We start from the raw sequence: 57,671 nt of genomic DNA on the forward strand, positions 1-57,671 counted from the left end.
TAAAAAATAATAATTTTAACTCTTTATGGTTATCGTTAGTATCCATTTTTTTATTACTGAAACATTTAGACCTAATCATATTAGATTACAATAACTATGGGATGTATGTTAATTACATGATTATTTTAATGGTTAATATCGTATAGATTCAAAATATTTTAATATTAAAATTTTTAAATAAAAATTATATTTTTAAGATATATAAACAGAAATATTATTTCCAGAGTAATAACATACTGAACTCGTTTGATCCACTATTAGGGCTCCATGTATATTTATCCCGAGAGCTGTGCCACATATTGTACGACTCCCAACTAATAATGTGACTGGTTTATTATATAAACAGTCAAAAACTTTCCAATATGTAATAAATGGAGTAAACCCAAAAAGCATAAAATCTTTTAATTTCTTACGCAATACATGAATAAGCGTTGCGACTAAAATATTGCGATCAATCATGATGCCGATATCCATTAAATCAATCCAATTTTTACCAATTTTAGTATTTAATGTGGCATGCGTGCGTATAGATAAATTAATACCAATACCTATTATTATATGAGTAATATTATCAGTTCTTGTTATAATTTCGATTAAAATTCCTGCCAATTTTCGTCCATAAATATACAAATCATTAGGCCATTTGATTTTAATCTGAGACGCGCCTAAATTCTTTAATATTTTTGCCACAACAATGCTTATCATTAAGCTAAATTCAATCATCGTTGGCGGAATCTTATTTAATTTCCAATAAATAGATAAGCAAATACCTTCTCCAACAGGCGTCACCCAAATTTTATCACGTCTTCCTCTTCCTTGTGTTTGGTGTTCTGTAACACAAGCGTCGCCCGATTTTACATGTGGAATGTTGTCTATTATATATTGGTTGGTTGAATTAACTCTATTTAACACAATTACCCTACCTTCGGGTAATTGTGTTAAAATTTCAGATTCGTTTAAAAAAGGGTGGAATGTGGGAAAACTATAATTTTCATTATACCTTAGCAAGGTTTTCAAATCTCCAAAAAAATAAATTGATATTTATATTTAATTTCATTAAATTCTACTACGCAAATATATTTTTAATTCTATTTTCAAATAAAAATTATTAGAAATATATCTAACTTCAAATTTTGGGATAACATACATATAGTAATTATCTACTACATGAATAATTTTTTTGGATTTATTTCTCCATAATTACCAATTAGTCTCACTTCAGGTTGTAAATAAATATTAAACTTCTCTGCAACCTTATTATATATGTACAGAGCTAGCGCTGCAATTTCAGTTCCAGTAGCTATTTTTTTGCTATTAATCAATACTAATGCCTGTTTAGGATATATTGCTGCTTCCCCAAAAACATAACCTTTTAGTTGACAATGTTCTATTAACCATCCTGCTGATAATTTTATCCTACCATCTTTTTGACAATAATAAGGCATATTTGGATACATTTGAGACAAACAACGTGCTGTTTTAATATCTATTATTGGATTTTTAAAAAAACTACCAGCATTTCCCACCAAAACAGGATCTGGTAATTTTTTATGTCTAATTATGTAAATAAAATTAAAAACTTGACGAGGTGTAATATGAAATTTGTCTAAATGAGCTAATTCATGATAATTTAATATAGGTTTCCACTTTTTACGCAATCTCAATCCTACAGCCACGATTGCATATTTCTCCAAACAATTTCTAAAAATACTATCTCTATATTTGAAATCACATTCAGAACAAGCGAAACGAATTTTTTTTCCACTATATAAGTCTATTGCATCTACATACTCACATATTTGAGATAACTCAACGCCGTAAGCCCCAATATTTTGAATTGGAGCAGCCCCCACATACCCTGGAATACATGCTAAATTTTCTAGCCCCGGTATGTTTTTTTTGATAGTATAAATTACCAATTCGTCCCATTTTTCTCCAGCTCCAACATGTAATTGCCATGCCGTTTCATTCTCTGTAATAAAAATACCCTTTATCCTATTTAATAATATTGTTCCAACATAGTTTTCTAAAAATAAAATATTACTACCGCCTCCTAAAATAAGAACAGGCTTGCCTTTACTATAAGCTTTTCTCCAAAACTTTAATAATGTATGCTCATGATGTGCCGTTACTATACTTTTAGCAAATGCATTAACTGAAAAAGTATTAAATGATTTTAATTGAAAGCGATGCTTCATACATTTACTTATTTTAAACAAAGGTATTAAGTATATTATTTTTATGATAATTATTAAATTTTATTCATACATCGATCCGTAATTTCAATTATACTAAAAATATAATTGCATTTATTTTATTTTCAGTTGCTGTATAATATCAGTTCTTATCTTTTTTTATCATTATAAAACAATTATTTAATTTATAATTTTCAACATAAAGTACGAATAAAAATTTATGCTATATTGTACGGGAACATGAAAAAATAGCCATTATATATCAATATACAATGTGATTGCTTTATTAAAATTATTCAAAATTTTTAAAATAATCTCATGTTAGAAATTTTCTAAATTTCATTGAATAAAGACGATTGTATTATTTACAACATCTAAAGTAATTTTTTTACCTAGCAGCAATTGCCCAGATATTATCTTTTGAGATAATGAATTTTCAATGTGTTGTTGTATAGCACGTTTTAACGGACGTGCACCGTATACCGGATCAAATCCAATTTTTGATAAAAATACCAGGACTGCATTAGTGATGTTAGTATTCGGATATCCTTTTTCTTCTAAACGATCACACAAGCGCTGTAGTTGAATACTAGCAATTTTCATAAGATGTTCAAGGCTAAGTGGATGAAACACTACTATTTCATCTATTCTGTTAATAAATTCTGGCCGAAAATGTTGATTAACTATGTTTAATACTGTAACTTTAACTTCTTGGTAATCTACAATTCCAAAACGTTTTTGAATGAAATCCGACCCTAAATTAGATGTCATAATGATGACGGTATTATTAAAATTTACCGTACGTCCATGCCCATCTGTTAAGCGCCCATCGTCTAAAACTTGTAATAATACATTAAAAATTTCTGAATGTGCTTTTTCTATTTCATCTAACAAAATAACAGAATATGGCCTACGACGTATCGATTCAGTCAAATATCCCCCTGATTCATATCCAATATAACCAGGAGGAGCTCCTAATAATTTTGATACAGAATGTTTTTCCATAAATTCAGACATATCAATACGTACCATTGCATTACTAGTATCGAAAAGAAAAGTAGACAATGCTTTGCACAATTCAGTTTTTCCTACCCCAGTAGGCCCTAAAAACATAAATGAACCAATTGGACGTTTAAGATCAGATAATCCAGAACGACTCCGACGAATAGCATGAGATATTGCCTTGACTGCTTCATTTTGCCCAACAACTAATTGATGCAAAGCATGTTCCATATCTAATAATTTATCTTTTTCACTTGCTAACATGCGAGATACGGGAATACCAGTCCAACGAGATAATACTGCAGCAATTTCTATATCAGTAACACAATTTCGTAAAAGACGTATTTTTTTATTATTAGATTGCAATATTGTAGATAGTTTTTTTTCTAATTCTGGAATCTTACCATATTGTAGTTCAGACATACGCGCTAAATCACCAATGCGGCGTGCTTGGTCGATAGCAATTTTTGCTTGTTCTAAATCAGATTTAATATTTTGAGCGTTAGATAAAGAAACTTTTTCATTTTTCCATTCTTTTTCAAGCTGAATACACTCTTGTTCTTTTTGAATTAACTCAGTAGTTAAGAGGTTTAATCGTTTTGTGCTAGCATCATCTGATTCTTTTTTTAATGCTTGTTGTTCTAATTTCAACTGTATGATGCGCCGTTCTAATCTATCTAATTCTTCTGGTTTAGAGTCTATTTGTATACGAATGCTAGAAGCAGCTTCATCAATCAAATCAATGGCTTTATCAGGTAACTGACGATCAGAAATATATCGGTGTGATAAAATTGCAGCAGCCACTATTGCTGGATCAGTAATGTGAACGTTGTGATGCAATTCGTAACGTTCTTTTAACCCACGAAGAATAGCTATGGTATCTTCAACGCTAGGCTCGGAAATGAATATTTTTTGAAAACGTCTTTCTAAAGCTGCATCTTTTTCAATATATTTACTATATTCATCAAGTGTAGTTGCTCCTACGCAATGTAACTCACCTCTAGCTAGTCTTGGTTTAAGCATATTACTTGCATCCATTGCTCCATCAGTTTTACCCGCTCCAACCATAGTATGTAATTCATCAATGAATAAAATGATATTACTATCTTCTTTAGATACATCATGTAATACGCTTTTTAAACGCTCTTCAAACTCTCCTCTATACTTTGTTCCCGCTAACAATCCTCCCATATCTAAAGCTAATATGCGACTATGTTTGAGTCCTTCCGGGACCTCACCATTAATAATACGTTGCGCTAATCCTTCCACAATAGCAGTCTTTCCTACTCCCGGTTGTCCGATAAGAACAGGATTATTTTTGGTACGCCTCTGTAACACCTGAATAGTACGACGAATTTCTTCATCTCGACCAATAACAGGATCAAGATTACCTTGTTCTGCAAATTTAGTTATATCTACAGTAAATTTTTGCAACGCTTGACGTTGAGATTCTGATTGTTGATTGTCAACCGCGCGATTATTACGTATATAGTTTGTTGATTTTTTTATATTTTCTGGAGCTACTCCAAATTTTTTTAATAAATCATTTAATGCTCCATGAGATTCAATGGCTGCTAAAACGAACATTTCTGAAGCAATAAAAGTATCATTATGTTTTTGTGCTAATTTATCACATAAATGCAATATTCTAATTAAATCATGAGAACATTGAATATCTCCACCAATACCTTCTACCTTCGGTATACGATCGCATGCTTCTTCAACTAATGTAGTGAACTGATACATATCAATCCCAGCGTGCTCCAGTACCTGATATACTGATCCATTTTTTTCTTTTAAGAAAGCGAGCATCACATGAATAGGTTCAACAAACTGATTATCTTTTCTAAGTGCTATAGATTGAGCATCAGAAATAGCTAATTGAAAATCATGAGTAAAATGATCTAACCGCATAACATTCATTTTCCCCTTATAATAATAACTAAATAATTACATACTGTTAACTGATATGCATATGTATTGATATGGCGATTAATTACTTAAAATTCAACCATCTAAACCACTGGAATAAAAGCATATTTTTATTCGTCTCAAGATCAATACAACCATAAATTTATCAATATATGGTATTTAACTACAGTGAATTTATGATGTAATTTTCCGAGAAAAATCATAAGTCAGTAATTATATTTAGTAATAATAGTACACGACAAAAATCTCTATTATAGAAATAGATAACGCTATTTAACATATCTTTCATTTTTTTCTTAATATATTTATCAATTTTATAATATCTTTCGGTAAAGGTATATCCCATTTCATTTTTATTTTAGTAATAGGATGACATAATTGCAACGTAGTTGCGTGTAATGCTTGACGATTTAAAACATGTAAACAGTCATTGACTGCATCCGATACACCCTTAATAAAATAAGTTGATTTGCCGTATTTATGATCTCCTAACAATGGATGATTAATATAAGCCATATGCACACGAATTTGATGAGTTCTTCCAGTTTCAAGGCGTACACGAATTCTAGTATACATTCCAAATGATTCTATGATAGAATAATGGGTTATAGCCGATTTTCCCATAGGGTTAACTGTCATGCGAGTACGATGAACAGCATGTCTTCGAATAGGTTGGTTGATTGTTCCTTCATTATGTAAAAAATTTCCAAGAACTACCGCGTCATATTCCCTAATAATTTTTCTTTTTTTAAATAATCGTAACAAACTATGATATGCAATCATAGTTTTAGCGACGACCATTAAACCAGTAGTGTCCTTATCTAACCGTTGAACAATACCTGATCGGAATACTTCCGTGATAGCTGGATATTTATATAACAAAGCATTTAGTATAGTACCTGAATGATTGCCGGCACCAGGATGAACTACCATATTTTTTGCTTTATTTATTACTACAATATCATTGTCTTCATATACAATGTCAAGAGGAATATCTTGAGGAACTATACTATCATTATCGACATCAATAATATCTTTTATTTCAATAAATTCACCGCCCATCATTTTTTTTTTAGGTATAATAACCGTCTGATTATTAACGTTTACTTTTTTAGAGAGGATCCAACATTTTATTTTAGAACGTGAATAATTTGGCAGTAATTCAGAAAGAACACAATCTAATCGTTTTCCAGATTGAGATACCTGTACAATCATAGGTTTTATAATATAAGATTCAGATGTTATCATATTGATATGCGGGTGAATGCTAAATTTAACCAAATTGTTGTATGGTGCATTTATTTAAACAAATATACATACATATTATTTGCTAATATTTATATATTACTAGGGAGTATTAATAAAAAGTTTTATGAGACGTATTCAACACTATACAACAACGATATTAATTATTAGTATCATTATGATTTCTTATACCTCTGCTTCTGTTAACATTTTACATGCTTCTGCTTATGATCTGTACAAATCTGCTGAAGATAAATTGTATAACGCTGATTATAAAGAAGCTACACAGGATTTGATAAATTTGCAAAATTTGTATTTATTAGACCCTTGTCCGCAACAAATTTATTTAGACTTAATTTATGCTCATTACAAATTAAACGATTTAAAATCCGCAAATAATTATGTAGAACATTTTTTCAAATTATACCCTAATCATAAACATTTTGATTATGTATTATACATGCATGGCGTAATCAACATGTGCTTAGACGAAGACAATAAAAAATTAATAAAATATTTAAATATAAACTGGTTTGATCGTAATCCCATGTATGCATGTATAGCATTCCATACCTTTGTAAGGCTTATACGTCAATATCCGGATAGTCGATATTCTGTAGACGCTTATAAACGTTTAATTTTTTTAAAAAACAGAATAGCTGAATATGAACTTTCTATTGTGAAATTTTATTCTAAAAAATATGCTTATATATCAGTAATAGCGCGCGTAGAAAAAATGTTATATCACTTTCCAGATACTCAAGCAACTCGTAAAGCACTGTATTATATGCAGCAAGCTTATCAAAATATACATTTGCCAGATCAAGCTAACAAAGTAGCAAGAATCATTGCGGCTAATCCAGCATATTAAAGCAATATACTTTTATAAGTATAACATCTATGTTAGTAGATATCATATGATTAAAACAATGTTTAAAACATGTATTAATTGAATTAACATATACATATAATATACATAAGGAATGTAATATTTATCCATACAAATAAATATCAATTTATAATGATACTAGTGACATTACGGCAACCACAATTGACTAAAATATTATATTTGAATATTAAAATATTACGGTAATGAGTTTTGTTATGATTTACAAATCTATCGTGCATATAGCATTTCTAGGTCCTAAAGGATCATATTCTCATATTGCCACTATGCAGTATGCTAGTAACCGCCATTTTAATCAAGTAATAGAGCATAGTTGTCGAAAATTTGATGATATTTTTGATTTAGTAGAATGCGATTATGCAGAATATGGTGTAGTTCCTATCGAAAATTCTAGTTCTGGATTAATTGATGAAATAGGTGATTTATTACTAAACACCCGATTGTTGTTAGTAGATGAAATTACTATTCCTATAAAGCATTGTATTTTAGTTAATAATCATACTGATATAAATCAAATTCAAATTATATACAGTCATCCTCAACCTGTTCAACAATGCAGTGAATTTTTAAAACATTTCTCGGAATGGAAAATTGTATTCTGTGAAAGTAGCGCAGTTGCCATGAAAATAGTATCTAAACTAAATCAATCTAATTCAGGAGCTTTAGGTAGTATGCAAGGAGGACAAATTTATGGATTGCATGCACTATTGACATATAATCTTTCTAATTCTCATAAAAATACAACTAGATTTATTGTTTTAAAAAGTAAAAATATTGCAGTTTTTAATCATTCTATGGCCGCAAAAACCATTCTTATTATCTCTATTGAGAAGCAATCAGAGAAATTATGTGAAATATTAAAAGTATTACAATTTTACAATACTAAAATAACTTATTTAAGACCACGTCTTTTATCATATGAAAAATCAAAAAATATAGTTATTATTGAAATGATGGCGCATATAAATGACATATACATACAAAATATTCTTACAGAATTACAAAAAATCGCTTATTCATTAAAAATATTAGGTTGTTATCAAGTGACGCCGCCTACTGATGAAATTTTCCATTATAATAGAAAATTATTATAATTATATGTTATTGACCATGTCATTTAAAAGCTAAATACAGCAAATAATAGATATGTAATAGTATGGTACTATTTCAACAATATTAAAAAATAAATACACAATTAGTATATAAAATAATATTCAAATTAAAAATTATCTTATATAGGAAACTTTTGGATCGAAACAAATATAATTTAATTAAAAATTATTAAATATAATTACATATAAATTATTAAGATTATTATTTACGTTATACATTATCTTTATAATTATTAATTTGACGCAATATTTTACGACTTTCTTCAAAAAAAAGATCGGTATATGAACCAAACCAATTTTGAATTTTTTTAAATTGATCAATAAATTCTTGTTTTTTATTCCGCTCTAATAATATCAAAAGCCTACCTAATCTTCTATAATAACGTTTAATTAATATGAGATTGTTTTTGGAATTCATGATGATATCTGCATATAACTGAGGATCTTGAGCAAATAATCTCCCTATTGTTATTAATTTTAATCGAAATGTGGGCGAAGAAAGAGACAGCATTTGTTTTAAATTAACGTTTTCTTTTGAAAAATAATATCCAGTTACAAAAGTAATAAAATGACATAATCCTTGCATAATACTCATATATTGATCATGTTCTGTTGTATTGCAGAAATGTAACCTTGCGCCCCACAATTGTATTTGCTCTAATAACCATTGATACGATTCTGGATAACGTCCTTCGCAGTAAATTACTACTTGTTTTACCATACTTCCATAATCTGGGTTGAACATAGGATGTAATCCTAATACTGGACCACTATGTATAGCTAATATAGCGTTTAAGGATATTTTTTTTACAGATGATAAATCTACTATAATGCAGTTTTGAGGTAAATATGATAATTTATCAACTACATCAGTAACTGAATGAATAGGAACACTGATGATCACCATACCGGCATCTGTCAGCATTGATTTTCCATGTACCCAGTCGCCTTTATCTAAAATTCGTACTTTATATCCAGATAAAGTCAACATTTTATAAAATAATTGGCCCATTCGCCCTTTTCCACCAATTATAACAACTGGACCTAAATTTGGATGCAACGTTTTAAATCCTTTTTCATTCTCATTAGAATAAGATTCACTTATAATACGGCGCAATATATCTTCTACTAAATCTGGAGAAATACCTAATTCTAATGCTTCTCGCCTCCGACTGGCAACCAACATTTCTTCTCTATCTGGTGAATAAATAAACAATCCATAACGACTTTTTATTTCTCCTACTTCAGAGACTAAAGAAAATCGTTTAGATAATAACTTTAATAAATTCTGATCTATTTTATCGATGCTGTTTCGCAAAGTATTTAATTTCTTTGTCATGCCATTCCATCTCCTGATATACGATTGATAAGAAATGGTTTTAATTCTTTATGCAAATCATACAGTAAGTGTTTGGTTGTTTTCCAATCTATGCACGCATCGGTAACTGATACCCCGTATTGAGTTGTAGAAGATGATAAATTTATAGATTGATTGCCAGGATAAATATAACTTTCAATCATCAATCCAATAATAGACCGGTTTCCATATTTAATTTGATGTAAAATAGACCTTGCTACATCAATTTGACGACGATAATCTTTGTTAGAATTACCATGACTGCAATCTACCATTAATGCTAAGGGCAATCCTGCTTCTTTTATTTTTTTTTCACAACCAATAATATCTTCGGGATAATAATTAGGATTTTCTCCTCCTCGTAAAATTATATGAGCATTAAGATTACCTTTAGTATGTAGTAAACATACTTGACCCGATTGATTAATGCTAATGTAACGATGAGGCATCATTGCAGCGTGTATCGCATTAACTGCATTAGAAAAATTTCCATTAGTACTATTTTTGAATCCTACAGGCGTACACAATCCAGAAGCTATTTCTCGATGTATTTGGGATTCTGTAGTACGCGCCCCAATAGATGACCAACTGAATAGCTCTCCAATATATTGTGGAATATACGGATTTAATACTTCAGTAGCAAGTGGTAATCCAATTTTTATTAATTTAACCAACATATGTCGAGCAGTCTTTAAACCCAATTCAATATCGTTGGAGCCATTCATATGCGGATCGTTAATTAATCCTTTCCAACCAATACTAGTACGAGGTTTTTCTAAATATACACGCATAACGATATATAATTGATCCTGCAATTCTGTTGATAAGGTTTTTAATTTGTCAGCGTAATCAAAAGTGGCATTAACATCATGAATAGAACAAGGACCGCATATCACCAGTAGGCGCGGATCGCGTCTGTGAATAATATTCATAATTATATTTTGAGAATCCGCGATGGTTTTCTGTTCCAAATGTGTTACAGGAAATTGAGTTTTTAATTGTTCAGGAGTAATTATTGAATATGTGTTATTGACATAGACACTGTGGCGCTCATTTTTCTGCATATTATTATCCTTGATATAATTAGGTATTATATAATAAGTTCATGAAACTAAAATGATCATAAAAATGATAATATATATCATATTATGATACACATATAAAACTAATGTAAATATAGTTTTATATTATTATTGTTAATAAATTATTATAAATTGATTAACTGAGTTACATTTAATTTTTGAACTTATATGAGATTCTGTTAATAATGTAAGCACACGTATCTATGTGAATGTATTATTACTCATATAACACATGGTATGGAATGTAGTTTTTAAAATTTTAACATATGTCACCGTTATTTTAATGACGTATGACTTTTTAAAAAATTTTAATATTAAAATATTTTGAATTAATTGATTATGTTATGCAAGATAAATATATCTGAATGACTATAAAACTGGTTTTACAATTAACACTAAGCGTTTACTTGATAATATATATAAGCTTATATTGAATACTTTTAATAAAAAATATCATGAATGCGTACGTACTTTAATTCGTGCTGATTTTCCGCTAAGATTACGTAAATAATATAACTTAGCACGACGAACGATACCAAATCGTTTAATTTTAATTTCTTCAATCACAGGAGAATATGATTGAAATACTCGTTCTACACCCTCTCCACTAGAAATTTTCCTTACAGTAAACGCAGAATGTAATCCACGGTTTTTAGTAGAAATAACCACACCTTCAAAAATTTGTAGGCGTTTTTTACTACCTTCAATGACCCATGTTTTCACTTCTATTGTATCACCTGGGTGTAAGTGCGGTATGCTTTTTTTCATTTGTTTTTTTTCAAAATTATTTATTGATTCGCTCATATATATTATTTCCTATTTTTTTTGCTTAATAATAAGCATTCATTTTTAAATTCGGAAAGTAAATTTTTTTCCTCATCAGTTAATTGCGTATCATTAAGTAAATCCGGTCTTTTAATCCAAGTACAACCCAAAGCTTGTTTTTGTTTCCAACGATGAATCCTATCATGATTTCCTGATAATAATACCGATGGTACCTTCATACCATCAAAAGTTTCTGGTCGAGTATAATGTGGACAATCTAATCTTCCTTTGGAAAAAGAATCTGATTCTTTTGAATCTTGATTTCCTAATACGCCAGGAAGAACTCTAGATATCGCATCTATTAATACCATTGCTGCTAATTCTCCTCCGCTAAGTATATAATCTCCTATGGACCACTCTTCGTCAATTTCCGTTTGAATTAATCTTTCATCAATACCTTGATATCTACCACAAACTAAAATCAATTTCTGATGATCATATGCTAATTTATATACATATTTTTGCTCCAGCTTTCTTCCTTGAGGAGAAAGATAAATCACTTTAATATTATTTCCTAATTCATCTTTTGCTTGATTGATTGCATTTCTCAGGGGTTCAATCATCATTAACATGCCCGGCCCTCCTCCATAGGGACGAGCATCTACGCTGTGGTGTCGATCATATGTAAACACGCGCGGATTCCACAATTTTATAGCAAGAATACCCCTTCGAATTGCTCGACCTACTATTCCGTAACGGACAATAGACTGAAACATATCCGGGAATAAAGTGATCACACCTAACAACATATTTTTTATACTTTATTTTAAAAAATTAAAAATTAGGATCCCAATCTACGGTAACAATACGCGTGACAAGATTAACATTTTTAATAACTCTCTTGATAAGAAAAGGAATAAGGCAGTTCTTGACTTTATAAGAATTATACTGATGTATTTTTACTACCAAAACATCATTTGCTGTAGTTTCTATTATACTGATAATATCTCCTAAAAGGACTCCCTGTACAGTAATTACTACACATCCTATTAAATCTTTCCAATAATATTCATCATCCTTTATACATGGAAATTGTGTTTCATCAATAATGATATCACAATGACTTAATGATTGAGCAGCATCTCTGTTTGAGATTCCTCTCATTTTAACGATATAACATTTCCCAATCAGTTTCCATTTATCTAAAAAAATTTCTTTCCATGTAGATTGGATGATAGTAAAATACGGACTATAATAAAACATATTATCATGTTTTTCAGTAAATGCAATTATCCGTACCCACCCTAATATACCATATGCGCCCATTATTCTTCCTATCACTACGGGATGAAGTGGCGGCGTTGTAACATTCTCTTTGTCTCTTGAATATTCATCGTGTTTCATAAATTCTTTATCAATTTTAAAACACGATTAGATGGACTCGCTCCTCTGTGTAACCAATATTTTATACGTTCTGTATTTACATGTAATCCAGCACGATCCCCAAATGTAATTGGACTAAAAAATCCAACACGTTCAATAAAGCGGCCATCACGTGCATTTCTACTGTCAGTAATAACTATGTGATAAAAAGGAGTTTTTTTATGACCCCCCCGCGCTAATCTAATTCTTACCATAAGTATATAACCTTAAATTAATAACCAAAAAATCAATAAACTTATAATCAAGGATATGAATATATCTACCTATTTCAACAACAAAATATTTTTTAATTAATTGTAAATTTAGATGATATTTTATTTTTTAATGTACTTATTATTCGAAATACTTCATTCTTATTTATTTTCTGTATTGTAATACGTATATGATTAAATGTGTTTAATAACTTTGTAACATCCTGTACATGTACTCCAGATCCATTAGCAATACGTTTTTTTCTAGATCCTGTAATTATTTTGGGATTCATACGCTCTTCCGAAGTCATAGAGTTAATTATAGCTTCCATACGTGTGAACGTATTGTCATGAGTATATGATTGAATACTATCTAAGTTCACCCCTAGATTAAGAGGTAGTTTACTTATTATTTTATTAATTCCTCCCATACTACGTATCTGTTTTATATAACCTAAAAAATCATATAAATTAAAATCTGTATTGTTTTTATTAATGTGTTTTTTTTCTTTAACCCATTCTGCTTGGTTATCAATATCTTCGATTAATGAAAGTATATCACCCATCCCAAGTATGCGTCCAGCTATTCTGTATGAATTGAAAGGCTCTAATGCATCGATTGTTTCTCCTGTTCCTATGAATTTTATGGGTTTTCCAGTAAGATATTTAATAGATAAAGCCACGCCTCCACGTGAATCCCCGTCTAACTTAGTTAGAATAATTCCGGTTAATGGCAAAGTTTTATTGAACACATTTATACTATTAATAGCTACTTGTCCAATCATAGAATCTACAATGAATAAAGTTTCTATTGGATTAACAAAACCATGCATTTCAGATAGTTCTGAAAGCAAATAATCATCTGTATCTAAGCAACCAGCAGTATCTATTAACAAAACATCATAAGACAGTGATCGTGATGCAATGACTGCTGCTTTCAATATATCAATTGGTTTATTCTGAACATTACAATCTTCAAAAAAAATTATATCTTCAGATTTTATCAATGATTTTAATTGTTGCATGCCTGCCGGTCTATACACGTCAGTTGACGCTACTAATATTCTTTTATTTTTTTTTATTTTTAAAAATTTCGCAAGTTTTCCGGTAGTAGTAGTTTTCCCAGAACCTTGTGCGCCTACTATTAATATTATTGATGGTATTTGAGTATTTAAATTTAAATCATTTGATCCTTTTCCCATAATTTTTACTAAAGAGGAATGCATAATTTTAATAAATTCTTGACCTGGAGTTAAATGTTTGTTTATATCGTTTCCTATTATGCCTTCTTTAACTTTATTAACAAAACTGTGTACTACGGGTAATGCTACATCTCCTTCCAGTAAAGCAATCTTAACTATATTTAAAGTTTCTTTAATATTGTTTTCTGTTAGACGCCCAGAACCAACAATATTACGTATTGATTGTGATATTTTATTGGATAAGTTTTTAAACATTTCTATGGCTCAAAATCAAAGCAAATATACGAACAAATTTAATTATATGATCATATTGAATAATCATAAACACAATCTTTAATATTCCTAGCCTTCATTATAATGAAGGAAAAGTGTTTATATAATTAATTAAATTTTTTACTATTCAATAATTTCAAATAACACACAATACACCCGAGAGGATTTGAACCTCCGATCGCTCGGTTCGTAGCCGAGTGCTCTATCCAATTGAGCTACGGGTGCATCGTCGCTACTAACAGTGAGGGAGGGATTTGAACCCTCGACACAGCGTTAAAACCATATACTCCCTTAGCAGGGGAGTGCCTTCAGCCACTCGGCCACCTCACTGAATATTTTATCCATTCCAGTTATTGGTCTATTTTGTTTTTTCTTATGATCAAAAAATTCTCTGTTACATTACGTTGTTTTTATGTAATTTACAACTAAATTTTTTGGTCATAAAACTACTAGTTTAGAAAATTATTTTTAAAAAAATAACAAATTTAGCACAAGTTCTGTTGTGATTTTTCAGCTTTGATACGTTGATAAATTTCTTCTCGGTGTATAGATATCTCCTTGGGAGCATTTACACCAATACGAACTTGGTTCCCTTTAATACCTAATACAGTTACTGTAACCTCATCTCCAATGACGAGAGTTTCACCAACTCGTCGAGTCAGAATAAGCATTCTTTACTCCTTGAAAAATTCAAATAACCGGACTTCTTGAATTTTACTATTTTTAAAATTTCTGAACAACATGAATAAACATCTGCATATGATATTTATACTTTTTGTAAAATTTTAGCACGCCATTTTAAGAACACATTAATGATTTTTTATTTTAAAACAACTTTTAATATAATTATGTAATTATTTACAATATATTATGTAATAAGGAATTTACTTCAATAGATACTTTGGATGTAGTTACCATATTGTTAATACCGGCTTGAGCAAAATCAGGTCTACCTCCACCTTTTCCGCCAAGGATATTTATGATACATTGAACTAAAGATAGAGCATTTATGCGATTACGTTCTATTAAATCTTTAGTTACAGCTGCTACTAAATTAATTTTGTTGTTTTTATTGATATTAATAAGAATAATCACTCCTGATTTTAACTGATATTTAATACAATCTGTCATATTAAGTAACGTTTTTGGCGTCATATTAACAACTTGCTTAATTAAGACTCGTACATCTTTAATATAACAAATATCCTTAATGAAGGATAAACTTTGTTGTATAGTCTGTTGACTTCTTAAAGAATCTATTTCTTTTTCTAATTTTTGATAACGACATTTAAATTCATGTATTTTACTTAAAATATTTTTATCATCACTTTGAGTCGATTGAAAAATATTTTTAAGTAACATTTTATATTGACGTATTATAGATAATGCTACGTTATTAGTTACCGCTTCAACACGTCTAATACCAGCAGCAATGCTACATTCTTTGGTGATTACAAATATACCAATTTCTCCAGTATGCTCAGCATGGGTTCCTCCGCATAATTCAGTAGAAAAATTTCCTATTTTTAGAACACGAACTTTTTTGTCATATTGTTTATTTATCAACATTACAACTCCACTATCTCTAGCTACTTCTATTGGCATAACGTCAACTGTAATAGGAGAATTCTTCCAAATTTGCTCATTTACAATATTTTCTACTGTATTCATTTGTTTTGTCGTCATCATTTCATGATGATAAAAATCAAACCGTAAGTATCGATCGCTTACCAAAGATCCCTTTTGCGTTACGTGAGATCCGAGAACTTGAGACAACGCAGCATGCAGTAAATGCGTAGCGGAATGATTTAAAGAAATACATTTCCTTTTATGTTGATCTACTTGAGCAACTATTTCCTCTCCAACGCTAATAGTCCCGCTATTGACTATTCCTAAATGACCTATTGTTGGTCCATATTTTTTCGTATTGGTAACCTGAAAACGTCCAGATACAGTATTTAATTGACCACAATCCCCAATTTGACCCCCAGATTCTCCATAAAAAGGAGTATTATTCAGAATCACTATTCCTTCTTCTTCTGTATAAATTGTATTTATTGATTTATTGTTTTGGAACAATGCTATTACCCGGGATTTACAAGTAAGTTTATCATACCCAACAAATATGCTTGATGCATTACAAAGTGATAACTGGGCATAAGTTATATTAAATTTATTTGATTCTTTCGCACATTTTTTTTGTGTCAACATAGCTTGATCAAATCCTGATTGATCTACATATATGCCACGTTTTAAACAGACATCTCGAGTCAATTCAAATGGAAATCCATAAGTATCATATAAATTAAATGCCACTTCACCATTTAGACAATCTCCTTTTAATCGTATTAATTGTTTTTCTAATAATTCTAAACCTCTTTTTAAAGTATCTTGAAATAATTTTTCTTCACTAAGTAAAATTTCTGCTATAAAATCTTTCTTTTCATGTAAAGTATCAACTATATGATGCATATATTTAACAAGAGGAAAAACTAATTTGTAAAAAAAAATATCATTTACACCTAACCTTTTTCCATGCAGAATAGCTCTACGAATAATACGGCGTAATACATAACCGCGTCCTTCATTAGAAGGAAGGACTCCATCTTGGATTAAAAATGAACATGTACGAATATGATCAGCGATCACATACACAGATCTATTTGTATCGATATCATTAATTTTCATAATTCGAGATATAGAAGATATTAATTTTTTAAATACATCAATAGAAAAACTACTATTTACTCCTTGTAAAATTGAAGTAATACGTTCTAAACCCATTCCAGTATCTACTGATAGCATAGGAAGTGATAAAATATGACCGTTTTCTTGACGATCAAATTGTATAAATACTAAATTCCAAATTTCAACATATCTTTCCCCAAATTCTTCTAAACTGCCAGGAGGTCCTCCTTGAAATCGATCGCCGCGATCATAAAATATTTCTGAACAAGGTCCACAAGGCCCAATATTTCCCATTTGCCAAAAATTATCAGAATCACAAAAATCATTTGTATTGCTACCAATTCTAACAATATGTTCATTAGGGATATCTATTTGTTTTGACCAAATATCATAAGACTCATCATCGCAAATATGCACTGTTGCCCATAATCTATTTTTAGATAAATTGAACCAATTAACGTCAGTTAATAACTCCCAAGCAAACTGAATGGCTTCACGTTTAAAATAATCTCCAAAACTAAAATTACCTAACATTTCAAAAAATGTTAAATGTCGTTCAGTATATCCAACATTATTTAAATCATTATGTTTACCTCCAGCACGTACACAACGTTGCACGGTAGCAACACGCTTAAATAATGGCTGATCAATTCCTAAAAATATGTTTTTAAACTGATTCATACCGGAATTAGTAAATAATAACGTTTGATCACTATTCGGAACCAAAGTACTGCTTGAAATAATTTCATGTCCTTTTTTTTTAAAAAAATTAAGAAATTCTTGACGAATATCATCAATATTTTTATACATATAGATTCCATCATGTAATAAAATTCCACGCACATATACATAGCTTGTATAGCTATGTATTATAAACAATTTTTGCAAAGATAGAAATCAAAATTACAGAATATTATTTATATTTAAATTATACGGAAATTCATTTTTTTGAATAAACGTTACTAATTATTACTAATAATATAATAACTTACTATTTTACAAATAAATTTCAAAAATTATAAATTTTAAAATTTTTATAAATAATTTTTTATATTCATCTATAATAGATAAGTATTTAAGTAACGTATAGAAACTATTTCTATAGATAATTTTAAAAACATGAATGTAATTTTTGGTCGATAATATATCGTTTGTGTTTATTAAATATTGTTTCTAACAACATTTCATGAATATATGTATAGATATATATTTCAATGTTATTTTGAGATAAATCAGAACACATCAAGGTATATTGTCACTTTTAATATAATATTCCTCAAATGCCATTATCATTTTAAACATATTTTTTTTTGCAACAACATTAATGCAATATAATATAATGTTTCACGTTTACCGTAATTTGATTGCGCACTCAAATTGTAATAAATTTTATTGTTTTGATTAATATCATAGTCGCATAAAAACATTATTATATATACGCGATACTATTTTTATAAAGTTAAACAAAATGATCTTTCTTGCAGACTTAATATATATCAATAGAATATATATCTAATGTATACACCTGCAAATAAAATATAAAATTATGTACATGTATTTTTACATTAATAACTGACCAAAATTATTCAAACTAAGATATCTTAAATAATCATGAAATCAATTCAATCACAAAAAGTAATATTTACTTGTACAAATGTAATATTTTTGTACATTCGAAATAAAATATTAATTCGTAATCAATTTAAATTACCTATTTTGGAGATAACATAAAGGATCTACAGATTTTCCTTTATATCTGATTTCAAAATGTAATTTTACTTCATTAGTCCCGCTGTTACCCATGGTTGCAATCTTGTCGCCCATTTTAACTGTTTGTTGTTCAGCAACCAATATCATATCGTTGTGCGCATAAGCGCTAAGATAGTTATTATCATGTTTGAGGATAATCAAGTTACCGTATCCTTTCAATGTATTCCCAACGTATACTACTTTTCCATTAGCGGCAGCCAAGATAGGCTGACCTAAAGCGCCGGATATATCAATTCCTTTATTACCTCTTTCAACATCAGAAAAAGTATTAATAATTGTACCATTTGTTGGCCAATACCAATCTTTGACTGTTACTAAGTCTGACGCTGTTGAACGAGACATCATATTACAAGACATCTCCATATTAGGATAAGTATTATTATACGCCCTAGAATAGAATAATTGTTTTTTAACAAAAAATAATATTTTTTTAAAAATATTATTGCCGCTGTTAAAAGGAATAAAAATTTCTCTTAAGAATTTTTCAAAATACAACCACATTGTATTATGATGTACTATTAAAACTTGATTTACTTTTAATACATTTACATCTTTAATATTATTTGTTTTTGCTAAATTTAAGCAACTATTTCCTGTAATCCAAGCAATATAAAACAAAGTATCACCTGATTTTACTGTATATGTAGACTTGTGATAAGAACCGTAATTTGTATGATTGTACTTATGAATATTAGTAACATCGGGTGTTTGCTGTGGATGTCGTATGTTTTTCTTTTTATCTTGAGACATATAGATAGTAGCATCAGAATTCGTGGAATATGACGCGCATTTACTATGGTATCTACGGATATTATCACTAGAACATCCCTCTAGAAATACAAGAAATACTATTATATAAATTATCGATCTGCTATCTACTAGCATAATAGATGTGCTAAACTCCTCTGCTCCCTGCTTATTTTCTATTGATAATTTATTTGTTTAAGAATCATACACTATATGAATAACTCATAAACTCAACGCACATTCCAATACTGCGCATTGAAAATCAGTATATAATACTTACTGTATGCATACAACAATAGAATTATTTTTAGTAATTTTTTAGAATCATTATTATATATTTTTAATATCTACACATTTTTGTTTTATCGACAAAAATCATCAGTCTATATTATATATACAAACGAATAAGTATCTTATAAGATTGAATAATTTCGTATTTTTTTATAAATCATATATATTTATATTTAATATACATGTCAAATATACACACCATACGATAATATGCATCCTCGTCTTTATATAAGACCTGATGATACTTGGTGGTAATAATTTACTAATGAATCATAAATACCAGAATATAACATGTATTTTGTATATTGATTTAGATAAAATTAGTCGCACATCATTATAATCGTAATAATCATTAAAAGAATTTTTTAGATAAATGTATTATATTGATAGACATATATGTTCTATGGAATAGAAATATACGTATTTTTACTATTTTAATAAATATTTAACGTGTTAGCAACACGACCGCTATACACGCAATACCTTCAGATCGGCCAATGGATCCTAGTGTGTCAGTCGTGGTGGCTTTTATATTGATACTAGTTACTGAACAATTTAAGTCTTGAGATAAATGATGTTTCATCTGATAAATATATGTGTTTATCCTTGGGATTTGTAAGATTATAGTAATATCTATATTCTCTAACAAATATCCTTGCTTGGTAATTTTTTCCCAAGCAATTCGTAACAATTTTCGACTATCTATATTATTATATTTAGCATCAGTATCTGGAAACATCGACCCAATATCCCCGTAACAAGCAGCTCCCAGTAAAGCATCAATTAGCGAATGCATCATCACATCGCCATCAGAATGTGCTTTAATTCCTTTCATACAGGGGATACTCACCCCTCCAACGATAAGCGGTCGACATCCTCCAAATTGGTGCACATCAAACCCATAACCAATACGTAACATACTTACAGTCCTTGTTAAGTTTTTTTATATAATTTAGATAAATAAAAGTTAGCTAATTTTAAATCATTTTGATGAGTAACTTTTATATTATCAGAACGACCATGTATCAAAATGGATTTATATCCACAATATTCTACAGCTGATGCTTCATCAGTAACAGTTACTCTATTTTTTAAAGCTTTTTTAAGACAATATTTTAAAAGATCATAATTAAACAACTGTGGAGTTAAAGCATGCCATAAATTTTCACGATCTACTGTATATCTTATAAAGTTAGTTCCACAGTAAGTTCGTTTAATAGTATTACAGATTGGTATTGCTAAAATTCCACCTACTTGAGAAAATTTTGTGATCTCAAAGAGCCGCAATAAATCCTCATGATGTAAACAAGGGCGCACCGCGTCATGCACAATAACCCAAACTGATTTTTTTACATGCCGCAATCCAGCCATAACTGAATCAGCTCGTGTGTGTCCTCCGACAACTACGCTAACTCTAGGATCGTAAGAAATAGATAATTGATGAAACCAACGATCACGCGCATTAATCACCACGATGCAATGACGAATGCATGATTGACATAATAAGGCATGCATGGAATGTTCAATCAAAGTTTTGTCGCCTATGGTACAATATTGTTTCGGTAATAAACTTTTCATGCGTTTTCCAGTACCTGCTGCCGGAAGGATAGCAGTAATGTATGGAATTTTTTTTTTCAACATATTTAATATAAACACCCATGTATATCAAAATAATTAAACCACCGCTGACTTTTATTTAATTAATATTGCTGTCACAATGTTATTAGATAAAAAGTTTCACCGAGTTTAATCATACCAAGATCATATCGTGATCGTTCCTCAATTGCTTCATATCCATGAAGTAAATCATAAATTTCATATAATAATTGATCGTTACGAGCTTTTAGTTCATCAATATTATTAATATTTTTATATGATGTAATTGTATTATGGATATTTATTAAATCACAAATACCATTTTTTCCCAACCAAAGCGAATATTGTAACCAAGTCAACAATACTAACAACATGCAATTTAACTTGTTCATTTTTTTCGTCAATCATTATATTTTATATTAATTAATCGATTATATTCACCATATAATCAACTCGCTGTTACTGAGAATGAATGAATATCTATTAAATAGATAATTATAGTTATTAAATATAATAATGTAGTTATTTGATATAAACTTATAATACATGTTGGAATAATTGTTTTAAAAATCATCATAAATTATTACAATTTTATTATAAAAGAGTATTTCTTTTTTGAAAGATTTATTTTAATCATAAAATAATAAAACAGTTTCTATCAAAACAAAATAGTCTTTATTAAAGATAGCGTCTAACCATCATAAAATATAATCATTCATACAAATTATTAAGTATATAAATTTATGTTACGTATCTATATTAGATGGATAGGTCTATTTTAAACAAATACTCAATACACGATGACCGCAATATTTGATTAATTAATTCTATGATCGATTTTTGACCATCTAAATATATATCTGGTTTTTTTGGTCGTTCGTAAGGAGCACTTATACCAGTAAAATTTTCTATTTCACCTGATCTAGCTCTTTTATACAAACCTTTCGAATCACGTTGTTCACACACATGAAAGGGTGTATCAACAAATATTTCAATAAAATGATTGATAGGAAACATATTGCGTACCATTTGACGCTCACGATGATAAGGAGAAATAAAAGTAGCTAATACCACTATGCCAGCATCAACCATCAATCGCGCCGTTTCTCCTACTCGACGTAGGTTTTCATGTCGATCATGATCGCTAAATCCTAAATCCCGACACAATCCATGTCGGATATTATCTCCATCCAACATATACGTGCTGATATTTCTATGATGTAGTTTTGTTTCTAAAACATTAGCTAAAATTGATTTACCGGATCCTGACAGCCCTGTAAACCATAATAATATAGCACGATGTTTATGTAAAAGCTCACGATCTTGTTGTGTTATACAACAGGTATTCCAATAAATATTTTTATTGGATATACAATTGATATTCTTATGAATCATAAGATGATTGTCATCATGATAAGTCTTGGACTTTCCAATGGGGAAAGTGAAAACGAATAAATTCATGGAATGCCAATTCAAATTCACTGTAATTTTTATTATCATTAAGCTTATGGCGTGCAATAAGAGTACGAACCATTCCAGCTCCTACAGTTTCATTAGTTAATAGATCAATAAATATCATGCTCCCAGTTGTTGGATAATGAGAATATTGATCTAATATCAATGGCTCATCAAATAACAACTTTATTAATCCAATTCCATTGAGTGGTATTGTGTTTGTCTTTTGAGATTGCAAGGTATTGATATCTATTTCGTATTCTATATTTTTTACCTGTGCTCTTATAACTTTAGTAGCGATCTTGACATTAAAATATTGATTTTTTTTTAATGCTTCTTTTTTCATCCATACCACATCTACCAACGCATTCTGAACAGGTGTAATAATGGTATTCGAATCAATTATCATATCTCCGCGACTAACGTCAATATCATCTTCCAAAGTTATAGCGACTGCCTCTCTAGCCCTAGCCTCTGTCTGATCCGCATTAAATTTAATAATACGTTTAATAGTAGAAATGGTATTTGAAGGAAAAATATTAACACGTTGTCCAACATGCATACTACCAGAAGCAATAGTGCCAACATAACCTCTGAAATCTAAATTATGACGAATTACATACTGTACTGGAAAACGTAATTCTTGCTGATCAAAGTGTAAGGAATCATTAATATGAATATCTTCTAACATTTCCAACAATGTGGGTCCGTTATACCACTTCATATTTGTTGATAATGTCGCAACATTATCTCCGTCTACAGCAGATATTGGAATAAATATTGTATGTATCTCAGTCGGTAAATGTTTCTTAGCAAATTCTAAATATTCTTTGCTAATTTTTTCAAATATTTTTTGATTATAATTGATTAAATCCATTTTATTAATTGCCACTATAATATACTGAATGCCTAAAAGCACAGTGATAAACCAATGCCTTTTAGTTTGACTCTGTATTCCTTTACGAGCATCAACTAATAAAATAGCCAATTCGCTAGTAGAAGCGCCAGTAACCATATTTTTTGTATATTCTATATGCCCTGGAGTATCAGCAATGATAAATTTACGTTTTTTAGTAAAAAAATAACGATAAGCTACATCTATAGTAATGCCTTGTGCGCGTTCCGATTGTAATCCATCTACCAGCAATGCTAAGTCTAATTTATTTTTTTGAGTACCAATTTTCTTGCTATCCGTATGAAGAACAGATAACTGATCATCATAAATTTGATAAGAATCATGTAACAATCGTCCTATCAAGGTGCTTTTACCATCGTCTACGCTACCACATGTAAGAAATCGCAACAACATTTTATGTTGTTGCGCATATAGATAATTTTCAATTCCTCCATGATTGATAATTTCCTGCTCTATGGTGCTAATCATAATGATCCCTTTAGAAATAACCTTGACGTTTTTTGCTTTCCATAGATCCGGATTGATCAAAATCAATAATTCGACCTTGACGCTCACTTTTCTTAGATATTAACATTTCCTCAATTATTTCAGGTAATGTCTCTGCTTGCGATTCAATCGCTCCGGTTAATGGCCAACACCCCAACGTACGAAATCGTACCATACGTGTTTCTATAAATTCTTCAGATGTAAGATTGATTCGATCGTCGTCTACCATAATCAAATTACCATTTCTACAAATTACGGGTCGATTTTTAGCTAGGTATAATGATACTATATCAATTTTTTCAAAAAAAATATATTGCCAAATATCTAATTCTGTCCAATTGGATAAAGGAAATACACGAATACTTTCTCCTTTATTAATTTTGCCATTATAATTATACCATAATTCCGGACGTTGTTTTCTAGGATTCCAACAATGAAATTTATCTCGAAACGAATAAATCCGTTCTTTAGACCTAACTTTTTCTTCATCACGGCGAGCGCCTCCAAAAGCTGCGTCAAAACTATATTGATGTAACGCTTGCTTTAATCCTTCTGTTTTCATAATATCCGTATGTTTAGCACTACCATGAATAAATGGGTTAATCCCCATAGATATACCTTCTGGGTTTTTATGTACTAATAACTCTAAATCATAAGATTTAGCAGTATTGTCTCGAAATGTATACATTTCATGAAATTTCCAACCAGTATCTATATGTAATAAGGGGAAAGGCAGTGCACTAGGATAAAATGCTTTTCGAGCCAAATGTAACATTACTGAAGAATCCTTACCAATAGAATATAGCATAACTGGGTTTTGAAACTCAGCAACTACTTCACGAATAATATAGATACTTTCTGACTCTAATCTATGAAAATAAGTCATATGCTTTCTATTGTAGATCATATATTATCCTTTTAACTTATATCAAATTAATAATTGAATTAATAGGATAGTAATTCAATGCTTTTTGACCAAACCAATTGATTTTACTATGTAATGACACCACATCGCCAATAACCAACAAAGCAGGATAATTAGCCATTTTCGCCAACTTTTCTAATTCAATTAAGGTCCCAATTAAAATTTTTTGATCTTGATATGTCCCTCGACTAATTACAGCAACGGGGGTATGCATATTTCTCCCATGGATGATTAGATTATTCCTAATACTTATAGCATTAAGCTTACCCATGTAAATTACTAATGTCTGTTGATTGTTTGATAAACTGTTCCAGTTAAATTGATTATCGCCACTTGCATTATGCCCTGTAATAAAAACAACGCTATGAGCATACTTTCTATGAGTTAAAGGAATACCAGAATAAGCTGTGACACCGATTCCTGCTGTAATACCAGGAACTACTTGAAAAGCAATACCTGCCTCTGATATTGCTTGCAATTCCTCACCGCCCCGACCAAAAATAAATGGATCTCCTCCTTTCAATCTAACGACTTTATTTCCCTTTTGCGCTAATTGTACTATAAATTGATTGAGTTTTTTTTGAGCAATTGAATGATTTCCAACACGTTTTCCAACACAAATTTTATCGGCATCGCGCCGGGCTAAGTCTAAAATATCTGAATTTATTAAGTAATCGTATAGTATGATATCTGCTTGTTGCATCACTTGCAACCCTCTGATAGTTAACAATCCTATATCTCCGGGCCCTGCCCCTACTAACGTGACGTGCCCTTTTTTATTATTCTTATCGTTTATAGAGCTGTTGAGCGCATAGTTAAAAACTTTATTGGCTTCTTTAGGGCGACCTTGTTCCATTAAGGTAGCAACCTGCCCATTATAGAATATTTTCTCCCAAAACTGACGCCTAAGTACTGTATCTACAATATGCTGTTTTACTTGATTACGCCATGCTCCCGCCAATTTTGCTACAAATCCCAGAGACTTTGGTAATAACAATTCAAGTTTTTCACGTAAAATACGCACTAATACAGGTGCTTTTCCACAAGAAGAAATTCCTATTAACACGGGATTACGATCAACAATAGCAGGGAAAATAAATGAACATTTATTCTTATCGTCTACAGTATTTATTAAAATATTGTGTTTTTCAGCATTGTGGTATATTAAAGCATTTAATTTAGAATCATTGGTTGCTACAATCACTAAAATTACTTTATTTAACATAATAGGTTGAAAATTTTTACTAATCCAATTGATACTTTGTGTAATTAAAATTTTTTTTAATTCTGTACAAAGGGCGGGCGCTACTAATGTAATAGTAGCGCCCGCCCTTTGTAGCATTTGTATTTTTCGCGCAGCAACAGTACCTCCTCCAACTACTAGCACTGGCCTATTTTTGAGATCAATAAATATCGGTAAATATTCCATGGTATTACGTCGATTACTTTAAGTATAGTAAATATAAAAATTTTAATATATATATATAATATGATTATACAAGTACAAAATTACAATTAGAATAATAGTTCTATGTCTTCATTTTTTAATTGTATTCTCTACAATCATAAAATGTCTATATATAAATATTTAATAATGACTAAAATATGAGAACACATACTATCTCAAATAGGATACTGTTAACAACCTTCCATATTATCCTGGAAGGAATTATCATATAATAATGCAAATAAAGTATAATCACATAAATATTTCATATAAACAATAAATTCACTCAATAATATGTAAACCACATTCACGTTGTAGTCCAAAAAAACGTGTATCTTCTTCTTTCATACCAGGTTCCCATTTTCTGCTAGTATGTACATCTCCTATTGATACATAACCTTTTTGTCGCAATGGATGATATTCCAAAGAATGTTTTTCAATGTATCTATGAATCTGAAGAGAATTCCAATCAGCGATAGGCAGGAATTTAAAAATTCCATTTTGAATAGTTATTATTGGTAATTTTTTACGACTATCTGACTGATTTCTCCTTAATCCTGCAAACCATGTTTCCACTTTCAGCGTCCTTAGAGCACGATGCATAGGTTCAACTTTGTTAATAGCGTTGTATTGTTTGATTCCTTTTGCACCCTGTGTCCATAATTTACCATATCGTGCTTCTTGCCATGCTGCAGATTGATTCGGAGAAAATACATGTAAATTTAATTGCATTTTTTCTGTTAATCGATCGATAAATCGATATGTTTCTGGAAATAAATAACCAGTATCAATTAAAATAATCGGAATATTGGGATAATAATGAGTAGTTAAATGTAAACTGACTGATGACTGAATACCAAAACTTGAAGATAATATTGCTTGCTTAGGTAAATATTCTACAGCCCATCTGAACCTATCTACCGTATTTAAAGATTCTAAATATTGATTGATTTTAGTTAAAATCAACTTCTGTTCATTAATGTCTAGTGAATTGAGTTCCGTAAAAGTCCAGCAATGATTAATAACATTTAATGGTTTATTCATCATAAAAATCTTTTTCAGAATTTATAACAGCATGAACTATCCCAGACCTTACTACATAATCTCCGTAAGATTCGTGATTATTTCTCTCTTGTGCCCAACGACTAATAGTCATATCAAGGATGTTTAAAATATCATTTTCCGTAATATTTTCTTTGTACAATCGAGGAATACGCGTACCGATATTATTACCTCCTAAATAAAGATTATAACGCCCAATTGATCTTCCTGTTAATCCAATTTCTGATAACATCGCACGAGCACAACTGTTAGGACAACCTGTTACCCGTAAAATAATAGCATCTTTTTCTAATCTATATTTAGACATGATATTTTCTATTTTAGTAATAAATTTTGGTAAAAATCGTTCTGCTTCTGCCATTGCTAATGGACAAGTAGGAAACGCTACACATGCCATAGATGCTTTTCGTTGCGGTGTAATATCATCATTGATTACACCATATTTTCTTAATGTACTTTCAACCATTAATTTATTGTCCTTAGATACTCCAGAAATAATTAAATTTTGATTTGCAGTCAATCTAAAAGAACCTGAATGTATTTGCGCAACTTCTGCAATCCCATGTTTTAACAATTTACGGGGATTATTATTTGATATTCTTCCGTTTTCTATAAACAAAGTAAGATGCCAATAATCATCAATACCCTGCACCCATCCAAATCGATCGCCTCTATCCGTGAATACATAAGGATGAATTGGATGAAATGTTACTCCAGAACGACGTTCAACTTCTGATTTAAATGTTGTTACTCCAACTCGATCTAAAGTATATTTTGTTTTCGCATGTTTACGATCGGATCTATTTCCCCAATCTCTTTGTATTGTAACTACTGTTTCTGCAATTTTTAAAACATCTTTTGTAGAAATATATCCAAATTCGCTAGCTTTACGAGGATATGTAGTAGTATCTCCGTAAGTCATTGCTAATCCTCCACCTACTAACACATTAAAACCAATTATTTGATCAGTGTTATCACCTCTGATAGCAATAAAACTAAGATCGTTAGCATGAACATCTACATCGTTTATAGGTGGTATCGCAATTGCTATTTTAAATTTACGAGGTAAATAAGTAGCGCTTAAAATTGGCTCAGAGTCTGTAGATTCTGTTTTTTTTGAATCTAACCAAATTTCTGCATATGCATTAGATTTTGGCAGTAAATATGAAGAAATACTTTTCGCCAATTCCCATACCTGATGATGTAATGTTGATTCCATTGGATTAGCTGTGCATATTACATTACGATTTACATCACCAGCAGTAGCTATAGAATCTAATCCCAATTCATTCAATAAACGATGCACATTTTTCAAGTTAGGTTTTAATAAACCATGTAATTGAAAGGTTTGCCGAGTAGTAAGACGTATCGTGCCGTATAAAGTATATTTTTCTGAAAAATCATCGATTGCCAACCATTGCGCCGGCATAATCACGCCACCTGGTAAACGACAACGTAACATCATATTAATTAGTGGTTCTAGTTTTTGATTTGCTCGTTCCACACGTACATCGCGATCATCTTGTTGATACATTCCATGAAATCTAATTAATTGAGCATCTTCTGTATTAAATCCACCGGTTAAATTATTGTCTAAATTTTGGGCAATAGTACCTCTTAGAAAGTTGCTTTCTTGTTTGATTCGTTCATTATCGGATAATACCAGTATATTTTTATCATTGTTATTATTATATTTTTTGTTCATTAGTAAATATCTCTCTGATAACGATGTTGTATCCGCATGTTATGCCAAAATTCATTCGCTTTGTCTAAACCCATACTCCCGTGTTTAGATGTTAACATAACTAAAGCCTTATTTACATCTTGAGCCATATGTTGAGCATCACCACATACATAAATATGCGCTCCTTCTTGAATCCATGACCAAAGTTCTACGCTATTACTTAACAATTTGTTTTGCACATAAATCTTATTATTTTGATCTCTGGACCAAGCTGTATCAATTTTGGTTAATAAACCATCTCTGAAATAACGTTGCCATTCAATTTGATAAAGAAAATCGTCTATAAATCTTAAGTTCCCAAAAAACAACCAGTTTTTTCCTGATGCATTATCTGCAGATCTTTGCTGCATAAAAGCACGAAACGGAGCAATGCCCGTTCCAGCTCCAATCATAATAACTGGAACATTAGGATTTTTTGGTAGCCTAAAATTATTATTAGGTTCAATAAAAATACGCATTTTTTCATCTTCTTTTATGCGATCTACTAAATAACCACTCGCACCACCTGTTCTAAAGCGTTCATTTGTCTTATAACGTACTACGCTTACAGTAATATGTATTTCATCTCCTACCTCTGATTGAGCGGAAGAAATGGAATAAAATCGGGGTTTCATAGGACGCAATACTTGCAATAACTCTTTCGGAGTTATTGCAATTGATACTCGATGCATCATTTCAATTATAGGCGTAGTTAAAATAAATTTATTTAATTTTTCTGAATTGCAGAATAAATCCAACAACATTTTATCTTGAGCAATAGTAGCTATATTTTTTACGACAACAGAAGTATTATGAGTTAATTCATAATGTTTCTGTAACGCTTCACTAAGAAACATTGGCTCTTCTTTAACTTGTACTTGTTCAGTTCCTTTCAACCTTAATACTTCTAATAACTCATTAATAAGATTAGGATCATTTTCATACCACACTCCTAACGCATCTCCTGGTTGATAATGTAAATCAGAATCAGCAATATCTATCTCCAAATGATGCACATCTTTAAGTGAATCACGGCTAGTAATTTTGTATCGGGCTGATAAACAAGCAATTAATGGATATTCTTTGTTACATACAGTGTGATTTACTTGTTCAAGACTGCAACTTTTATTATTTTGATTAAATATAGAAGGAGATGTTATTTTATTTTTTAATAAAAGAACTATTTTTTTTCTCCATACATTAGCTTCTTCTTTAAAATCGATATCGACATCGACTCGATCGCATAATCGATGCGCCCCAAGTTCTTCTAATCGGTGATCAAAATCTTTTCCAGCTTTAGCAAAATATTCATATGATCGATCGCCAAAACTAAATACCGCAAAATGAGTATTTGTCATTTTCACTGCTTTATTAGAAAACAAATACCTATATAACGCAATTGCTTCTTCTGGAGGTTCTCCCTCTCCATAGGTGGAAGTAATAATAATTAATAATGTTTCTTTAGAAATTTTCTTAAATTTGTAATCCCCAGCATTAAACAACATGACATCTAGATTAATCGCATGAATATCATCGCGTAATTTCTCAGCTAATTGACGTGCATTTCCAGTTTGAGAAGCAGATATTAAAGTAATTGTTTTATTACAACGAACACCTTCTATTTTAGTGTTTTCAGAAATATCAGTTATTTTGTTAGGTTCTGCAACATTGGCTAATCCCCATAAATATCCAGATATCCAAATCAGTTGAGAACTGGACAAAGTAACTAAAAATGATCGAATATAATCTAATTGTTCCGAAGTTAACGGTGTTATTTCATTATGTGCTGTTTTTTTCATCATTCAATTAAACTACTCAATTTTGTTTCATAGAAAACAAATCTTACAAATTGGTAAGAATGCGCATATTTTTAAAAATATTAATATATCCATGTAACCTATTTTATTTGGGTATTAAATAATATAGGTTACTAACATATATAAATAAATTTAATTTGAAAATTTTTTAGATCTCATTAAAAAACATTTTTTGAGAATTATTTCTTGTTATTTTAAAGCAACATGAACTGCAATAAAACATAAAATGCATCTACTTCAGTAGAAGTTATTATAGTAGCAATATAAAATATATGCATATAATCAATTATTCAAATTTTTTGAAATTAATAAGAAATAATTTACAACACAATACAATAAAAACGCATTAAGAATTAACTATATTACTCATACTCATATATACATTTATATAAGCTCTTGTTTGGTTCATAGCAATAACTATATATATTTTCCATATCAAAAAACACGCAAAATAATTACCTTTTAATTGATGCTCTATTATTATATAGAACATGCAAACTGTTTCATCTTTTAATTTTTCTATAAAAATGTTCTTTTATCTAATTTTATATATATACTTTTAATATACTGAATTACAGCATCAACTATGTGACATCAGTTTACTTTTTAAATCTATAAAACACTCCCTTTTTTCCTAACATTTCTTCTATACGAATTAGTTGATTGTATTTAGCTACTCGTTCAGAACAACGCACAGGTCCAGTTTTTATTTGACCTGCAGATGTACCCACGGCTATGTCAGCGATACTTGTATCTTCAGTTTCTCCGGAGCGATGTGAAATAATTGTGCCGTACCCCGCATTTTTAGCCATTCTAATCGTTTCTAATGTTTCAGTTAAAGACCCTATCTGGTTGCATTTAATTAAAATAGAATTTGCAATATTTCGATTAATACCTATTTGTAATAAATTCATATTAGTTACAAACAAGTCATCTCCTACCAGTTGAATTTTATCACCAAGAACTTTGGTTTGGTAAGCAAATCCATTCCAATCATATTCGCTTTGTCCGTCTTCAATAGAAACTATTGAGTATTTTTGGGCTAATGATGATAAATAATCAGTAAACTCTTCAGAAGTAAAAAACTTTTTTTCACTTTTTACGTTATACTTATTGGTAGGCGCATCAAACAACTCAGATGCGGCACAGTCTATTGCTAGAACAATATCTTCTTTAAAAATATAACCGGACTGTTCTATAGATTCTTGTATTAATTCTAATGCAGTGGCATGAGAATTAAGGTTAGGAGCATATCCACCTTCGTCGCCTAATTGAGTGGATATTCCTTTATTATTTAATATTACTCTTAAATTATGTGATATTTCAGATCCCATCTGAATTGCTTCTTTGATGGTTTTTGCCCCAATCGGGATAATCATAAATTCCTGAATATCTAAATTATTATCAGCATGCTTACCACCATTAATAATATTCATCATAGGGAGTGGTAATACAAATGTATTTGTTGATGCATCATACAAATCAGAGATATGCTGATATAATGGAACATTTTTAAATGCCGAAGCTGCTTTTGCAACCGCTAAAGAAACACTCAAAATAGCATTAGCACCAAATTTTGATTTATTACTGGTTCCATCTGAATCAATCATAATGGTATCAATAACACGTTGTTGCGTTACATCCATACCTATTAATGCTTTATGAATGGGTCCATTTACAGCGCTGACCGCTTTTGTTACGCCTTTTCCAAAAAACCGATTGTTATTGTTGTCTCTCAACTCTAAAGCTTCTTGAGAACCAACGGATGCTCCAGACGGAACAGATGCTACTCTAGAACCACCTTTAATATATACTTCGGTTTCTACTGTTGGATTACCGCGAGAATCAATAACCTCACGTCCAACAATATTCAAAATCTTAGGCATTTTTATTTCCTTTGTGAATTAATCTTTATTTGCATACAAACCGAAAAATAATATCATAAATATTGATTCGTATACGCTAAATTAATTTATTATGACGATGTTGGTATTCTATTGCAGCTTTTATAAAACCTATGAATAAAGGATGCCCTTCACGAGGTGTAGAATTAAATTCAGGGTGGAATTGACTACCTATAAACCATGGATGATTTGGATATTCAATTACTTCTACTAAATTATTTTTTTCAGAAAAACCAACACAACTCAATCCAGCATGTGTTATATGTTTTAATAACATATTATTTACTTCATAACGGTGTCGATGACGTTCTAATATAGTACTTTTACCATATATTTGATGCGTTAAACTTCCCTTAATTAAATAACACGCTTGATTACCTAAACGCATAGTACCACCCAAATTAGCATTATTATTGTGTGTTATAAAAATACCATTCTCATCTTTACACTCAGTTATTAAAGCTATTACTGGGTATTTACAATTAGTTACAAATTCTGTAGAATTAGCTTCTGGCATTCCAGCAACATGGCGAGCAAATTCGATTAATGCTACTTGCATGCCCAAGCAAATTCCAAAATACGGTATATTATTTTCTCGAGCGTATTGTGCGGATAAAATTTTTCCTTCCACTCCGCGATAACCAAATCCTCCAGGCACTAAAATAGCATCTAAATCCTTCAATGTTTTTTCTATACCTAATTTTTCCACATCTTGGGAGTTAATAAGACGAATATTAACAATAAACCGATTTTTTATTCCAGCATGCTTTAATGCTTCTGTTACTGATTTGTAAGCATCTACCAATTTAATATATTTACCTACCATACCGATAGTCACTTCTCCTATCGGATGTTCTTGATAATAAATTACTTCTTCCCAATCTGATAGATTTGCCTCAGGACAATTTAAATTAAAACGTTTGCAAATATAATTATCTAATCCTTGATCTTTAAGTAAAGCAGGTATTTTATAAATTGAATCTACATCTTGCAGAGCAATTATCGCTTGCTTAGGTACATTGCAGAACAAAGAAATTTTTTTTCGTTCACTACTACTAATTACTCGATCAGATCTACAAATTAAAATGTCAGGTTGAATACCAATAGAAAGCAATTCTTTTACTGAGTGTTGTGTTGGCTTAGTTTTTAGTTCTCCAGATACTGCAATAAAAGGCACTAATGTTAGATGTATGTATAAAGTTTGTTCTCTATTTACTTCCATCACCATTTGCCTAATAGCTTCTAAAAAGGGTAATGATTCGATATCACCTACTGTACCACCTATTTCTACTAATAACACATCGTGACCAGAAGCACCTGCTATAAGCCATTTCTTTATGGTATCAGTGACGTGAGGGATAATCTGTATCGTAGCGCCTAAATAATCTCCACGACGCTCTTTCCGCAAAACATCAGCATAAATTTTACCAGCAGTAAAGTTATTGTGATGCCTCATTTTAGTACGGATGAAACGCTCATAATGTCCTAAGTCTAAATCAGTCTCTGCTCCATCTTCAGTAATAAACACTTCTCCATGTTGCACGGGGCTAATTGTACCAGGGTCCATATTGATATAAGGATCTAATTTTATTATAGTTACACTGAGACCGCGAGCCTCTAAAACTGCAGCCAAAGATGCTGTAGCAATGCCCTTACCCAAAGATGATACTACTCCACCAGTTACAAAAATATAATTCACTCTCACATATCAACCCAAATTACACATTTAATTTTTTCACGGTTTTAAAATTTTTTCTATGATCATGGCGGATTATTAGTCAAACAAGTAATTATTATAATGCTTATCTTTATTTTTAGAAAAATTTTTTATTATTATCATCCTAAATGTTCTGCAAACTTTGATAATTAATAAATGAATTATTCGATTGCAAATAAAACATTAAACATTACATAACTTGGCTATAAAAAATAAATAACAGTACGCCCATTGAGTATCATGACACTACGTAATCTTTTGCAAAAAAAAATAACACTCACTCATTATATAGAGTAGTCGCGGTAATAACTTTCAATACTTGAAGTTTATACTATACCATACAAAACACGATGTATATATGATACAAATTTAATATAATAATATTTGATGAACATAATTATAGTAAAACATAGTATGTTTGACTATGTGTATAAATATTTGTTATATATAACAAATATTTATACACTGAAAGAAGAACCACAACTACAGGTATTCTTGGCATTTGGATTAATTACAACAAATCGAGCCCCTTCTAATCCTTCATAATAATCTATAATACCCCCAAATAAATATTGCAGGCTCATAGGGTCTATTACTAAAGTAGCGCCGTTATTTTCTATAATGCAATCATCGCTAGAAATTTTATCGTCCAAAACAAAACCATATTGAAATCCACCACAACCCCCTCCTATAATATATACGCGCAATTTTAAATGCAAATCACTATTAATTATTTCATTTTCAATGAAAAACTTTACTTTTCTGGCTGCAAAATCAGTCAATTGTACAGGAAATTTCGCATTATTATTCATAATTATCAGCCTTTTATATCGAAAAACTTTATAATTCGTTTTGCAATAATTAATCAATTTATAATTTGAGCATATTTAACTGTATAAAAAAATCAATCCACTAAAAAATTCATATAATTGCCAATATATGTCATATACAGTGACATTATTTACAATTTATAAGCATATACTACATAAATAAATTTTATTTTATTAGGAAAAATCTAAATATCATGCTGTCGTATAAGACGATATAAAGTGTCGTTGGATGTTGTTAGTATAGAATCATATTTCTCTTTTTCCAAAGAATTAATAATTATTTATAGTAAAAATTATTTATCTATTCGTTTGTATTGTAAGTACCTCGTTCTTCTACGGTATTTATCAATTGTTGATTATATGAAATTGTTTTTGATTCTTTAAACGACTGAAATAATAATTGCCAATCGTCCACCCATACCGGCAAAACCTGACAACCAGTATTTTTGTTGTTGCTATCATGTAATGTAAAATTGCCACAATTATCTATAGCTACGTTCTGAATACCACTAGGTGGTTCTAAATGTAAAGGAGTGGGATTTTTATGATCTAAATACAAATTATATAGAGTTAATGCGCCATTAGTACCTGTTAATTTAGTTCTTCCATTATTGTCACGTCCTATCCAAATCACAGTTACTTCTGTGTCATCAATTCCAACAAACCAACTATCGCGAAAATCATTAGTAGTTCCGGTTTTTGCGGCTAACTGAGAACAAGGAAACTTTAAAGATAAAATACAAGAAGTTCCTCGTGTTACTACTTGTTGCATTGCATATAACGTTAAATAAGCTGCTTGAGGGAAGATAACGCGTTCTGTCTTAGTAAAATGTTGATATAATACTATATCTTCTTCGTTCATAATATAACAAACAGATGATAAGGCTGAATATTGTCCGCCACTGGCAATAGTTTGAAATTTTTGCGCGACTTCTATAGGTGTTAAACTAATGGATCCTAAAAGGATAGATGGAAAGGAAGAAATAAAATCAGGCGAAATGCCTAATGTTTTTAAAACATCAGAAATAGCATCTAATCCTATTGTCATACCTAAATTAACAGTAGGTACATTGAGAGATTTAATAAAAGCATCAATAAGAGTGACCTTTCCTCGAAATTTTCGATCATAATTTTTAGGGGACCAAATTACTCCATTTGGTTGTTGTAAATGAATAGGCTCATCAGCAATCCATGTATTAAGGTGATATTTATTAGGATAACTCAAAGCTGCTAAATAAATCGCTGGCTTTGCTAATGAGCCTATAGAACGACGAGCATGCATAGCACGATTAAATCCATAAAAATGGGGATCAGATCCTCCTACCATAGCTCGTATCTTTCCACTAAATCGATCTACTACAACTATAGCTCCTTCTAAATCTTTCACATTATAATCATGCCTTAATTTATGAATACCCAATTCCATTGCCTGTTCTGCTGCTTTTTGAGAAATAGGATCTAACGTAGTGAATATTTTTATTCCAGAAAAATCATTAATTTGATCAATATTTTGTATTTCTTCATTTACCATTTGTGTAAAAGCAGGTTGTATAATCAATATCGCATCCTTTGCTTGCGTTCCTAAAGGTCGTTCACTAAGAATAGCACATATTTTTTTATCAATAATATTTCTATGTTCTAACATTTTGAGTATTAAATTGCGACGTTCCAGTGTGATGTGTGGATTTTTCCAGGGATTATATAAAGACGCGCCTTTTATCATCCCCACTAACATTGCTTGTTGATCTATACTTAATTCATTTACCGGTCGACCAAAATAATAAAAACTAGCCAAAGGAAATCCATGAATCTGATCATTTCCATTTTGACCAAAATATATTTCATTCAAATATAATTCAAGAATGCGGTCTTTACTATATCGATGATCAAAAATTAAAGCCATATAGGCTTCATTAAATTTACGCCACAATGATCGGGTATTATTTAAAAATAAATTTTTTACCAATTGTTGTGTTAAAGTACTTCCGCCTTGTACAGTACGACCAGAAAAAACATTTGCTAAAAAAGCACGACCAATAGAAGATATTTGAATACCATCATGCTGATAAAAATAACGATCTTCAACAGCTAACAACATATCTATTAAGATATCTGGAAACCCTGATCTTGGTATAAATAATCTTTGTTGCTTATTGGGAGCGTATAAAATAGATATGATCTTGGGATCAAATCGAAATACACCAAAATTATTCTTTGTGTCTTGATTGTAAATGCGGAGTAATTTTTCTTGATTAAAAAAAAAGGATACATGTATCTCTCCCTCTTCTCCGCTTGGAAAACTAAAAGATCTACGAAATAATTCAATATCATTATTATGTACAACAAATTCTCCTGAATGAGTAATTTTAGAGACTTGACGATACTGTAACGCTTCCAATAAATTAATTATATCGCTTTTATTATACGCCATATTAGGTTCTACATTGATCATACGACTATAAATAATCGTAGGTAGTCTCCAAACTTTTCCATCAATACGTCTTTGAACCTTCTTATCTAAAAATATTCCATACACTATAATCAAAATGATAATAAATAAAAAAACACACGTTACAGTATATAAAAAACATAAAGTCCGTTGCACAATGGCAGAATGATACTTATGCGGTAATTGATTCATAAAAATTATATTATTGATATACGTTACAATACTCAGGTAGATTGACAATCGGTTATAATTTGCTTTCCTGTGATTATACGTGACAGTAGGTCACATAATGAATCACACAAATCTACAACAATTTATGTCTATTTAAATAAGCAATTTTATCTTTTTTTATAAAATATTATGATTAGTGTTAAATAATCAATTAAAAACGAATAAATACGCGAGCCATATATATTTATATATATGAACAAATTATATTAATTAATAATTAATTATTGAATAAATAAAATTAAATAATACCATAAGATATTATTAATGTTTTAAATATTTTAAATATTAATTAATACCAATATTGATATTATCACAATTATAACTTGCTAAGGTATGACAATATTCATACCTATGTTCTATAGATGTAGATACGTCTCTCTTATACAATGCGACTACTTATTATTTACAACCTTTCCAATATAGTATTAAAGTGTTTCACTTATTTAAATTTAATATCAATTAAATTTTTTTATAATTTTTAATTATAAACACAATCTAGCAATATTCTGATATCTAATAGCATTTTTATTAAAAACATTAAACAATTTTCTATAATATGTGGCTGTTCTTTATGGAGAAGATTTGTAAGAAATATTTTAAATACACCAAAATATCTATAATATGCGGTTAAAAAAAACCAGCTTATATTAATGTGATTATTGCTATTAGCATTTAGAGTGTTGAATATTGTTTGATATTCAATCTACTTAAATAAATATATTTTTTAAAAATTTATAAAACATCGTTAATGATGTTTGGTAGTATAATCATTTGTTGGTGTTTTACTTTTAAAAAATTTTCGATTTTTTTCTTATTCTATAAAAACAGACATAAATAAAATTAAAATAACTCGAGCATGCATAAAATGCATAAACTTGATATTTAATGATCGAATAATTTCAATATCTGAAATTATAAATTTTTATAATTATAACTGAATAAGAACATGATACGTTTATTGCTATATTGTATAGAATTAACATAGATGTTATTATCATAAATCATTTCTTATATGAATAAGAAATTCTTGTGATGTTGCGATGATGCTGTTATCATGAATTTCAGAAGCAATTATTAATCTATAATATTTCTCTAAATGTAGAAATATTTAACATCATATAATAAACTCAACATGTCCACAATCATATTTTGTGATATATAAATTCTCGAATATACTTGGCGTTCATACTAATATTTGGATTGCAACTAAAATTAAAAATCCATCATATGTACAGCTAATAAGATTGGATACGGTACGATATTGAATATAATACATTTAACTTCATATACAATAGCACACATTATTCAATACAATCACCGTCGTACTCTATTGTTACCGTGATACTTACTATCTGAAAATTAGTTAAACAATATATATACCATGAATCTTAATACCATCTCACTTATCGTTATCAAATATTTAGGTATGATTTTTATTTGCCATATTTGAATATATAATCAAAATATTGATATTGTATATACAATACACATGACGATTAAACACAATAAAAAGAAAATTAACATGCATTTTTAATATATTATTATAAAAGACCTGAAATATAATTCAATTTTATGATGATATGTATGAAGCTGTCTGATAAAAATAACATTACTAATGTAAATCGTATAATATAATATACACAAGTGAGTACTGGTATAAAAAATAAGTCTCTTATACATTTTAATGCGATCATTTAAATTAATGATATCTTATAAAGAATTGGTACAAAATTTATAGATAATATTCTTGTAAATATTATTTTTTAATTCTTCATTTCATTATTAATTTCTCTTAGAGAAAAGATCATAAAATGTCATAGAGCCATCATACATTCATTGAATTGCTGAATATTGTTTTCCGTAGCAAATATTTTAATTTTTAAAAACAATGACGCCAATATGTTTTTAAAATCATTTTATTCATTATACATACAAACGCATGTAAATGTTTTATTACAATATTTATAAAATCAATATAAATATGAACATACTTTAAATACATTAAGGAAATGCTACAATGTTAGAACGTTCATCTGATGATGTGGATCCCATAGAAACACAAGATTGGTTAAAATCTATTTCTTCAGTTATTCAAAGAGAAGGTGTTGAGCGAGCTCAATTTTTAATGAACCAAATCATACATGAAGCCTGTAATAATGGCGTTATTATTTCTAATAATGAAATAACAAATGATTATATAAATACTATTCCAGTTGAAGATGAACCAGAATATCCCGGAAATCTAGAAATAGAGGAGCGCATATGTGCTGTTGTGCGTTGGAATGCCATTATGATGGTATTGCATGCATCAAAAAAAAACTTGGATTTAGGAGGTCATATTGCCTCATTCCAATCTTCCGCTACGTTATATGAAGTATGTTTTAATCATTTTTTTCGTGCACGTAATAAACGCGATGGCGGTGACTTAGTATATTTTCAAGGCCATATTTCACCTGGTATATATGCTCGTGCTTTTCTTGAAGGACGATTACATGAGGACCAAATAAATAATTTTCGCCAAGAAGTAAAAAATTTAGGACTTCCTTCATATCCTCATCCAAAATTAATGCCAGATTTTTGGCAATTTCCTACAGTTTCTATGGGGCTTGCTTCAATCAGTGCAATTTATCAAGCAAAATTTTTAAAATACTTGAATAATAGAAATCTAAAAGACACCACTTTGCAAACAGTATACACTTTTTTAGGAGACGGAGAGATGGATGAACCTGAATCTAAAGGAGCGCTTAATATTGCTGCTAGAGAAAAATTGGATAATTTAATTTTTATTATTAATTGTAATTTACAACGATTAGATGGCCCAGTAATAGGAAATGGAAAAATCATTAATGACTTAGAAAACATATTTAAAGGATCAGGTTGGGAGGTGATTAAAGTTATTTGGGGAAGTAAATGGGATGCATTATTACGCAAGGATACAAGTGGCAAGCTAATTCAACTTATGAATGAAACTGTTGATGGAGACTATCAAACGTTTAAATCTAAAGATGGCGCTTATGTACGTGAACACTTTTTTGGTAAATATCCAGAAACCAGTGCATTGGTAGATGATATGAGTGACTCTGAAATTTGGGCATTAGATCGCGGTGGACATGATCCTAAAAAAATATTTGCTGCTTTAGAAAAAGCTAAAAATAGTTCTGGAAAACCTGTTGTAATACTGGCACATACTATTAAAGGTTATGGTATGGGTTCTAGTGCAGAAGGAATGAACGTTGCGCATCAAATAAAAAAAATTAGCATAAAAGGAATACGTTATTTTAGGGATAGATTTAAATTAAATCTCATTCAAGACGACCAAATTGAATCTTTACCTTATTTACAGTTTAAAGAAGGTTCTCAGGAACACATATACTTACATGAGCGACGTAAAACATTATTTGGATACATTCCAAATAGGTTGCAACATGCTACTAATTCTCTAGAACTACCAACATTAGAGCATTTTCACCCTTTGCTAATACAACAAAGTAAAGATATTTCTACTACTCTTGCATTTATACGTGTTCTAAATATATTACTAAAATACACTCCAATTAAAAATAGACTAGTACCCATAATTGCTGATGAGGGCCGAACTTTTGGGATGGAAGGGCTATTTCGTCAAATCGGTATTTATAGCTCCATGGGACAACAATATACTCCTCAAGATCATGATTTACTTGCATATTATCGTGAAGATAAACAAGGTCAGATCTTACAAGAAGGTATCAGCGAATTAGGCGCAGCAGCGTCGTGGTTAGCAGCCGCTACCTCATACAGTACTAACGACTTTCCTATGATACCATTTTATGTATATTATTCAATGTTTGGTTTTCAAAGAATCGGAGACTTTTTTTGGGCCGCCGCTGATCAACAAGCTCGAGGATTTTTGATCGGAGGAACATCTGGTCGAACTACTTTAAATGGCGAAGGATTACAGCATGCTGATGGGCACAGTCACATTCAGTCATTAACAATTCCTAATTGCATTTCTTATGATCCAGCATATGCATATGAAATTGCTGTTATTATACAAGATGGCCTCATGCGTATGTATGGAAGTAACCCAGAAAATGTATATTATTACATAACTACATTAAATGAAAAATATCATATGCCGGCCATGCCAATAGGAGTTGAAGAAGGTATTAGAAAAGGAATTTATAAGTTAGAATCTTTATCGGGAAAAAATGGCAAAATTCAATTGATGGGCTCTGGCGCTATTTTACGTTTTGTTCGTGAAGCAGCTAAAATATTATCTCAAGAATATAACGTCAGTTCTGATGTATACAGTGTTACCTCTTTTACTGAATTAGCAAGGAATGGGCAAGACTGCGAACGCTGGAATATGCTACATCCCATGGATATACCCAAAATACCGTATATTACTACCATATTGAATGATTTTCCCACTGTAGCTGCTACTGATTATATGAAATTGTTTGCAGAACAAATTAGATGTTTTATTCCAGGTCATCATTTTTTTGTATTAGGCACAGATGGATTTGGTCGTTCCGATAGTCGAAAAAATTTACGACATCATTTTGAAGTAAATACAGGTTATGTGGTTACTGCTGCATTAGCCCAATTAGTCAAAAAAGGCCATATTCGCGCCGATGTTGTTCTAAGTGCTATCAAGATTTTTGATATTGACCCCGACACAATTAATCCACGCCTAATATAAGAGGTAACACGATGGCAATCAAAATTAATATACCAAATATTGGAGAGGATGAATTAGAAGTTACGGAAGTAATGGTAAAAATAGGAGATAATATTAATGCTAATCAGCCGCTTATTATAATTGAAGGTGATAAATCATCTATGGAAATACCATCTTCCTGTTCTGGTATTGTTACTAAAATTTATGTCCATGTTGGAGATAAAGTACATACAGGATCTTTGATTTTGCTACTTGATACGCAAAATCAAACTAATACTTTTACTATTAATGTTAATGATAAAAAAAATATTGTTCCTTCTCCTGATGTTGTAACACACAATGATAACAGAAAAGGAGCAATATGTAACGATGTACATCATGATGTTACAATACATGCTACGCCGTTAGTACGTCATATGGCTCGTACATTCGGAATAAATTTATCAAAAGTAAAAGGTAGTGGTCGTAAGGGACGTATCTTAAAAGAAGATATTCAAAATTATATAAATGACATCTCAATGTATTATACAAACCGTATGTCATCTATGCAATCCAATCAATTACTACCCATATTATCTTGGCCGAAGATAGATTTCAGTAAATTTGGCGATATTACAACCGTAATGTTAAGCAAAATACAAAAAAATTCTGGCGCAAATTTACAAAGAAATTGGATCATGCTTCCGCATGTAACGCAATTTGATGAAGCTGATATTACCGATTTAGAGAGTTTTAGAAAACAGCAAAACATTGACATTAAAAAGAAAAAAATAAATTGCAAAATTACACTTTTAGTTTTTGTTATGAAAGCAGTTGCAAAAGCATTAGAAGAGTTGCCGCGATTCAATAGTTCTTTATCTCAAGACGGTCAAACACTAATTTTAAAAAAATATATTAATATTGGTATAGCAGTAGATACTCCTAAAGGTTTATTAGTACCCGTTCTCCATGATGTAAATATGAAGGGCATTATTTTGTTATCACAGGAATTGGAAGAGCTTTCAAAGAAAGCTCGTACTGGGAATCAATTGACTCCCGCTAATATGCAAGGAGGAAGTTTTACTATATCTAATTTGGGGGGTATCGGCGGTACAGCGTTTACTCCAATTGTCAATGTTCCAGAAGTAGCTATTTTAGGAATGTCTAAATCTTTTATGAAACCAGTGTGGACCGGAAAAGAATTTACTCCACGCTTAATGCTGCCTTTATCATTATCATATGATCATCGTGTTATTGATGGAGCTGATGGCGCTCGATTTATGACACTTATTAATCAAATAATTGCTGACACAAGACTATTATCTATGTAAATTGACTAATTACATAAGAATAAATTCAAAAATTTCACTTTTTAAAAATTGTCTTGTCATGCTTTTATGGTTAAAGATAATATCGATTAAATTGAAGTATGATATGATAATATCCATACTATACATAAAATTCTATACATATAGAAATATGTATTTCTATCAAATTAGATACTATAATCAATAGTTTTAATCAAAAATTGAGGACACTATACTTATGCATATAAAAATAAAAACTCAAATTCTTGTTTTAGGTGCGGGACCAGGAGGTTATTCTGCGGCTTTTCGCTGCGCTGATTTAGGTATGGATACTACAATAGTAGAGCGTTTTCCTGATTTAGGTGGAGTGTGTCTTAACGTTGGTTGTATTCCTTCCAAAACATTGTTATATATTGCCAAACTAATTGAAACAAACAAGAAATTAAATAAATATGGTATTTTTTCAGGAGAAACACATATTGATCTTGATAAAACGCGCTCTTGGAAGAATAAAATTATTGATCAATTGTCAAATAGTTTGAGCGCTATGGCAAAAACGCGAAACGTTAAAGTAATTGATGGGGTTGGTAAATTTATTGATAATCATACTATTCAAGTTGAAAATAAAGAAATGACTTTAGAAATAGCATTCAATTACGCTATTATAGCAGCAGGATCACATACTGTGTCGCTACCATGTATTCCTAATGATCAGCGAATTTGGAATTCAACTGATGCTCTATCTTTACAATCAATACCTGAGCGTTTACTAATTATAGGTTCAGGGGCTATAGGCTTAGAAATGGCAGCAATATATCATGCTTTCGGATCAGAAATTGATATAGTAGAAATGTGTCATCGAATTATGCCAATCTTAGATGAAGATATCACTAATATTTTTACTAAAATAATTAGCAAAAATATTAATTTAATTTTAAACACTACAGTTAACATAGTAGAAGCAAAGAAAGATGGTATTTATGCAACTATGGAAAATAAACAAACTTTATTAAAAAATACTCAACGTTATGATGCATTATTAGTAGCAATTGGTCGCGCTCCAAATGGCAACATGTTGAATCTTGAACGTGCGGGAGTAAAGGTAAATAAATATGGGTTTATTCCTGTAGATAAGCAGATGCGTACTAATGTACAACACATTTTTGCTATTGGAGATATTATTGGATATCCAATGCTAGCCCATAAAAGTATTCATGAAGGACATGTAGCTGCGGAAGTTATTTCTGGTAAAAAACGTTGTTTTGATCCAATAATAATCCCATCCATTATATATACTGACCCAGAAATAGCGTGGGTTGGATATACGGAAAAAGATGCTCAAGATAAAAATATAGATTATGAAGTTGCGCTTTTCCCGTGGATGGCTTCAGGTCGAGCAATTACTGAAGATTGTAAAGAAGGCATAACCAAATTAGTTTTTAATAAAAAAACGAACAGAATTATTGGGGGATCAATATTAGGCACGAATGCTAGTGAAATATTAGGAGAAATCGCATTAGCCATTGAAATGGGATGTGATGTAGAAGATATTACTTTAACCATTCATGCTCATCCAACCTTATATGAATCAATAGCATTAGCAGCATCTATTCATAATGGGTCAATTACTGATTTGCCTAATATAAAAAAACAAATATAATAAATTTCATATGATTCTTTAAAATTTTCAAACAAACAAATGAGCTTACAAATAATACTTTATTACTGTATATTCTGTTGCTACTTATAGGGTATATAATGAAGCTAGTTTCTATTAAAAGCATACCAATATAAATAAACATATTGCTTATAACTTAAATATTTATACGTTCAGAATGCAAATTCTTGTCCACAAAAAAAATATATATAATCATGAAGTTTTTTGCCATTATTAATACATAACACAATTAACAACAAAAAAAGTGTTTATAATTTAAAGAGTATCATCAAGTATTGACGTGTCAAATTAAAAGAGTATTTTTATAATTTAATTAAACATAATAACAATATACATGGGGTTTAAATTTAAAAAACTCTATTCTTTGATAAATAGCAAACAACATTAACATACTACAGAAAATAATGTGCACGATCTTAAATTAAATTTTTATGAATGAAATATACATATCTAATCAATATATTTCAAATATATTCTACACCCAAATAAATAATATCTATTTATATTTATTTGGGTGTAGAATATATCAGTTTATAACTGGAAGAGATACAATACTCCTCTCTTTGAGTTTTAAAAAACTCTTACTGGTGTTGTATGAATTAATCTATAACTCTTATCTTTATATTCCTGTCTTTATAGTATAAAGATTCCTTTCATTACAATTCAAAATAAAGACATTACTGATATTTTGCTCTTACTTAATCAGATCTTATCAACAACAAAATTTATATAAAATTATTAAACTGATATAAATAAATAATGATACTTTGATTACCCCGCATCATACATGACATGATGTTATATTCATGGTGTAATTAAAATGGATTTTTATAATACTTAAAACTAAACTTTTCTCCATTAATACTTAAAATAGAAAAATTATCAAATTTGAAAATATAACAAACACTTAAATTACCAAATATAATCGGAATAACTTTCAAATTCAATAGTAACATCATGTAACTAATACAATTGCACAAATTTTAATTTTTTAATTAATAATATTAAGAACTCTATGAGGATAGGATAAACCTCCTGTTTGACTAATTACTAATGCCCAATATATCTCAATGCAACTATAATATATATATATAATCAACAGCTATTCGCATTTATCAATAAACAACAAAAACACTGCAATCTTCATTAGGATAATGAACATTGATTAATTTTAAAAATTATAAATTATTATATATGCCAAATGTATTGATAAGTATACATTTTTATTATCAATAAATTCATATACTGTAAAATGTACATATTTATGTATTTAAGTATATAGCAATTAATCATCAAATAATTTTTTTGTGATCATAAAATTTTCGTTAAATATATTTGAATTAAAAAATAAAATATTTTAATGCGTTTTATAAATACAACACTTATGTATAAACATTAAATATATTTGTTATATATTATATAACAAATATATTTATACTATAAATAATATCAAAAAATTATTATATGTATTAATTATAAACATTTTCATTAATCACTTTGAGTAATAAAAACAAAAATTTTTATAAAACCGCATAAATTTCTATAAATTATAGCGATAATTAGCTGTTTATCCATAATAACAACATATTTTAATATTATTTTTTTAAATTACAGTAACAAAAAACGATAATAGAAAATATGTTATTTGATTAAATTTTTAACAGTTGTATCAATATATCTACCGCATTAAACAAACGACACGCATATATCAATACTGCCATACTATCAATATCATTCCATTTAATCTTAATTAAATATATACCGTCTAATTTGTTATCAAAATAAACACAACACATACAACAGTTTATGTATGTATGGTTGATGTGTGTTAATCAATCTGTATTATTCCTTCCAAAAATCTAAACCATTTTTAGGTACGGTTTTAACGATATCTGTTATAACTCTCCCATCAGGAAAAATTAAATTATTGTCTAATGCCATCAATGGATAAAGCACAAATTCTCGATTAAGCATGCCATGATGTGGTATTGTCAATTCAGGAGTATATATAAAATATTTTCCAAATAATAAAATATCTAAATCTAATGTACGTGGCTGCCATATAAGAGAATTAAGTGATCGTATACGTCCTTGTTTTCGTTCGATATATTGCATATGACTTAATAATGATTTTGGAGATAAATTAGTATCTAATATTATTATTGCATTTAGAAAATCGGGCTGATTTTTATCTCCTAATGGTAGACTACGATAATAAGAGGAAAAATTTACAAGTCTAGTCATTGGAAGCTTAGAAATAGACCAGATTGCACGATCCACTTGTTGTTGTGGATTTAACATATTACTACCAATACCTACCCAAACTCGTTCCATTTTATTATATATTCCAGCCAATTATCGAATTATCGATCCTTTCGTTTTTATACAAAAAATATTAAATGGTATCAAGATTTAAAACATCAGACAAATATTCACATAAATAGCGTTTATGATGTAAAACAAATCGCAAAAAATCGAAAATAAATCAATAGCCATGATAAAAATCAATATCTACAGCATTCAAAAACTAATTTTCTAGAGTTATATCATATAACGCGGGCATATGAATTTAATTTTATTAAGAATCTATCCGGTCATTTGTTTTTCTTTAATTTCTTCTAAAGTTTTACAATCAATGCATAAATCAGCTGTTGGGCGAGCCTCTAATCTTCGGATACCAATTTCTACATCACATGAAGCACAAAATCCAAATTCATTTGTATCTATTTTTTTTAAGGTTTTTTCAATTTTTTCAACAAGTTTATATTCTCTATCCTGATTGCGTAATTTAATGTTGAATTCTTCTTCTTGTACTGCTCTATCTACTGGATCTGGAAAATTGATAGATGCCTGATCTTGCGCGCATAACGCAGAAAATCCTAAATCTTTTTTGAGTTGATTTTTCCATGTTTTAAGGATACGTTTAAAATGTAAAAGTTGATTAGAACTCATATATTCTTCATTAGGTTTTCGTTGATATGGTGTAACTCCAGCAATTATTAATACATTCAAAGAAGAACGTCTACGACTGCTTGGCGATTTTGTTGACATATATTTGCTCCTGTTTATATATATTAAAAGCAATTCATATCAATATTTTTTTTAAATTTCATTATTTTTATATAATTCCTCTAATGTCGTTAAACACACAATGAATTTATAATTATTCTTGAAAAACAATTATTATATTCTATTTAGATAGAATATACACATATATATCATAAATGTTTATTATCACAAACATTTATGATATATATGTGTATATTCTCACAAATTAACTCGGATTAGTTATATAATTATTTATGTGTAATAATTATTGATATATATACAGGGTTATTAACAATAAGCGTTATTAGAATGTTTTAATAAAGAACCATCATGAATTATAGAAAATTTTTTAATTATGTAATAAGATTATCAATCAGTTTTATTGATGATTAAAATATTAAGAAAGTAAACAGTATTATTTGGATGTTTATAAAAACAATACTATTTGCTATAAAAGCAAGGTGCCATCGTTTTAAATATTTTTAATATTAATTTAATTCTATAATTTTAGAACAACATTTCATAAAAACATTTTTTATTTAATAACACACACAAAATTATGTCTTATATTGTTGCGCTTACCGGTGGTATTTGTTCTGGAAAAAGTGTTGTTGCTAAAAAATTTTCTAATTTATCAAAGAAAGTATCGGTAATAGATGCTGATGTGATTTCTAAAAAAATCACACAACCTGGCAGCATTGCTTTACGCATGATAACCAAATATTTTGGGCCCACCATTTTATTTTCTAATGGATCATTAAATAGATCCATGTTAAAAAAAAATATTTTTTTCAATCCTAAAGACAAAGAATGGCTTGAACAATTGCTGCATCCGCTTATTAGAAAAGAAACACAAAAAACAATAAATATATTATCCAATCGATCATCTTATATTTTATGGGTTGCGCCATTGCTAATAGAAAATAATTTACAAAAATATGCAGATCATATACTAATGATGGATGTGCACGTTGATATTCAGTTAAAGCGAATTATCAGTAGAGATAAAATAAGCAAACAATACGCTGAAAATATTTTATTATCGCAAGTATCCCGCCAGTCTAGATTAGACTATGCTGATAGCATTATTGAAAACAACAAAAGTATTGATGGAATGACACGATATATTTATGATTTACATCAATATTATCTTAAGGAAAACAATAATTACTAAAAACACTATTTTTAGTAAATAAAATAAAACTCAAGATTATACTTTATTTATATTTTATCACACAACATATGAAAATTATTTGTCATAAATAACACAACAACGTTCATATAAATTATAGTTATAAACACTACTATTATATATATATATATATATACGTATTACAAACATTTATTTCTTATAGATTCGAGTTGAATATGATAATTAAAAAACAATATAAACCTTATATTTACTATATAGCTGACTAAACAATGTTAAATTAAAACATTTTATGTGTATTAATGACGTTTATTTACAATTTTACCATGACATTCTTTAAATTTCTTATTGGATCCACAAGGACAAGCATCATTGCGACTCACTATTTTATTCTTGGTTAATGTATGTTGACTTAAAAAATGATCTATCGATACTAGTTTAGTATTCATTACTTGTGTATTTATAGATTGAAAATTATTATATTTATTAGTTGCATTTAAAATAGATTCTTTTTTATTGAACAATTCTATTACTAATTTACTCACTTCGCTTATTACTTCATATTTTAAATGATCTAACATTTTAGTAAACATAGAGAATGATTCTCTTTTATATTCCTGCTTCGGATCTTTTTGTGCATATCCTCTCAAATGAATTCCTTGCCGTAAGTAATCCATTGACGCTAAATGCTCTTTCCACAGTACATCAAACGTTCTCAACATAATTTCTTTTTCAAAAGAACACATAATGTCTATTCCAATTATTTTTCTGGTATGTTCATATTTCTGTGTCATATTTTCTAATATACGTTGACGTAATATTTCTTTTTCCTCATATAATATAGGCTCTACTTCTATCCATTTTAGAAGAGGTAAATCTAAACAAAAATCATTTTTCAAACATTCTTCTAATTTTATGACATCCTTTTTATTTTCTATAATTTCTAGAGGAATGTAAATATTAAATAATTTATCAACAACATCATAACGAATATTTTTAATAACGTCACTGATATCTGATATATTTAATAGTTTATCGCGTTGTTCATAAATAACACGACGCTGATCATTAGCTACATCATCATATTCCAATAATTGTTTTCTAATATCAAAATTACGATTTTCTACTTTTTTTTGAGCATGAGCAATAGCTTTAGTAATCCATGGATGTTCAATTGATTCTCCTGATTTCATTCCTAATTTTTTCATCATGTTCACTAATCTATTAGAAGCAAAAATACGTATTAATGAATCTTCCATTGATAGATAAAATCTAGATGAACCTATATCCCCTTGTCGGCCAGATCGTCCACGCAATTGATTATCGATACGACGAGATTCATGCCGTTCAGTACCAATAACATGTAACCCTCCAGATTTTAATACCGCATTATGACGTTTTTTCCAATCAGATTTAATTTTTAAAATCTTACATGTATTTGATTTATGCAACGCAGTAACTTCTGACCGCCAATTCCCCCCTAATATAATGTCAGTGCCGCGACCAGCCATATTTGTAGCAATAGTTACTGCACCAGGATATCCTGCTTGTGCTATAATATCTGCTTCTGCAGCATGAAATTTAGCATTTAAAACCTTATGCATAATTCCAATCTGATTTAAAGCATGAGAAATCATTTCAGATTTATCAATTGATATAGTTCCCACTAGCACTGGCTGGTTTCGCTTAACACAATCTTTAATATCATTAATGATAGCTTCAATCTTTTCGTGTTCCGTCATATAAATTATATCTGGAAAATCATTACGAATCATAGGACGATTGGTCGGTATAACGATAGTATCTAATTTATAGATAGATTGAAATTCAAACGCTTCAGTACTAGCAGTACCTGTCATACCGGATAATTTTTCATATAAACGAAAATAATTTTGAAATGTAATTGAAGCTAATGTTTGATTTTCATTTTGAATCGTTACATGTTCCTTAGCTTCTATTGCTTGGTGCAATCCATCCGACCATCGCCGACCAGGCATAACTCGTCCTGTGTGTTCATCAATAATAAGTATTTCACCATTTTTAACAAGGTAATCCACTTCACACGCAAATAAAATATGAGCACGAAATGCTGCATTAACATGATGCATCAATATAATATTATCTGATGAGTACAATGATTCACCTTGGTTCATGATTCCAGACTTAATTAATAATTGCTCTATTAATACTAATCCATTCTCGGTAAGTATAACTTGTCTGGATTTCTCATCAACTGTGAAATACTCTTCTTTTTGTAAATTATCTATATTTCTTTTATTTTTTTGAATTATGCTAAAGACCAATTTGTTGATCTTTACATATAGTAAAGAAGTATCATCTGATGGCCCAGAAATAACTAATGGGGTACGAGCTTCATCAATTAAAATAGAATCTACTTCATCTATTAACGCATAATGTAATCCTCGTTGCACCCGTTCCTCTGGGACAAAAACCATATTATCACGTAAATAATCGAACCCATATTCATTGTTTGTGCCGTAGGTAATATCTGCTGTATACGCTGCACGTTTCATGGATGCTGATAGTCCCGGTAAATTAATTCCAACAGTTAATCCCAAAAATTCAAATAACGGTTTATTATTTACTGCATCTCTATGTGCTAAATAATTATTAACTGTAACGATATGTACTCCTTGCCCACTTAATGCATTCAGATAAGCAGGTAACGTAGCAGTTAAAGTTTTTCCTTCTCCAGTTTTCATTTCTGCAATACATCGACTGTTAAGAACTATTCCCCCCAATAATTGGACATCAAAAAGACGTATATTAAATATTCTCTTAATAGCTTCGCGTACTACAGCAAATGCTTGTGGTAATAAATGATCGAGGCTTACACCTGATTCAATCGATACACGAAACTCATTCGTTTTAGAAGAAAGTTGATTATCATTTAACTTTTGTATATCTTTTTCTATATAATTTATCACATCCACCACTTTCTTCATACGAAGTAACACGCGATCATTTCTATTTTTAAAAATTTTAGTAAATAATTTAAATGGTGTTAGCATGACAATTTATATCTCATTACAATGGCAGCACGTTATTTGAATAACATGCAACAATTACATATTTTCCGGTCATAATACTTAAGCCTGCAAGGAAAATTTTAATAAAAATTGTAAAATGACACTAATTTACAATTTATCAAAATAGATGCTAATAAATTGAAATAAAATACATGATAAATATAAGTCATTATTTATGTAAAATTCATGTGCATATCTTGCCTTAAACATATTACAAATATGATATTATTATTAATTGTAGATTAGAATATCTCCAATGTTCTAAGACTAAGATATAGTATACAAATTTAAAAATTTTTAAAGTAATTACTAATCAATTATCACAATTACCATTGTGATCATACAAATATATAAAGATACGTGATGTGTACCAAGAAAATACCCTAATCTGACGATATCCAAAATTTCTATAAATATAAACCAAGGCAATTACAATATCAAAAATATTAGTTTTCTGATTTTTATAATAAAGTGTTATATGCATGTAACACTTTATTATAATCGTAACAATACACGATATATTAAATGATTAAAAAACTCAGTAATATTGAAAATACATTGCAATCTAAATTTTTTACTACAGTATTCATTGTATATATATCTAAGTAATCTTCAATATTTTTTAATCTAAAAACACTATAAATAAAATATGTGAATAAGTATGAAGTTACATATATTTAATGCAAAATAGAATCTCGATCACGACACATGATCTCTATAAACAAATCTAAGTAAATTTATATAATAAAATTTAGAATAATTATTATTATGTTCTGTATCCAAAAACACGGTAGATCTTAGAATATTAAAGGTAAATCAGATGCGTTGGAAAAAGTAGCAAATTCCCATGCTTCTTGGCATGACAAAACAGTTTTTAATAACTTATTGTTTAGGGTATGGCCCGATTTAAAAGCAATAAAAGAACCAATAAGATTATGTCCGCACATAAATAAATCCCCAATAGCATCAAGCATTTTATGACGAACAAATTCATCATCAAAACGTAAACCATCTTCATTAAGCACACGATAATCATCGATTATTATAGCAGAATCAAAACTTCCTCCTAAAGCAAATCCGCGAGATTGTAAATCTTTTATATCACGCATAAAACCAAAAGTACGCGCTCGACTAATATTATGAACAAAAGATGCTGAAGAAAAATTAAAAAAACAATGTTGTGTATCCACATGAATAGCTGGATGATTAAAATCAATAGTAAAATCAAGCGTAAAGCCATCAAAAGGCCTTAATTCAGCCCATTTTTCTCCATCTTCAACACGTACTGTTTGTTTTAATCGAAGAAATTTTTTGGCACTATTAAGTTCTTCTATACCAGCATCTAATAATAAACATACAAAAGGACCAGCGCTGCCATCCATTATTGGAACTTCAGGAGCGTTGAGTTCTATAATAATATTGTCAATACCCAATCCTGCTTGAGCAGCACTTAAATGTTCAACAGTAAGAATCTGAACACCATATTCATTAATTAAACATGTACATAATACAGTGTTTCCTACTGATGTAACATTAACTTGAAAATCTACAGGAGGGTGTAAGTCAGTACGACGATAAATAATTCCAGTATTTGCTGAAGTAGGACGTAAAGTTAACGTAACTTCTTTACCGGTGTGTAAACCTACACCAGTAGTTTGCACAACGCGTTTTAATGTTCGTTGCTTTATCATTATATTATCTCATGCAATTATTGTATTATTTACTTCATTAGTAAATCACTATATGTATATTGCATTTTTATAAAAATTACCCATTTACATTATTATTTCTAATTAGTCTGCTTGTTTTCTTAAAAAAGCAGGAATATCTAAATAATCTACATCTTTATCAAGAGTTGTATTTTGATGATCTACCGTATTAGATGATGTATGTCTTGATTCTTTAAAAAATGTAGATGCTCTTTGGGGGACATGATTATGATAATGACTATCTCTTATTGCCTTTTTTTCTTCTTTAGTATTAGATAATATAACATCTGAGCGTTTATCGATGCCAATTCCTGTTGCTACTACAGTAACACGTAGTTCATTATTTATATCTGGATCTAAAGCAGTTCCGATTACTACTGTAGCGTTGTCAGAAGCAAAAGAGCGTATAGTATTTCCTACAGTTTCAAATTCATCCAGCCTTAAATCTAAACCAGAAGTGATATTCACCAAAACACCGCGAGCTCCAGATAAATCAATATCTTCTAATAAAGGGCTAGCGATAGCTAGTTCTGATGCTTCCTCTGCTCTATCATCACCACATCCTACTCCAGCACCCATCATAGCATATCCCATTTCTGACATTACTGTGCGTACATCCGCGAAATCTACATTCATTAAACCCGGTCGAGTAATTAATTCCGCAATACCTTGAACGGCGCCTTTTAATACGTCATTAGCAGCACTAAAAGCATCTAGTAATGACACGCCACGCCCTAAAACTTTCAATAACTTATCATTTGGAATTGTTATTAATGAATCTACATATTTAGATAATTCAGAAATTCCTTGTTCAGCGAATGCCATACGTTTTTTTCCTTCAAAATTAAAAGGTTTAGTAACTACAGCTACTGTCAAAATGCCTAAATCTTTGGCCACTTCTGCTATTATCGGGGCAGCACCCGTCCCTGTGCCTCCACCCATACCTGCGGCAATAAATACCATATCTGCGCCTTCTATAGTAGCCCTCAATACATCACGATCTTCTTCTGCAGAATTACGACCAATTTCTGGATTAGCACCAGCTCCTAACCCTTTAGTAATAGAACTTCCAATTTGAATAGTTTGACCTACTGTCATTTTTCTTAAAGCTTGGGCATCAGTATTAACAGCAAAAAAATCTACACCTTCGATACGCTCACGTAACATATGTTCAACCGCATTACTACCACCTCCGCCAATACCAACAACTTTAATTACTGCATCACTAGTTAATTCCATTGGTTCAAACATAGTTTTCTCCATATTACTTCAGTTATTTTAAAAAATTAATTTTAACGGATTCAGCATATTTTATATTCATAACAACTAAAATTCTTTTTTTAACCAATTGTTTACTTTTCTTATCCAACCTTTAATTGTTATTCCTTTTTCTATATCTACCTCATTATTCAAATGAGATTCTTTCCCATAATGTAATAATCCAATAACAGTAGAATAATGAGGTCTTTTTATATCATCTGTTATCCCATTTGTATTTATAGAAGATGCGATACGAACTTGCGTATGAAACACTTTTTGCGCGCAAGATGACAATCCATCTATAAGAGATGCACCTCCTGTTAATACAATCCCTGCTGCAAGATGATGTTTAATATTAAGTTGACGAAGTTGTGATTGTAATTGTAAAATCTCCTTATTAACCAACATCATTAATTCAATATATCGAGGTTCAATGATTTCTGCCAACATATGACGTTGCAAAATACGAGGTGGTCTTCCTCCGACGCTTGGAACTTCAATATTTTCTCCTTTACTAACTAATGATTCTAAAGCACAACCATAACGAACTTTAATTATTTCTGCATCTGATAATGGTGTTCCAAAAGCATAGGCGATATCACTAGAGACGACATTGCCAGCATATGGAATAACCTTGGTGTGACGTAAAGCTCCAGCAGTATATATTGCTATATCCATGGTACCACCACCAAGATCTACAACACAAACACCTAACTCACGTTCATCTTCTGTTAACACAGCATGGCTTGAAGCCAATCCAGAAAATATCAATTGATCCACTTGTAATCCACATCGCTCTACTGCTTTGACGATATTTTTAGCCATATCATTATGGCAAGTAATTAAATGGACTTTGGCTTGCATTCTAACTCCAGATAACCCAACTGGATTTTTAATGCCTTCTTGATAATCAATAGAGTAATCCTGTGGGATTACATGTAATATTCGATGTTCATCACGAACTCTAACTGATTTAGCTATATGTACTACATTATCCACATCTGACTGCGTCACTTCTTCTTCTGAAATAGGTACCATGCCTATTTCATTTTTGCAACTAATATGCT

Annotated in this window: 39 protein-coding genes, 2 tRNA genes and 1 pseudogene (1 of these 42 cut by a window edge); 6 read left to right on the top strand and 36 right to left on the bottom strand. The window is 29.9% G+C overall.

Translation table 11 applies throughout. The features are described from left to right. Positions 1-192: 192 nt before the first annotated feature. The 4 genes from M9407_RS01755 to rluD all read right to left on the bottom strand — a co-directional run bounded on the left by M9407_RS01755 (position 193) and on the right by rluD (position 6,377). Positions 193-1,008: a biotin--[acetyl-CoA-carboxylase] ligase gene (locus tag M9407_RS01755; RefSeq protein ID WP_250236757.1), complete on the bottom strand. Its 816-nt coding sequence runs from the start codon at positions 1,006-1,008 to the stop codon at positions 193-195. Positions 1,009-1,163: 155 nt separating this feature from the next. Continuing rightward, on the bottom strand, positions 1,164-2,198 hold the full coding sequence (gene murB / locus M9407_RS01760; protein WP_250236759.1) for a UDP-N-acetylmuramate dehydrogenase: 1,035 nt from the start codon (positions 2,196-2,198) through the stop codon (positions 1,164-1,166). Between the two features lie 336 nt (positions 2,199-2,534). Further along, a complete protein-coding gene (clpB, locus tag M9407_RS01765; protein WP_250236761.1) occupies positions 2,535-5,111 on the bottom strand; it encodes an ATP-dependent chaperone ClpB in 2,577 nt (858 codons plus the stop codon). A 303-nt stretch (positions 5,112-5,414) separates the two neighbouring features. Further along, complete coding sequence (gene rluD, locus M9407_RS01770) at positions 5,415-6,377, bottom strand: 23S rRNA pseudouridine(1911/1915/1917) synthase RluD (RefSeq protein ID WP_250236762.1); 963 nt, start codon at positions 6,375-6,377, stop codon at positions 5,415-5,417. A 175-nt stretch (positions 6,378-6,552) separates the two neighbouring features. Between rluD and bamD the strand changes: the two genes are divergently transcribed. Both bamD and M9407_RS01780 read left to right on the top strand, forming a co-directional pair. Beyond that, positions 6,553-7,245 carry an outer membrane protein assembly factor BamD gene (gene bamD, locus M9407_RS01775; RefSeq protein ID WP_250236764.1) on the top strand — a complete coding sequence of 231 codons (693 nt, stop codon included), beginning with the start codon at positions 6,553-6,555 and terminating at the stop codon, positions 7,243-7,245. A 233-nt stretch (positions 7,246-7,478) separates the two neighbouring features. After that, positions 7,479-8,375 (top strand): prephenate dehydratase domain-containing protein, encoded by an 897-nt coding sequence (locus tag M9407_RS01780; protein ID WP_250236765.1) that lies wholly within the window; start codon positions 7,479-7,481, stop codon positions 8,373-8,375. Between the two features lie 229 nt (positions 8,376-8,604). Here M9407_RS01780 and tyrA read toward each other — a convergent pair whose 3' ends face one another. The 26 genes and pseudogenes from tyrA to mrcB all read right to left on the bottom strand — a co-directional run bounded on the left by tyrA (position 8,605) and on the right by mrcB (position 38,721). Next, positions 8,605-9,732, bottom strand: coding sequence for a bifunctional chorismate mutase/prephenate dehydrogenase (gene tyrA / locus M9407_RS01785; protein WP_250236767.1), 1,128 nt, complete (start codon positions 9,730-9,732; stop codon positions 8,605-8,607). Beyond that, a complete protein-coding gene (locus M9407_RS01790) occupies positions 9,729-10,814 on the bottom strand; it encodes a 3-deoxy-7-phosphoheptulonate synthase (RefSeq protein WP_250236768.1) in 1,086 nt (361 codons plus the stop codon). Before M9407_RS01790 ends, tyrA begins: the two co-directional genes overlap by 4 nt. Positions 10,815-11,285: 471 nt before the next feature. After that, positions 11,286-11,636: a 50S ribosomal protein L19 gene (gene rplS / locus M9407_RS01795; protein WP_250236770.1), complete on the bottom strand. Its 351-nt coding sequence runs from the start codon at positions 11,634-11,636 to the stop codon at positions 11,286-11,288. Between the two features lie 5 nt (positions 11,637-11,641). Beyond that, complete coding sequence (gene trmD / locus M9407_RS01800; RefSeq protein ID WP_250236772.1) at positions 11,642-12,406, bottom strand: tRNA (guanosine(37)-N1)-methyltransferase TrmD; 765 nt, start codon at positions 12,404-12,406, stop codon at positions 11,642-11,644. A gap of 25 nt (positions 12,407-12,431) precedes the next feature. Further along, on the bottom strand, positions 12,432-13,001 hold the full coding sequence (gene rimM / locus M9407_RS01805) for a ribosome maturation factor RimM (RefSeq protein ID WP_250236774.1): 570 nt from the start codon (positions 12,999-13,001) through the stop codon (positions 12,432-12,434). Further along, on the bottom strand, positions 12,998-13,234 hold the full coding sequence (gene rpsP, locus M9407_RS01810) for a 30S ribosomal protein S16 (RefSeq protein WP_250236775.1): 237 nt from the start codon (positions 13,232-13,234) through the stop codon (positions 12,998-13,000). The genes rimM and rpsP overlap by 4 nt, the downstream gene beginning before the upstream one ends. Positions 13,235-13,326: 92 nt before the next feature. Further along, positions 13,327-14,688 carry a signal recognition particle protein gene (gene ffh / locus M9407_RS01815; RefSeq protein ID WP_250236777.1) on the bottom strand — a complete coding sequence of 454 codons (1,362 nt, stop codon included), beginning with the start codon at positions 14,686-14,688 and terminating at the stop codon, positions 13,327-13,329. A gap of 169 nt (positions 14,689-14,857) precedes the next feature. Further along, positions 14,858-14,931 (bottom strand) — tRNA-Arg (locus tag M9407_RS01820). A gap of 14 nt (positions 14,932-14,945) precedes the next feature. Beyond that, positions 14,946-15,036 (bottom strand) — tRNA-Ser (locus M9407_RS01825). Positions 15,037-15,191: 155 nt separating this feature from the next. Further along, the gene (csrA, locus tag M9407_RS01830; protein WP_250226696.1) at positions 15,192-15,377 is read right to left on the bottom strand and encodes a carbon storage regulator CsrA; all 186 of its coding nucleotides are present in this window, start codon (positions 15,375-15,377) and stop codon (positions 15,192-15,194) included. Positions 15,378-15,564: 187 nt separating this feature from the next. Beyond that, positions 15,565-18,204: an alanine--tRNA ligase gene (alaS, locus tag M9407_RS01835; RefSeq protein WP_250236779.1), complete on the bottom strand. Its 2,640-nt coding sequence runs from the start codon at positions 18,202-18,204 to the stop codon at positions 15,565-15,567. An 897-nt stretch (positions 18,205-19,101) separates the two neighbouring features. After that, a pseudogene (locus M9407_RS01840) lies at positions 19,102-19,830 on the bottom strand (peptidoglycan DD-metalloendopeptidase family protein); the annotation flags it as partial. An 817-nt stretch (positions 19,831-20,647) separates the two neighbouring features. Then, positions 20,648-21,121 carry a 2-C-methyl-D-erythritol 2,4-cyclodiphosphate synthase gene (gene ispF, locus M9407_RS01845; RefSeq protein ID WP_250236782.1) on the bottom strand — a complete coding sequence of 158 codons (474 nt, stop codon included), beginning with the start codon at positions 21,119-21,121 and terminating at the stop codon, positions 20,648-20,650. A gap of 14 nt (positions 21,122-21,135) precedes the next feature. Next, positions 21,136-21,843, bottom strand: coding sequence for a 2-C-methyl-D-erythritol 4-phosphate cytidylyltransferase (gene ispD, locus M9407_RS01850; RefSeq protein ID WP_250231430.1), 708 nt, complete (start codon positions 21,841-21,843; stop codon positions 21,136-21,138). A 71-nt stretch (positions 21,844-21,914) separates the two neighbouring features. Beyond that, positions 21,915-22,190 carry a cell division protein FtsB gene (ftsB, locus tag M9407_RS01855; protein WP_250236784.1) on the bottom strand — a complete coding sequence of 92 codons (276 nt, stop codon included), beginning with the start codon at positions 22,188-22,190 and terminating at the stop codon, positions 21,915-21,917. Positions 22,191-22,557: 367 nt separating this feature from the next. Further along, a complete protein-coding gene (gene cysC / locus M9407_RS01860) occupies positions 22,558-23,193 on the bottom strand; it encodes an adenylyl-sulfate kinase (protein WP_250236785.1) in 636 nt (211 codons plus the stop codon). Positions 23,194-23,206: 13 nt separating this feature from the next. Beyond that, positions 23,207-24,637 carry a sulfate adenylyltransferase subunit CysN gene (cysN, locus tag M9407_RS01865; protein WP_250237410.1) on the bottom strand — a complete coding sequence of 477 codons (1,431 nt, stop codon included), beginning with the start codon at positions 24,635-24,637 and terminating at the stop codon, positions 23,207-23,209. Positions 24,638-24,647: 10 nt separating this feature from the next. Next, positions 24,648-25,541: a sulfate adenylyltransferase subunit CysD gene (gene cysD / locus M9407_RS01870; protein WP_420022297.1), complete on the bottom strand. Its 894-nt coding sequence runs from the start codon at positions 25,539-25,541 to the stop codon at positions 24,648-24,650. Between the two features lie 37 nt (positions 25,542-25,578). After that, on the bottom strand, positions 25,579-27,009 hold the full coding sequence (gene cysG, locus M9407_RS01875; RefSeq protein WP_250236788.1) for a siroheme synthase CysG: 1,431 nt from the start codon (positions 27,007-27,009) through the stop codon (positions 25,579-25,581). Between the two features lie 300 nt (positions 27,010-27,309). After that, on the bottom strand, positions 27,310-28,071 hold the full coding sequence (locus M9407_RS01880; RefSeq protein WP_250237411.1) for a phosphoadenylyl-sulfate reductase: 762 nt from the start codon (positions 28,069-28,071) through the stop codon (positions 27,310-27,312). Beyond that, positions 28,064-29,794: an assimilatory sulfite reductase (NADPH) hemoprotein subunit gene (gene cysI / locus M9407_RS01885; RefSeq protein WP_250236790.1), complete on the bottom strand. Its 1,731-nt coding sequence runs from the start codon at positions 29,792-29,794 to the stop codon at positions 28,064-28,066. Before cysI ends, M9407_RS01880 begins: the two co-directional genes overlap by 8 nt. Continuing rightward, positions 29,794-31,614 carry an NADPH-dependent assimilatory sulfite reductase flavoprotein subunit gene (gene cysJ, locus M9407_RS01890; protein WP_250236792.1) on the bottom strand — a complete coding sequence of 607 codons (1,821 nt, stop codon included), beginning with the start codon at positions 31,612-31,614 and terminating at the stop codon, positions 29,794-29,796. The genes cysI and cysJ overlap by 1 nt, the downstream gene beginning before the upstream one ends. Before the next feature lie 614 nt (positions 31,615-32,228). Next, positions 32,229-33,515, bottom strand: a complete 1,287-nt coding sequence (gene eno / locus M9407_RS01895) for a phosphopyruvate hydratase (RefSeq protein ID WP_250236793.1) — start codon at positions 33,513-33,515, stop codon at positions 32,229-32,231. 76 nt (positions 33,516-33,591) lie between these two features. Further along, positions 33,592-35,238, bottom strand: coding sequence for a CTP synthase (locus tag M9407_RS01900; protein WP_250231447.1), 1,647 nt, complete (start codon positions 35,236-35,238; stop codon positions 33,592-33,594). Between the two features lie 470 nt (positions 35,239-35,708). Further along, on the bottom strand, positions 35,709-36,062 hold the full coding sequence (gene erpA / locus M9407_RS01905) for an iron-sulfur cluster insertion protein ErpA (protein ID WP_250236795.1): 354 nt from the start codon (positions 36,060-36,062) through the stop codon (positions 35,709-35,711). Positions 36,063-36,381: 319 nt separating this feature from the next. Continuing rightward, a complete protein-coding gene (mrcB, locus tag M9407_RS01910; protein ID WP_250236797.1) occupies positions 36,382-38,721 on the bottom strand; it encodes a bifunctional glycosyl transferase/transpeptidase in 2,340 nt (779 codons plus the stop codon). A gap of 2,056 nt (positions 38,722-40,777) precedes the next feature. Here mrcB and aceE point away from each other — a divergent pair. The 3 genes from aceE (at position 40,778) to lpdA (ending at position 46,369) form a co-directional block, all read left to right on the top strand. Continuing rightward, positions 40,778-43,444: a pyruvate dehydrogenase (acetyl-transferring), homodimeric type gene (gene aceE / locus M9407_RS01915; protein WP_250236799.1), complete on the top strand. Its 2,667-nt coding sequence runs from the start codon at positions 40,778-40,780 to the stop codon at positions 43,442-43,444. Positions 43,445-43,455: 11 nt separating this feature from the next. After that, positions 43,456-44,733, top strand: a complete 1,278-nt coding sequence (gene aceF, locus M9407_RS01920; RefSeq protein WP_250236801.1) for a dihydrolipoyllysine-residue acetyltransferase — start codon at positions 43,456-43,458, stop codon at positions 44,731-44,733. Positions 44,734-44,947: 214 nt separating this feature from the next. Beyond that, positions 44,948-46,369: a dihydrolipoyl dehydrogenase gene (gene lpdA / locus M9407_RS01925; RefSeq protein WP_250236803.1), complete on the top strand. Its 1,422-nt coding sequence runs from the start codon at positions 44,948-44,950 to the stop codon at positions 46,367-46,369. 1,860 nt (positions 46,370-48,229) lie between these two features. Here lpdA and folK read toward each other — a convergent pair. Beyond that, complete coding sequence (folK, locus tag M9407_RS01930; RefSeq protein ID WP_250236805.1) at positions 48,230-48,721, bottom strand: 2-amino-4-hydroxy-6-hydroxymethyldihydropteridine diphosphokinase; 492 nt, start codon at positions 48,719-48,721, stop codon at positions 48,230-48,232. A 252-nt stretch (positions 48,722-48,973) separates the two neighbouring features. Next, on the bottom strand, positions 48,974-49,438 hold the full coding sequence (gene dksA / locus M9407_RS01935; protein WP_250236807.1) for an RNA polymerase-binding protein DksA: 465 nt from the start codon (positions 49,436-49,438) through the stop codon (positions 48,974-48,976). Between the two features lie 556 nt (positions 49,439-49,994). On the opposite strand from dksA, the gene coaE reads away from it, so the two are divergent. Continuing rightward, positions 49,995-50,609, top strand: coding sequence for a dephospho-CoA kinase (coaE, locus tag M9407_RS01940; protein WP_250236809.1), 615 nt, complete (start codon positions 49,995-49,997; stop codon positions 50,607-50,609). A gap of 275 nt (positions 50,610-50,884) precedes the next feature. On the opposite strand, the gene secA is transcribed toward coaE, so the two are convergent. The 4 genes from secA to ftsA form a co-directional block, all read right to left on the bottom strand. Beyond that, positions 50,885-53,617, bottom strand: coding sequence for a preprotein translocase subunit SecA (gene secA, locus M9407_RS01945; protein ID WP_250236811.1), 2,733 nt, complete (start codon positions 53,615-53,617; stop codon positions 50,885-50,887). A gap of 815 nt (positions 53,618-54,432) precedes the next feature. Further along, complete coding sequence (gene lpxC / locus M9407_RS01950) at positions 54,433-55,326, bottom strand: UDP-3-O-acyl-N-acetylglucosamine deacetylase (RefSeq protein ID WP_250236812.1); 894 nt, start codon at positions 55,324-55,326, stop codon at positions 54,433-54,435. A gap of 102 nt (positions 55,327-55,428) precedes the next feature. After that, a complete protein-coding gene (gene ftsZ, locus M9407_RS01955; protein WP_250236813.1) occupies positions 55,429-56,595 on the bottom strand; it encodes a cell division protein FtsZ in 1,167 nt (388 codons plus the stop codon). 75 nt (positions 56,596-56,670) lie between these two features. Beyond that, positions 56,671-57,671 carry the 3' portion of a cell division protein FtsA gene (gene ftsA / locus M9407_RS01960; protein ID WP_250236815.1) on the bottom strand. 256 nt of this gene lie beyond the right edge of the window, so the window shows 1,001 of its 1,257 coding nt (coding positions 257-1,257); the start codon falls outside the window, past its right edge; its stop codon occupies positions 56,671-56,673.

The sequence above is a fragment of the Blochmannia endosymbiont of Camponotus sp. genome, assembly GCF_023586365.1.
Taxonomy (GTDB): domain Bacteria; phylum Pseudomonadota; class Gammaproteobacteria; order Enterobacterales; family Enterobacteriaceae; genus Blochmanniella.

Excerpts from the sequence above, each read along its gene's own strand:
- murB (WP_250236759.1), bottom strand. The coding sequence starts at position 2,198 with ATGAAGCATCGCTTTCAATTAAAATCATTTAATACTTTTTCAGTTAAT.
- clpB (WP_250236761.1), bottom strand. The coding sequence starts at position 5,111 with ATGCGGTTAGATCATTTTACTCATGATTTTCAATTAGCTATTTCTGAT.
- rluD (WP_250236762.1), bottom strand. The coding sequence starts at position 6,377 with ATGATAACATCTGAATCTTATATTATAAAACCTATGATTGTACAGGTA.
- bamD (WP_250236764.1), top strand. The coding sequence starts at position 6,553 with ATGATTTCTTATACCTCTGCTTCTGTTAACATTTTACATGCTTCTGCT.
- M9407_RS01780 (WP_250236765.1), top strand. The coding sequence starts at position 7,479 with ATGATTTACAAATCTATCGTGCATATAGCATTTCTAGGTCCTAAAGGA.
- tyrA (WP_250236767.1), bottom strand. The coding sequence starts at position 9,732 with ATGACAAAGAAATTAAATACTTTGCGAAACAGCATCGATAAAATAGAT.
- M9407_RS01790 (WP_250236768.1), bottom strand. The coding sequence starts at position 10,814 with ATGCAGAAAAATGAGCGCCACAGTGTCTATGTCAATAACACATATTCA.
- rplS (WP_250236770.1), bottom strand. The coding sequence starts at position 11,636 with ATGAGCGAATCAATAAATAATTTTGAAAAAAAACAAATGAAAAAAAGC.
- trmD (WP_250236772.1), bottom strand. The coding sequence starts at position 12,406 with ATGTTGTTAGGTGTGATCACTTTATTCCCGGATATGTTTCAGTCTATT.
- rimM (WP_250236774.1), bottom strand. The coding sequence starts at position 13,001 with ATGAAACACGATGAATATTCAAGAGACAAAGAGAATGTTACAACGCCG.
- rpsP (WP_250236775.1), bottom strand. The coding sequence starts at position 13,234 with ATGGTAAGAATTAGATTAGCGCGGGGGGGTCATAAAAAAACTCCTTTT.
- ffh (WP_250236777.1), bottom strand. The coding sequence starts at position 14,688 with ATGTTTAAAAACTTATCCAATAAAATATCACAATCAATACGTAATATT.
- csrA (WP_250226696.1), bottom strand. The coding sequence starts at position 15,377 with ATGCTTATTCTGACTCGACGAGTTGGTGAAACTCTCGTCATTGGAGAT.
- alaS (WP_250236779.1), bottom strand. The coding sequence starts at position 18,204 with ATGTATAAAAATATTGATGATATTCGTCAAGAATTTCTTAATTTTTTT.
- ispF (WP_250236782.1), bottom strand. The coding sequence starts at position 21,121 with ATGTTACGTATTGGTTATGGGTTTGATGTGCACCAATTTGGAGGATGT.
- ispD (WP_250231430.1), bottom strand. The coding sequence starts at position 21,843 with ATGTTGAAAAAAAAAATTCCATACATTACTGCTATCCTTCCGGCAGCA.
- ftsB (WP_250236784.1), bottom strand. The coding sequence starts at position 22,190 with ATGAACAAGTTAAATTGCATGTTGTTAGTATTGTTGACTTGGTTACAA.
- cysC (WP_250236785.1), bottom strand. The coding sequence starts at position 23,193 with ATGATTCATAAGAATATCAATTGTATATCCAATAAAAATATTTATTGG.
- cysN (WP_250237410.1), bottom strand. The coding sequence starts at position 24,637 with ATGATTAGCACCATAGAGCAGGAAATTATCAATCATGGAGGAATTGAA.
- cysD (WP_420022297.1), bottom strand. The coding sequence starts at position 25,541 with ATGACTTATTTTCATAGATTAGAGTCAGAAAGTATCTATATTATTCGT.
- cysG (WP_250236788.1), bottom strand. The coding sequence starts at position 27,009 with ATGGAATATTTACCGATATTTATTGATCTCAAAAATAGGCCAGTGCTA.
- M9407_RS01880 (WP_250237411.1), bottom strand. The coding sequence starts at position 28,071 with ATGAATAAACCATTAAATGTTATTAATCATTGCTGGACTTTTACGGAA.
- cysI (WP_250236790.1), bottom strand. The coding sequence starts at position 29,794 with ATGAACAAAAAATATAATAATAACAATGATAAAAATATACTGGTATTA.
- cysJ (WP_250236792.1), bottom strand. The coding sequence starts at position 31,614 with ATGATGAAAAAAACAGCACATAATGAAATAACACCGTTAACTTCGGAA.
- eno (WP_250236793.1), bottom strand. The coding sequence starts at position 33,515 with ATGCCTAAGATTTTGAATATTGTTGGACGTGAGGTTATTGATTCTCGC.
- erpA (WP_250236795.1), bottom strand. The coding sequence starts at position 36,062 with ATGAATAATAATGCGAAATTTCCTGTACAATTGACTGATTTTGCAGCC.
- mrcB (WP_250236797.1), bottom strand. The coding sequence starts at position 38,721 with ATGAATCAATTACCGCATAAGTATCATTCTGCCATTGTGCAACGGACT.
- aceE (WP_250236799.1), top strand. The coding sequence starts at position 40,778 with ATGTTAGAACGTTCATCTGATGATGTGGATCCCATAGAAACACAAGAT.
- aceF (WP_250236801.1), top strand. The coding sequence starts at position 43,456 with ATGGCAATCAAAATTAATATACCAAATATTGGAGAGGATGAATTAGAA.
- lpdA (WP_250236803.1), top strand. The coding sequence starts at position 44,948 with ATGCATATAAAAATAAAAACTCAAATTCTTGTTTTAGGTGCGGGACCA.
- folK (WP_250236805.1), bottom strand. The coding sequence starts at position 48,721 with ATGGAACGAGTTTGGGTAGGTATTGGTAGTAATATGTTAAATCCACAA.
- dksA (WP_250236807.1), bottom strand. The coding sequence starts at position 49,438 with ATGTCAACAAAATCGCCAAGCAGTCGTAGACGTTCTTCTTTGAATGTA.
- coaE (WP_250236809.1), top strand. The coding sequence starts at position 49,995 with ATGTCTTATATTGTTGCGCTTACCGGTGGTATTTGTTCTGGAAAAAGT.
- secA (WP_250236811.1), bottom strand. The coding sequence starts at position 53,617 with ATGCTAACACCATTTAAATTATTTACTAAAATTTTTAAAAATAGAAAT.
- lpxC (WP_250236812.1), bottom strand. The coding sequence starts at position 55,326 with ATGATAAAGCAACGAACATTAAAACGCGTTGTGCAAACTACTGGTGTA.
- ftsZ (WP_250236813.1), bottom strand. The coding sequence starts at position 56,595 with ATGTTTGAACCAATGGAATTAACTAGTGATGCAGTAATTAAAGTTGTT.